Below are 49,695 nucleotides of genomic sequence, written 5' to 3' on the forward strand. Positions count from 1 at the left end.
GCGTTTGCCCATCTCATTTGCTGCCCGCATCACGCGGATGGCAATCTCGCCGCGATTGGCGATCAGGATTTTCTTGAAGTCTGTCATTTCACGCTTCCATCAGTTTCGCGTAAGCGCGAAAGGGGGGTTTCATTAAGCATGACATCCCAATCCAGTACATCCGAGGCGTCTGCATATTGGTGTATCATTTCGATCCAACGATCGTAGTCCGAGACCAGATTTAGAACCGGCCAGTCGCTGCCGAACAGCACGCGATCCGGTCCGAACGCACCGACTACTTGGTCCAGATAGGGTCTGAGGTCTTCCAAACCTGCACCCTCGGGGGCCTCAGTCAAAAGGCCCGAGAGTTTGCAGAAGGTATTGGGATGCGCGGCGATGGCCGCGATGTTCTGTGCCCAGTCTTCAAAGCGGCCCCGCGCGAATTCGGGCTTTGCGCAATGATCGACCACAACCCGAAGATCGGGATAGCGGCCCAGAAACGTGTCAAGCACGGGCAAGTGTTTCTGCAAGACAAGCGCATCGAACGTCAGGTTATGTTTTGCGACCGCTGCCAAACCGTCTTTAAGCGCGTGCTGCAGCATCCACTGATCGTCTGCGATGTCCTGAATCATGGGCCGAACGCCCAGGAACTTTGGTGATGCGGCCAATCTCTGCACCGTTTCAGCTGCGATTTCGCTTTCGAGGTCTACCCAGCCAACCACTCCGGCAATCCACGAATGGGTTTGTGCAAGGTCCAGCAGGAACTCGGTTTCGGCGACGTTGTCATCTGCCTGAACGACAATGGTGCCAGTGATTGCGTTGTTTTGCAGAAGCGGCTGTAAATGCTCTGGTTCATAGTCACGATACAGCGCGGGCAGATTTTCGGGCATCCATGCATAACCGCCAAGCGACAGGCGCCAGAAATGCTGATGGGTGTCGATCATCGGTTTTGCGCTCTGATCCATGGCGTTTGTCCTGTGGTGATTAGCGGCTGTCAGTTTGACGCGTCAGGCTTGCGACTTGCCCGTGTAGAAATCGGTCAACTCTTCGGCCAGCGATTTGTAGAGTTGATGCACGTCTTCGATATCCGGAACGTCAAGCTGATCAATCCTCTCCAAAAATGGACAGTTCACGACGCTGATCGCCTGCCCTTCATGGTCCAGCACGGGATAGGCGAGGTTTGTCACCCCAACCGCTGTGGCAGATGGCATTCGCTCATAGCCCCATTCACGGATGCGGGCGACATGTTCCCTGAATTCAACGGTGTCCAGTTCCGGCTCACCCTGCGCCAGCCTGTGATTGACCAGCAATTCGTCAAGTTCGACATCGCTGCGGAAAGCGGCTAGAACGCGCCCGGTACCAGTGTTCCCAAGGCCAATCACGGTTCCGACGCGCAACGCCAGACCCCAGTTCCCGGGCGAGGCGATCGAGGCGACAACAACAATGTCTCCATTGCTCTCCATTCCCATATGGCAGGATTGCCAGGCTTTTCGCGTAACGGCCCGCATTTTGGGTGTTGCCATCTCAAGCAACCGCTCGACCGGAGGATACCTTTGCGAAATCGCAAACATTTTGAGGCTGAGCGAATAGAGATCGTCATCAGACGACCGGATGACGTATCCGCGCCGCACGAGTGTGGACAGCATCCGGTAGATCTCGCTTTGGGACCGATCCAGCGCGCGGGCAATGTCGCCTTGCGCCAGCCCGTCGGCGTGTTGCGATAGCAGTTCGATAATGTCCAACCCTTTCTCAAGGGCAGGGGCGCGATATTTCTCAGAAGCTGCCGACACGTATTCCTCCCACGTCGCGTTTTAGGGCGACTGCCTGAGAAAGTGACTTGAATGCGAGGCAAATGTCAATCTTGATTTATTTGTGAATAAATGTTTTAAATACGAATACAGGCGATGCAGGAGAGTCGCCAAAAGCTAAATCTAGGGAGAAGCACGTGATGAAATCGTCCAGAACAATCAGCGGGTTGCTTGCCAGCTGCGCCGTCATGGCCGCAGGTGCAGCGTACGCCGAATCAGACTGGGGATCTTTCCCCGGGGCCGTGGTTGAAGCCAAGCTGATCGGTGGTCAGCAGTATGAGGGCCTGTACGGCCGCATTGCTGAGTGGGAAGAAGCCACTGGCGCCAAGGTCGATATCATCTCGAAGAAAAGCCACTTTGAGATCGACAAGGAAATCAAGTCGGACATGGCTGCGGGCACGACGTCCTGGTGCGTGGGGTCGAACCACTCGTCCTTTGCGCCTCAGTATGAGGGTCTCTATGTCGACCTGAACGGTCTGGTTCCTGCGGAAACGGTTGCAGAATTCGTTGCAGGAAACATCAACGCCTCAACCGTGAACGGCGAGCTTCTGATGCTGCCGCGCGCGCAGTTTGACGTCTCGGTTCTGTATTACCTCAAGTCGAACTACGAAGACGCCGACAAGGCGGCAGCTTTTAAAGCGGAATACGGTTATGATCTGGCTGTTCCCGAAACATGGGAACAGGTGAAGGATCAGGCGATCTTCTTCGCAGATCCGCCGAACTTCTATGGCACACAATATGCAGGCAAGGACGAGGCCATCGTTGGCCGGTTCTACGAGATGGTCGTGGCCGAGGGCGGCAACTATCTGGACGAAAACAAGAAGCCCATCTTCAACTCGGACGCGGGCCAGCGCGCATTGCAGTGGTTCGTTGACCTCTATGAGGCGCAAGCGGTTCCTGCAGGGACCACGTCGTATGTATGGGATGATCTGGGTCAGGGCTTTGCCAGCGGCACGGTCGCGCTGAACCTGGATTGGCCGGGCTGGGCAGGGTTTTTCAACGATCCTGAATCCTCAAAGGCAGCGGGCAATGTTGGTGTAGCGATCCAGCCGATGGGGTCGGTCACACGCACCGGCTGGTCGGGCCATCACGGCTTCTCGGTCACCAATGACTGCGAAAACAAAGAGGCCGCCGTCTCGCTTGTGAAGTTCCTGACCAGCGAAGACAGCCAGCTGGCCGAATCCGCCGGTGGTTCGCTGCCGACTCGCAGCGCCGTCTGGGAAGCCAACGTGGCCGCAGCGCAAGCCGGTGAAGATCCGTTCCGCGCCGAAGCTCTGGCTGCCTTTGCCGCCGGTGCCGAGTACGCGTTCGCGGTTCCGCCGATCCCGGAATGGGGTGAGACCACCAACATCGTCTTCCCCGAACTGCAAGCTGCTATCGTCGGCGACAAATCTGTTGAGGACGCGCTTAACGATGCCGCCGAAGCGGTGGACGAGCTGATGCGCGAGTCCGGCTACTACTAAAGGCTCCTCCGGCCCAAGCGGGGGTGGCGACGCCCCCGCACCCTTTACTCAATCCAAGGAAAGACGTTATGCGCCGCCGCTTACCGGAGTGGTTTGTCCTTCTGTTGCCTGCTTTCATCATCATGGCAGCCGTTGTTTTGATCCCACTCCTCTTCTCGCTGTATTCCAGCTTTACGCCGTACAAGTTGACGCGCCCGTCGTCGCTTTGGCGCTGGATTGGCACGGCGAACTACGAGAAAATCCTTGGAGACTGGAAATTCTGGTCTGCCTTTGGTCGCACCGTCCTGTTCCTGACTATCGCACTGAATCTTGAACTGCTGCTGGGCCTGGGCATTGCGCTGATGATGAACAAGGTGACATGGGGACAGCGTACCCTGCGCACGATCCTGATGTTCCCAATGATGTTCTCGCCCATTCTTGTGGGTTTTCAGTTCAAGTTTATCTTCAACGATAACATCGGACTGGTGAACAATGTGCTGCAATCGCTGGGCTTCACGGATGCGGCGCTGCCGTGGCTGGTGGATGGCAAGCTGGCGATGTTCTCGATCATCTTTGCCGAGGTCTGGATGAGCACATCCGTCTTTGCCATCCTGATCCTTGCCGGTCTGTTCGCCATGCCGCGCGACCCGCTGGAGGCTGCCAAGGTCGATGGCTGCACCGCATGGCAAACCTTCCGCCATATCACGCTGCCCTTCCTGATGCCGTTCATCTATATCGCTATGACCATCCGCTCGCTGGACGTGGCGCGCGCTTATGACATCGTGCAGATCATGACTGGTGGCGGACCTGCCCGCCGGACCGAGCTGCTGTGGACACTGATGAGCCGCACCGGCTATGTCGACGCCCGCATGGGGCTGGCCAATGCGATGGGCTATGTCTCGATCCTGCTGTCGATTGCCTTCACCATCTATTTCTTCCGCAAACTAAGCGCCGCGCGCGCCGAGTTGGGTATGGGGGGCTAAGCGCATGGACCGCAATAAATCCTACCGCAACCAGCGCCGCCTGATGAATGTGCTGCACCTGACCGGCCTTTTTTTGGTCATGTCGGTGATCTGCATTCCCGGCCTGTGGATCGTGCTGAACTCGTTCCGCCCGACGGTCGAGATTATGGCCAAACCGCCGGTCTGGAGCCCGACCTTCACGCTGGATCACTACCGCGCCATGTTCGGTGGAGCGGGTGAAGGCGGTGTGCCGGTGTTCCAGTACTTCCGTAACTCGCTGATCGTCTCGGTCACGTCGACCGCGATTGCCATCCTAATCGGGATGGGCGGCGGCTATGCCTTTGCGCGCTATCGGTTCAAGTTCAAGAACGGCTATTTCGTTGGCCTGATGCTGTTCCGCGCCGTGCCCGGTGTGGCCCTGTCACTACCACTGTTCATCGTTTTTGCCCGTGTGGGTCTGATCGACACCCATTTCGGTCTGATCCTTGTCTACGTAGCGATGAATGTGCCTTTCACCATCTGGCTGACCGATGGCTTCTTCCGCCAGATCCCCAAGGAACTGCATGAAGCTGCCGAAATCGACGGCTGCACCCGTTGGCAAGCCTTCTGGAGGGTCGAGTTTCCGGTGGCGCGCTCGGGTGTGGCCTCGGCGGCGATCTTCGCCTTCCTGACCTCGTGGAATGAATTCGCGCTAGCCTCACAGCTGACCCGCTCGGTTGGGTCCAAGACGATGCCCGTGGGCCTGCTGGATTTCACCGCTGAATTCACCATCAACTGGGGCGGCATGTGCGCATTGGCCGTGCTGATGATCCTGCCCGCCCTGATCCTGACCTTTATCGTGCAGAAGCACCTGATCGCCGGTTTGACCTTCGGCGGCGTGAAAGGATAACGAAATGACCGAAGTTACACTCAACAACGTCGTCAAGCGCTATGGTAAACAACAGGCCGTGCATGGTATCGACCTGGACATCCATGACGGAGAGTTTCTGGTGCTGGTTGGCCCCTCGGGCTGCGGCAAATCCACCACGCTGCGCATGATTGCGGGGCTGGAGGACATTTCCGACGGAGAGATTTCTATCGGCAACCGGGTGGTCAATGACCTGCCGCCGCGTGAACGCAACATCTCGATGGTGTTCCAGAACTACGCGCTGTACCCGCATATGACGGTACGCGAAAATCTGGGCTTCACGTTGCAGATTGCCAAACGTCCTGAGGCCGAGATCACCAAAGCCGTGACCGAGGCCGCAGCGATCCTTGGGCTGGACGAGTTGATGGACCGCAAACCGGCGGAACTGTCCGGTGGTCAGCGCCAGCGCGTCGCCATGGGCCGCGCCATCGTGCGCCACCCGGACGTGTTTCTGTTTGACGAGCCGCTCTCGAACCTCGATGCCAAGCTGCGCACGCAGATGCGGGTTGAGATCAAGAAGCTGCACCAGCGCGTCGGCAATACCATCGTCTACGTGACCCACGATCAGGTCGAGGCGATGACGCTGGCCGACCGCATCGTGCTGATGCGCGATGGTCATATCGTGCAGGTCGGCACCCCGCTTGAGCTGTTCAATACGCCGGTCAACACCTTTGCTGCGACCTTTATCGGCTCGCCTCCGATGAACCTTGTGGATGGCGTTGTCTCCGATGCGGGAACCATCGTTCTAAGGGATGCGCTCACGGTGCCTGTCCCGACCTCGGCGCGCGATCATGTGCGGGCCGGACAAGCGGTACAGTTCGGCTTCCGTGCCGACAACCTGATGCCGGTCGGCCATGCGGTCGAGGAAAAGGGCGATCTGGTCGATCTGGAACTGCCGGTTGCGCTGGAAGAACCTTTGGGCACCGAAACCCTTCTTTTTGCCGATCTGGCGGGGGTCGAGGTTCAGGCCAAAATGTTCAACCCGCGCCCCGTGCATCCCGGCGAAACGCTGCCGTTCCACCTTGTGCTCGACAAGTGCCACGTCTTCGACGCGGGCACCGGCGAGGCGCTGAGAGGATAAGCAACCGTGGCCACCATCACCCATATCGAACTGCGCATGATCGACCTGATCCCCAAGGTCAAACGGGTCGATGCGATCCAGTCGTTTGTTAGTCAGGAAACGCCCATCGTGACCGTGACGGACAGCGACGGGGCGCAGGGTGTGGGCTATTGCTATACCATCGGCACGGGTGGGTCGTCGGTGATGGCGCTGCTTGAAAAGACGCTGGCGCCCGCGCTGATCGGGCGCGATGCAGACCGTATCGAAGGCATCTGGCGCGATCTGCTGTTTCTGACCCATGCGACGGCGGTGGGGGCGATTACGTCGCTGGCTTTGGCCGCTATTGATACCGCGCTCTGGGATTTGCGCTGCCGTAAACAGGGGCTGCCGCTGTGGAAAGCCGCAGGTGGCACGCGGGATCGTATTCCGCTTTATTCGACCGAGGGCGGCTGGCTGCATCTGGAGACACAGGCCTTGGTCGATGACGCGCTGGCCATGCAGGCGCAGGGGTTCCGGGGCTCTAAGATCAAGATCGGGCGCGAGCATCTGAGTGAAGATGCCGCCCGTCTGGCCGCTGTGCGCGATGCGGTTGGGCCGGGTTATGAAATCCTGACCGATGGCAATCAGGGCTTTACCCTGTCCGAGGCGATCCGCCGGGCGCAGGTCCTGGAAGACTATAATATCGGCTGGTTCGAGGAGCCTCTGCCCGCCGATGACGTCGCAGGTCATGCCGAGCTGTCGCGTCGGACCTCGGTCCCGATTGCCGTCGGCGAAAGCATGTATTCGCTGAGCCAGTTCAAGGACTATCTGCAAGCGGGCGCGGCCAGCATCGTGCAGGTCGATGTGGCGCGGATCGGGGGCATTACCCCGTGGCTGAAAGTGGCGCATTTGGCCGAGGCGTATAACGTCATGGTCTGTCCCCATTTCCTGATGGAATTGCACCTGCCACTGGTCTGCGCCGTGCCGAATGCGAAATGGCTGGAGTACATTCCGCAGCTTGACAGCGTGACCACTGACGCGATGCGCATCGAGGATGGGTTTGCCATTCCGTCAGATGTGCCCGGGCTGGGTATCGCGTGGGACTGGCAGGCCATCGCAGCCCAGTCCTCGCCGATCAAAATCAATGAGGGCAAATAATGCAACGTATGGGCATGGTGATCGGGGTGAAGCCCGAAAAACTGGATGAATACAAGCGTCTGCACGCTGCTGTCTGGCCGGACGTTCTGGCTCAGATCGCCAAAAGCAATATCCGCAATTACACGATTTTCCTACGTGAGCCCGAGAACCTGCTGTTCGGCTACTGGGAATATCACGGCACCGATTTCGAAGGGGATATGGCCCGCATGACGCAAGACCCCAGAACGCAGGAATGGTGGAGTTTTACCGACCCTTGCCAAAACCCGCTGCCCAGCCGCGCCGGAGGCGAGAAATGGGCACCCATGATTGAAGTATTCCACACGGATTGAGGACGACATGACCAAAGCACAGGGCCGTCTGGCCGGAAAGAAAGCGCTGATTACCGCCGCAGGGCAGGGCATTGGCCGCGCCAGCGTCGAGAAATACGTGGCCGAAGGTGCGCAGGTGATTGCCTGCGATATCAATGATGCAACGCTTGCAGAACTGGCCTCAATCGATGGCGTGACAGCCTTGAAGCTGGACGTCACCGAAGCAGATGCTGTGGCCGAGGTCGTCGCGACCGCCGGAGCGCTGGACGTGCTGTTCAACTGCGCCGGTTTCGTTGGGGCTGGCTCGATCCTCGAATGCGACGATAACCAGTGGGATTTCAGCTTTGATCTGAACGTCAAGGCGATGTACCGGCTGGCCAAGCTGGTGCTGCCCGGCATGTTGGAAAATGGCGGCGGCTCGATCATCAATATGTCCTCGGTCGCTTCGTCGATGAAAGGCGTGCCGAACCGCTTCTCGTATTGTGCCTCAAAGGCGGCCGTGATCGGCCTGACCAAATCCATCGCCGCCGACTTCATCACGCAGGGCATCCGCTGCAACGCAATCTGCCCAGGCACCGTCGACAGCCCCAGCCTGCACGACCGCCTGCGCGCCACCGGCGACTATGAACAGGCGATGAAAGACTTCATCGCGCGCCAGCCCATGGGCCGCATCGGCCACGCGGATGAGATTGCCGCCCTGGCCGTCTATCTGGCCAGCGATGAGACCGCATTCACCACCGGACAGACCTTCGCCATCGATGGCGGCTGGACCGTTTGATCAGGGAGATTTGAGATGAAACTGCTGCGTTACGGTCCGGTTGGACAAGAAAAACCCGGCCTGATGGATGAAAACGGCGCGATCCGCGATCTGTCTGGCAAAGTCAGCGACATCGCGGGCGACGCGCTGTCGGATGCCGGGCTTGATGCCCTGCGCGCGTTGGATGTGAATGCGCTGCCCGTGGTCGACGGCGCGCCGCGTATCGGCGCATGCGTCGGTCAGGTGGGCAAGTTCATCTGCATCGGCCTGAACTATGCCGACCATGCCGCTGAATCCGGCATGGCGTTGCCCGAAGAACCAGTGATCTTCTTCAAGGCAACCTCGGCCATCATCGGCCCCGATGACGCCGTGGAAATCCCGCGCAACTCGGTCAAAACAGACTGGGAGGTCGAGCTGGGCGTGGTGATCGGCAAGCACACCAAATACGTCTCCGTCGAGGACGCGCTGGACCACGTGGCGGGCTACTGCGTGATCAATGACCTCAGCGAACGTGACTTTCAGCTGCACCGCTCGGGTCAGTGGGTCAAGGGCAAGTCCGCCGACACATTCGGCCCCATCGGCCCCTGGCTGGTGACGCGGGATGAGGTGCCGGACCCGCAGAACCTGCGGATGTATCTTGAGGTCAATGGCCACCGCTATCAGGACGGTTCGACCAAGACGATGCATTTTGACGTGGCAACCGTGATCTCGCACCTGTCGCAGTTCATGTCGCTGCAGCCCGGCGATGTGATCTCGACCGGGACACCTCCGGGCGTTGGCATGGGGCAAAACCCGCAGACCTATCTGAAGCCCGGCGACACCATGGAGCTGGGGATCGAAGGGCTGGGCGTCCAGCGTCAAACCGTGGAGGCAAGCAAATGACCCGTATCACTGGCATTCGCACCGAAGACCTGCGTTTTCCGACCTCGGACAGTCTTGATGGTTCGGACGCGATGAACCCCGATCCCGATTACTCGGCGGCCTATGTGGTGCTGGAAACCGATGGCGCGCATGAGGGCCACGGCCTGACCTTCACCATCGGGCGCGGCAATGAGATCTGCGTGGCCGCGATCGAGGCGCTTGGCGCGCTGGTCACTGGATTGGAACTGAACTGGATCACCGAAGATATGGGCCGGTTCTGGCGTCATATCACCGGCGACAGCCAGCTGCGCTGGATTGGCCCCGACAAAGGCGCGATCCATTTGGCCACCGGCGCGGTCGTGAACGCTGCGTGGGATTTGTGGGCCAAAGAGGCGGGCAAGCCCGTCTGGCAACTGGTCGGTGAGATGAGCCCCGAAGAGATTGTGCGCCTGATCGATTTCCGCTATTTGACCGACGCGATCACGCCGGATGAAGCGCTGGCGCTGCTGCGAGCCGCCGAGCCTGGAAAACAGGAACGTGTCGTAAAGCTGAAGGCCGAGGGCTATCCCTGCTACACGACTTCGGCGGGATGGCTGGGTTATTCCGACGAAAAGCTGCGCCGCCTGTGCCGCGAGGCCAAGGACGCAGGCTTTACCCACACCAAGTTCAAAGTGGGCCGCGATCTGGATGACGACATCCGCCGCCTGACCATTGCGCGTGAAGTGCTGGGCGAAGACATGAACATCATGATCGACGCCAATCAGGTGTGGGAGGTTGATCAGGCTGTGGATTGGGTCAAGACCCTGTCCTTTGCGCGGCCTTTCTTCATCGAAGAACCCACCAGCCCTGATGATGTGTTTGGCCATAAATCGATCCGAGAAGGGGTCGCTCCAGTCAAGGTAGCCACCGGCGAGATGTGCCAGAACCGGATCATCTTCAAGCAATTCATCAAGGAAGGCGCGATCGACATCGTTCAGATCGACAGCTGCCGGATGGGCGGGTTGAACGAGGTGCTGGCGGTCATGCTGATGGCGGCGAAATACGACTTGCCTGTCTGGCCCCATGCAGGCGGCGTGGGCCTGTGCGAATACGTCCAGCACATGTCAATGATCGACTACATCGCGATCTCAGGCGAGAAAGACAGCAAGCGGATCGAGTTCGTGGACCATCTGCACGAGCATTTCCTGGATCCCTGCGTCGTGAAGAACGGTGCCTATATGGCCCCCGACAAGCCGGGTTTTTCGATCGAAATGAAACCCAACAGCATCAGAGATTTCCGGTTCCTGCCCAAACTGGCAGCGGAATAACCCCCCCGCCGTCTGACCATAAAGGCAATAACAGTCGGGCGGCATATCACCCAACCTTGGAGGAAAGACAAAATGTTTAGCTTTGGTAAAACGGCCTTTGGGGCCGCCTGTATTGTTGCGCTTGGCGCAACGGCTGGTCTGGCGCAGGAAACGCTGCGTTTTGGCCACGTGTATGAGGCCTCGACCCCTTATCATGCCGCTGCTGTGAAAGCCGCCGAGCTGCTCGAGGAAAAGACCGACGGTCGCTATAAGATGGAGGTCTTTCCGGCCTCGCAGCTGGGCAAAGAGGCCGCGCTGAACGAGGCGCTGTCGTTGGGCACGGTCGACGCAATCTATACTGGCGTTGCGTTCCTCGGTCAGTCCTATGGCCCGATCAGCATCTCGGATTATCCCTTCACCATGCGGTCTTATGACCACTGGAAGGCCTATGTGAACTCAGACCTGTTCGATGAGATGGCCAATGAATACAAGAACATCTCGGGCAACACGATTGCGACCATGACCTACTATGGCGCGCGTCATGTCACCTCGAACAAACCGATCCTTGAACCCGGTGACATGGAAGGTCTGAAGATCCGCACGCCGAACGCGCCTGCTTATCAGATGTTCCCGGAAGCAACCGGCGCGAACCCGACACCCATGGCCTTTGCCGAAGTCTATCTGGCCCTGCAGCAAGGTGTTGTGGACGCGCAGGAAAACCCGCTGCCGACGATCCAGTTCAAGAAGTTCTACGAAGTGCAGTCGGACATCAACCTGACCGGCCACATCACCAACTCGCTGGCCGTTGTGGTCTCGCCCGTAACGCTCGGCAAGATGGGCGACGATGGACAGGCTCTGATTGATGCGCTGGCCGAGGCCGCATCGGCCACGTCGGACGAAATCGTCCAGTCCGAGGCCGAACTGGCCGATTGGTTCCGCGAGCAGGGCGTGACCGTGAACGAAGTGGATCGTGCGCCATTCATGGCAGCGGTTGCACCTCTGCTGAGCGGTGACACCGTTCCGTGGGATGCTGAGACCTTCGAACGTCTGCAGGCGATCCAAGAATAAGACGCCCTGCCGGACCCGGCGTCGTTCCGGGTCCGGCCCTTATGCACGAGGTATGTCCCGATGTCCGACGCCCCGCCCGAAATAGACTTTGACGCCCTTGCCGCCGAAGATGACGCGCATTTTCGGAACTATCGCATCACCGTGGCCGATTATGGCCTGCTGGCGCTGTTCGGTTTGCTGTTCGGCGTGGTCTTCTTGCAGTTTTTCACCCGCTATGTGCTGAACGACTCCATCGCCTGGACCGAAGAAGCGGCGCGGTATCTGCTGATCCTTCTGGGTTTTGCCGGTGCGATCCGGTGTCAGGCTGTCGGCAGCCATATCGTGTTGGAATTCGTCGACAAATACTATGGCCGCCTGCTCAGCTGGGTGCATGCCTTTGCACTGATTGCGACCTTCGTTCTGTTCGCTGTCATCATCTGGTCGGCGTGGGAGCTGATCCAGCGCACCTCGTTCCAGCAAATGGTCTCTTTGCCATTCCCAAAATACTACCTGCACACCGCGGTCATGATACTGGCGGTCGGGAATCTGGGGGTTGTCACCTATCAGATCGTCGCGCGGGTGAAGCAGCTTAAAGAAGGTGTCGACAAATGGGCCTGATCATTCTTTTCGTATCCCTGTTCGGCCTGATGCTGATGCGCGTGCCGATCGCGTTTTCGCTGGCACTGTCATCCTTCGCCTATATCCTCTATTCCGGGCTGCCACCGGTGCTGCTGATGCACAACATGGTCAACGGCATGGACAGCTTTCCGCTGCTGGCGATCCCCTTCTTCATTCTGGCCGGAGCGCTGATGAATTCCGCTGGGATCACCGCGCGTATCTTCGCCTTTGCCCGTGCCATCGTTGGCTGGATGCATGGCGGACTGGGTCATGTGAACGTCGGCGCAAGCATCATCTTTGCCGGTATGTCGGGTGCTGCCGTTGCTGATGCAGGCGGGCTTGGTGCGATTGAAATCAAGGCTATGCGTGAAGCGGGCTATGACGACGACTTCAGCGTTGGAGTCACGGCGGCCTCGTCAACCATCGGGCCCATCATTCCACCCTCGTTGCCGCTGGTGATCTTCGGGGTCATGGCCTCGGTCTCGATCGGCAAGCTGTTTGTCGCCGGGATTGTGCCGGGCCTTCTGATGGCGCTGTCGCTGTCGATCATGATCTGGTGGATGTCGCGCACGCGGAACTATCCGCGCGACGTGAACTTCAGCCCTTCGGTCATCGCCACGCGGTTCAAAGCCGCATTTCTGCCGCTGATGACCCCGGTCATCATCGTGGGCGGCATCGTCTCGGGGGCCTTCACCCCGACCGAAGCTGCCATCGGGGCCGCAGCCTATGCGCTGATCCTTGGCACTTTGGTTTATCGCACGCTGACGGTTCGGAAACTGGCCGTGATTTCGTTGGAAACCATCGAGACAACGGCGGCGATCATGATGATAGTGGGGGCTGCCTCGGTCTTTGCCTGGATTTTGACCGCCAATCAGGTCGCCGCGCATTTTGCCGAATTCGTGCTGTCTTTCACCGACAGCAAGGCCGTCGTCCTGTTGCTAATCATGGCCGTGGTCCTGATCGTCGGCCTGTTCATGGAGACCATCGCCGCGATCTCGATCCTTGTGCCGGTACTGATGCCGGTGGCTGCGCAATTTGGCATCGACCCCGTGCATCTGGGCATCATCGTCATCCTGAATCTGATGCTGGGCTTGCTGACACCGCCAGTCGGCATGGTGCTGTTCGTGCTGTCGCGTGTCTCGAAGGTTCCATTCGAACAATGCGTGCGCGCGACCCTGCCATTTCTGGTGCCTTTGCTGGGCGTTCTGCTACTGCTGACCTTTGTGCCATCACTGGTCTTATGGCTGCCAAATCTGCTTTACGGATCGTAAGATCTGGTCAGTTTCTTGGAGACAAAGATGAAAACCAACCAAATTGGTAAGACCGATCTGAAAGTAACTGAACTGTCTTTTGGCTGCGCCAGCATCGGCAACCTCTACCGTGAAGCCTCGGACGCGGATGTAAGGGATGTCCTAAGCACCGCGTGGGACGCCGGAATTCGCTATTTCGACACGGCTCCGCACTACGGGCGCGGCCTGTCGGAACAACGACTGGGGCAATTCTTATCTGGTAAACCCCGGGCAGACTACGTGATCTCAACCAAGGTTGGCCGGGTGCTGTCGCCGGGGCAAGCGATGGCCGAGGCGGACGGGTTCGTAAACCCGCTGCCCAACGACGTACGCTACGACTATTCCGGCGACGGGATCGAGGCTTCGTTGGAAGGCAGTCTGGAACGGCTGCGGACCACCATGGCGGACATCGTATTCGTGCATGACATTGGCACCTATACCCACGGTGCCGACAACTCGGCCCAGATGGAGGCGTTCTTGGGCAGCGGGTACGACCGGCTGGTGAAGCTCAAGGAACAAGGCCGCATCCGCGCCTTTGGTCTGGGAGTGAACGAAAACGAAATCTGTTTGGATATTATGCGCCATGGCCCGATTGACGTCATCCTGCTTGCGGGCCGTCTAACCTTGCTGGACCGCTCGGCCGAAGAGGCGCTGACCGCGCAATGCCAGGTGCAGGGCACCAGCCTTGTCCTGGGCGGTGTCTTGAACTCGGGTATTCTTGCCACTGGACCGATAGAAGGTGCGACTTATGACTATCAGCCGGCATCGCCCGAAGTATTGGATCGGGTCCAGGTGCTGCAGGATAAAGCCGAAGGGCTTGGCCTACCTTTGGCCACAGCCGCGTTACACTTTGCAAAGTCACACCACCTGACATCATCCGTCCTGATTGGCACATCGAAGGCGACAAGTCTGACGCGAAATATCGAAGCTATGGCGCAATCAATACCGGATGAGTTTCACATGGTATTCCGATAGGCGTTTTCTGGGGCATTGAAACTCCGCTTGTCCTTCAGCTATCGATAACAGCAAATGCTAGTTTTTGAGTCTCGCATTTGGATCGTAGAAACTGCACAGCACTTTGGAGCGCGCTAAAATGTTGAAACATGCCTTTTTGTTGTCTGCATTTAATCTCGTGGCGGCCTGCGCAGACAATCCTGATCAAGCTGCAACAACCGTGTCTTGGGAGCAGGCTGTCGACTTGATTAACGGCGGCGATGTGGTCTCAGCGTTTCAGGCACACAATCGCTTGGTAACGCTGAACTTGCGTGATGGTTCGGTCGAAACGGCGTTGGAACCCGAGCTGGATGATCTGTTCGATGCGGTACGTGATTGCGGTACTCCATGTGACACTATCACGTTGGCCTCGGAGTAATCAAATCTGCATCTCAAGCTGGTCGAATGGGGATGGCCTCGGGGTTCATCAGTTCTAGGTAACCCGGGCCACGTCGCCCTGAGCTCCGACCGTTCACTCTACGCTGGGATCAATCAGATGAATGAGACGTGCGGAATGTGTCACAAGCTCTGAGCTTGGATTGACGAGAGGGCTTTTGTCTGGGCCTGTTGCCAAAAAAACAGCTATGATCAGGCATTAGTATGATCTTGTTAAAAAGCACACACTTCCTGAGAGAAGTGAATCTGTATGTCGAATGCTATTACCTTTGATACACGGTGTCGTATCGTGACCTTGGAGAGATCATGGCTGTACGCGGTGCGCAGGTTGATTAGTCCACTCTCAATAGATGAGTCGCGAAATAGTCGCCTCTCGTCGCGTTTCGCGCACAGGCTAGTTTCAGGATTCATAGAAAAGTGGATGGCTAGAGCTGCGAGGGCGATGGCGGAGAAGAAGACCCTGGGGCATCGATCATCACGGTTTTTTCTTCGTCCCGCTAGGCTGTCAGACCGGCTATCATCAGGGCGAAAATACACTTGTCGCTCCACTGCTTCCAACGGATGTAGAGCGTTTTGGGCGGATCGTAGGCAGCAGCAGCGTTACGCCAACGCAAGCCACTGCAGTTGATGAAGATTGTTCCATTCAGCACACGCTTATCGTCCACTCGAGACTTCCCGTGCTACTTCAAAAAGTAAGGTTGCAGACGCGCTATCTGCGCATAAGTCAGCCACAATAGATCGCTCATGTCACGGTACCTTTAATTACGGGACGCTGACTTTAGAAATTTGGGAAAAATCAGTGCTCGATTGTACCTTTAATTTCTGGACTGTATCGCTAATCATCGGACAGAGCCCTTAGTTCGTCGACCAAGTGTCCTGTGGATAAGCCTCGCAGGGATGATTTTGGTTAAAGAAGTAGAAAACCCAGGAGAAAGAGCGCCCGCATATGCACAGGCCAATGTGTTACGTCAAATTCCAGAACTTGAGGAGTCTGTGCAGGAAATAGGACCGTCATTATTGGAAGCGGCCAAGATGATAGGAGCTTCGAAAAGCGCCACATGGAACTTTTCTCGTCTCAAGATTAGTGGTGGACGCTTGAGCTCCTTGCTCCCTAACCGATGCGGTCCGAAGCATGGTTCACGCCGCTTGGAACCGGACGCAGAAAGCATTATCGAGCGCGTTCTATGCCAACACTAACTCGTTCAAGAACCGCCAAGCTTTCGGAACAATGTCATCGAGACCGACCCGTGGCACGGCCCGACAGATGGCGGCGGGGCCTGGTGGGATGTCGGCATCCCCGAGGTCAGTTCCCAACCGGCTGTTCAGGAGGCACGCGCCACCTATGTTGAAAACCTCAAGTCTCAGCGAACCGACTGACAGGAGCTATGGAATATGAGCGTAAAGATCGGGATCTCGCCTATCGCCTGGCAGAATGATGACCTGCCCGACCTCACGGCGGCCTATTCGATGGAACAAGCCCTCCGAGAGGCGCACCAGATCGGCTATTCCGGCGTCGAGCGTGGTCGCAGGATGCCGTCCGAAACAGACGCATTGCGCAGCTATCTGGCGGCCAACGGATTGTCCTTATGTGGCGGCTGGTGCTCGGGCAATTTGATGCTTTCGACTGTTCAGGAAGAAATAAACGCGATACGTCAGCAGGTTAGCCAGTTCGTCGCGCTGCAGGCCCCTTGCCTGGTCTATGCCGAATGTTCGAATACGGTGCAGGGTGACATCAACACCCCACTCAACCGCCGCCCGAAACTGTCCCGTGATATGGTCAGAGCCTATGCGTCAAAACTGTCGGACATGGCCATGTGGATGAAAGACCAGGGTATGGTTCTGGCGTATCATCATCATATGGGATCAATGATCCAGGACGCCGAAGATATCGACTGGTTGATGGATGCCAGCACGGATGACGTCACATTGCTGTTCGACACCGGGCACCTGCATTTCGCCGGGGTCGACGTGATGTCGGTACTGGACAAATGGGGCCATCGGGTCAGCCATGTTCACTTCAAAGACGTGCGTCAAAGCGAGGTTGATCGGGTCTGGGCCGAAGGGGCCAGTTTTCTGGATGGCGTGGTTGCCGGGGCCTTTACAGTACCGGGTGATCCCGAAGGCTGCATTGATTTTCAGGCCGTCACTGACGCACTGGCTCGAATGAACTTTGCGGGCTGGATTGTGGTTGAAGCCGAGCAAGACCCTGGCAAGGCCGAACCCTTTACGTATTCTAAGATGGGGTATGCGCATATCGTTGATATCTGCGCGAAATCCGGTCTTGAGATTGAATCAGCGGCATTGACGAACGGAGAGAAAAACGATGTCTGACCTCTTGAAGAAACCGTTTGGCAAACGTGGAAAAGTGCACGAGATCACTCCGGCCTCCGCGGGCTGGCGCTATGTGGGTTTTGGGCTGTATCGCTTGCGTGCAGGTGACAAGGCCGCCGAAGCAACCGGCAGCAACGAGGTGATCCTCGTGATGGTCGAAGGCAAAGCGAGGATCACCGGGGCAGGGCAGGATTGGGGCGTTCTCGGAGAGCGCCTTGATGTGTTTGAGAAAACGCCGCCACACTGCCTTTATTTGACTGATGGTACGGATTGGGAAGCGGTTGCCGAAACCGATTGCGTTGTTGCTGTTTGCGCCGCACCGGGTAAGGGCGGGCACAAGGCTCGTCGCATCGGTCCCGACGGCATTACCCTGACCGAGCGGGGCAAGGGCACCAACACCCGGTACATCAACAATATCGCGATGGAGAACGAAGATTATTGCGACAGCCTGCTGGTGACAGAGGTCTTTACCCCCGCCGGGCACTGGTCCTCATATCCAAGCCATCGCCATGACGAGGATGATTTTCCCCGGATCACCTACCTGGAAGAGACATATTATCACCGATTGAACCCGGCAGACGGTTTCGGCATTCAGCGCGTCTACACAGACGACGGCCAGCTGGATGAGACGATGACCGTATCTGACGGCGATGTGGTTTGCGTTCCGCGTGGCCATCATCCCTGCGGTGCACCCTACGGGTTCGAAATGTATTATCTGAACGTCATGGCTGGCCCTCTGCGCAAATGGCGTTTTGTGCCTGCCCCACAGGTCAAATGGATCATGGAGCGAGACGGCTAGACACGCAGCGGGCTGATCCCGTCAGGGCTGGGGGAGGGTCCGAAAGAACCGCAGAACGGATTTGATGGCGCCAAACCCCCCTGAAGCTTTTTCTGAAATGGACGCCTGCATCCCGGTTTGCGATACCTGCATCATCGCGAAATTGGCGAATGGGTGGTCGAAAAACAGCTGAATGGTAACGAGCTTGACTTGACGTTCAGCGAAAAGCTGGATTGCGAACTGGTTGAGCGACAGTCAGTGTCGACGCCCTCGGTATCCGATTAACGTTGAGAACCGGCTGAAGGCGACTTCGCTTTGATCGGGTGCACGTCCGGTTCCATTGTCGGCAATATTCAATCGCAAAGAGTTGCTGTCGCAAAGCTATGTAACCGTGGTTCCACAGATGGCCAAAACGATAGCCAATCCAGCTTAGCGCACGATCCCGTCTCTTGCTGAGTCAGACCCTCGATGCTTCAGTCGTTACGACAATGGAACCCGATGACGATAAGTTCCACCGTAGCGGCGGCTTTATCAAATTGATTGATACCAAGGCGTGCGGGGCAGGGGCATGTGCGTTGCAATGCTTTCCTGCAACTGCAAAGCTGTGGTACGCAGAGCGTTGATTACCAGCTCGCGCCTGTTGTCGATCAGAACATTCGCCAGATGAGGGATGGTCAGCGCGGCGATCACCATCTTCCCCGGTACGTGGCGAATAGGGGCCGATATCTCGTTGATCGCCTGACTTTCCGGGCTTCCAAGCGAAATATAGCCTTGCTGCACGCATTCTGTGGCGCGGTCCGAGAATGCCTGAAGGTCACTCAGGCTCTGCTTGGGTGCGATCGTCCCCAGCAGTTTGATCCGATCCGCTTCAACATCCAGCTCGGACAGAAAGCAAGCCCCCACCGAAGTTGCAAAAACCGGGGTTCGATATCCCACCTGAACGGTCACGCCGTAGTTCTGCGATGACGAGACGCTGTTGATGACGATCAGATCCCCCGTGTCGCTGGGCACCCAGAGGTGGTTGGACAGCTCGGTTTCTTCCGCAAGGCGCTCCATATAGGGGCCTGCCAGTTCGGCAAGTTTGCTGTTATCGGTTCTTTCTCCGCCCAGAAGGGCGAGTTTACCGGTCAGTTTATAAAGATCGCCGTCCTGCCGTTCGATATAGCCGCGTTCCTCCAGAACGATCATCATGCGGAAGATTTCGTTCTTGGACCGGCCGATCCCGCTGGCCAGTTGCGACAGGCTGGGCGTGACATCCGAAAGGGACAAAAACTCCAGAATATCCAGACCCTTCTCAAGTGCGGGGGCCGAGTATTTCTGAAGTTTGGTCTTGGTTTCGGACATTCACTGAACCTTTGCTGAGTGTTGTCTTACGAGAAAGCAGCAGGGGCGCAAGCCCCTGTCTGCTCTGCCGGCGCTTCAACGGGAGAAGAAGGAAAGCCGGCGGGGAGAAGCGTTACAGCCCGTTCTTCTTAAGGATCTCGCCTGCATTTTCCGGTGTGATCGCCTCGGTGCCCAGAACCACCGATTTCTCGACCTCTTCCCCTTTGAGGTGCTTCAGTGCCTGACGCAGCCCTTCAGCACCCGGCGTCGGATAGAGGAAGGTCGCGGCCAGTTCGCCGTTGGCAACCCAGGTCACACCTTCGCCCGGCAGACCATCGACACCGATGAAGATAATGTCATCCGCGCGGCCTGCATCTTTGGCCGCCAGATAGGCGCCATAGGCCATCGGGTCGTTGTGGCCATAGACCATGGTGATGTCTTCATAGTTGCGCAGGGCGGTCGACATGATGTCATAGGCCTGATCCTGCTTCCAGTCGCCGGATTGCTTGTCCAGCAGGAAGGTCACGCCTTCTTCGCCTTCAAAGGCAGCGTGGAACGGGTCCGACCGGTCAAAGGTCGCCTGTACGCCAAGCCCGCCATAGATCTCGACGATATTGCCTTTGGCGTTGCCTTTGCCGCCCAGCAGTTCCAGCGCGTATTCACCGGCGGCCTCGCCGATCAGCACATTGTCGCCGCCGACCCACTGCACGAACTTGTCGGTGTCCACGTTGCGGTCCAGAACAAAGACCGGAATGCCTGCATCGGTAGCTTGTTCAACCACACCAGTCAGGCCCGCGGATTCCTTGGGCGAGATCAGGATCGCGTCAACTTCCTGACGGATGAAGTTTTCGACATCCGCGACCTGCTTGTCGGTGCGGTCATTGGCGTCAGAAATCAGCAGTTCGACATTGTCGTGCAAGTCGGCCTCGGCGCGCAGGTCCTTGTTAAACTGAACCCGCCAGGGTTCAACCGTCGTCACCTGAGAAAAGCCGATCACATATTTGTCTTGCGCCCAAGCCACGCTGGCCGTCAAAGCCATCGACATGGCGGTGGCCGTCAACAGGCCCTTGCCAAATGTTCTTCTTTTCATAGTCTACTCCTTAGTCATGATGCGGGTATTTCGATGTCCCGCGTTCTGATTGCGCTCTGACCTTGGTCCGCCAAGATTTAAGGTCAGAGCCTCCTCCCTCTGCCCAGGCGTTCTTTTGCCATGACAAAGATCTCTTCAAATCGCCCTTCCTGAAGCAGGACCGCGACCACGATGATAATGCCCTTGAGGATCAGCTGCGTGTTGCTGTCGATGTTGTTGAGTTGCAGGATGTTGCTGAGAAAGCCGAAAATCAGCACGCCCACAAACGTCCCCATGATCGCGCCTCGGCCACCCATCAGGCTGGTGCCGCCGATGACCACCGCTGCGATGGCGTCCAGTTCCAGACCCAAACCCGCATCCGGTTTTCCCTGCCGGAATTGCGCCACATAAAGCACACCGGCCAGCGCCGAGAGGCCACCCGCAAGCGCATAGGTGACGATTTTGTTGCGACCCACATTGATGCCCGCAAGGCGCGCCGCCTCTTCATTGCCGCCGATGGCCATCAGGTAGCTGCCGAAAGTGGTAAAGCGGGTGATCAGGAAGAACAGCAGCAGCACGGCGAGGAAAAACAGGCCCGGCACCGGCAGGACGCCCCACAGAAGCTCGCGTAGAACTTCGAAGTTTTCGGTCGCGTTGCTGCCGGTATAGACCGGATAGACTGCCGTATCCTGCCCAGCGACGACGCGGGCCAGACCCAACGCGCCGACCATCATGGCCAGCGTCACGATGAAGGGCTGCAACCGGCCATAGACGATCAGAGCGCCGTTCACCGTGCCCATGACAGCGCCGATGCAGGGTACGACGATCAGCACCGCCAGCACGCCGAATTTCGGCATCACCTGACCGGCCAGCCAGATCATGACGCCAATCGCGATGGCGGCGGCGACTAGGCGGCTCAGCATCCGTGAGGGCGCGCTGGTGGTCGCGGCCGTTTCCGAGGTGCGGTTCAGGTTGCTTTGCACGAAATAGATCAACGCGGCGATGGTCACGAACAGGACGATCCCCGTGGCGGGAACCCCGAAATAGCTGGCCGCTGTCCATCCCTCCTGCGTCAGCAGCATGGCGCAGATCACCGTGCCCAAGGCCATGACCGATCCAACAGACAGATCAATCCCGGCGATAAAAATCACCATCGTCATCCCCACGGCCACAATGCCCGTGACCGAGACCTGACGCAGGATATCCGTCAGGTTGCCCAGCGACAGAAAGATGTTGTTGCCTTTGGACGACAGCGGTGAAGTCAGCGCCCCGAACAGGATCAGCGCGACCAAGCCCCAATAAAGTTTAGTCTTGTTCAAAAGCCGCATGAACATCGCGGTGCCGGGATGTTCCTGTTTCACTGTCTGGCTGTTGGGTTCCATAACGGTCATATCTTTTCTCTTATTGGAGTCGCGGCGGTCAGCGGAACTGCATCGCCAGCGCCTTGATCGAATCCACTGTCATCTCGGCGCGCGACAGTTCTCCGGCCAACTGCCCTTCGCATAGCACGATCATGCGGTCGCAGACGGCCATGAATTCCGACAGTTCCGAGCTGGCAAACAGAACCGAGATGCCCTGATCCGCCAGCCGTCCGACCAGATCGTAAATCTCGTCCTTTGCGCCGATATCGATGCCGCGGGTCGGTTCATCCAGCAGCAGAACACGCGGCTGGGTCGCCAGCCATTTGCCCAGAACCACCTTTTGCTGATTGCCGCCGCTCAGATTGCCGACGGCGTGCTCGGGTCCGGTGGCCGCCACCTTGAGCGTTTCGATGGCCTTCAGGGCCTGCTTGCGCTGTTCGGCCTCGGAGTAGCGGCCAAAACGGGATTGCAGAGGCATCAGGGGCAGAGCGACATTCGAGGCGATTGACCGATCAAGGATCAGCCCGTTGCCCTTGCGGTCCTCGGTGATCAACGCCAGCCCGTTGCGCACCCCGTCCTGTGGTTTGACCGGGCGCAGGGGCTTGCCCTCCAGCGTGATCTCGCCCTGATAGGTCGAGCCGCGCGCGCCAAAAAGTGTTTCCAGCAACTCGGTGCGGCCAGCGCCCAGCAGGCCGCCGACGCCTAGTACCTCTCCGCGTTTCAGATCGAACGAGACATCATCCAACACCTTGCGATGACCAGTCCAGGCCGACAGGTTTTCGACCTGTAACACGACCTCGTCGGAGGCCGGGGTCTGACGGTCAACCGCGTTGATCTCGACCGTGCGCCCGACCATCATACGGATCAGTTCTGCCGGTGTGGTCTCGGAGGCCAGCCGGGTGCCGATCAGGTTGCCATCGCGCAGAACGGTGACGCGGTCCGAGATTTCGAACACCTCGTCCATCCGGTGCGAGATATAGACGACCGCCACCCCCTGAAGCGCCAGATCGCGCACCACCTCCATCAGAATATCTGCTTCGGCCTGCGACAGGGCCGAGGTCGGCTCATCCATGATCAGCAGCCGCGCGTTCATCAGCAGGGCGCGGGCGATCTCGACCAGCTGTTGCTCGCCCACGCGCAGATCCTTGACCGGGGTGTCGATATCCAGCGTGAAGCCAAACCGCGACAGCGCCTGCCGAGCCTTTTGCCGCAACGCCTTACGGTCGATGAAGGTGCCGAATTTTCGTGGCTCATGCCCCAGCAAAACATTTTCGGCCACCGTCATTTCGGGGATCAGGCTCAGTTCCTGATGCATGATGACAATGCCATGCTTTTCCGCATCGCGCGGCGCGTCGAATGCGACCGTTTCACCGTCGATCTGGAAGGTGCCGAATGTCGGTTTCTGCACGCCGCTGATGATCTTGACCAGCGTGCTTTTGCCCGCGCCGTTTTCCCCCATCAGCGTGTGAATTTCACCGCCATCAAAGGTCAGGTCCACATCGCGCAGCACCGAAATGCCTGAAAATGACATGCCGATCCCGTTTAGAGACAGGGTGATCTGGCTTTCCGTTCCGCGCTGCGCGCGCAATGCCGATTGCACTTTCGTCATTACAGCGCCTCCCTTCGCCGCTCTTAACGAGTCGTTTGAAACCGTTTCATATACGAAACCATGCCCGTTGGTGAAGCGTCAAGGATTTTTTTCGCGACGCATTCAGGCTGCCATTTCTGGCGCGCGCGGGCAGTTTCGATCTCCAAACGGGGCTCAGGCCTGAAGGCCGAACTTCTTGATTTTATTGTAAAGCGTGCGCGTGGTCATGCCCAGTTCCTCGGCGGTTTGCGCGCGGCGAAAGCCGTTTCGCGCTAGCGCCTCGGCAATCCAATCCCGCTCGGACACGGCGACTCGTACCGGTGTTTCATCTGTCTGCACCTTCGGAATACCTGCTGGTTTTCGACGCAGAAAGTCGATCGCCTTGAGGTCGATCGTAGCACCTCCGGACCGGCGCACCGCGCGCTGGACGGCGTGGTGCAATTCTCGCACATTGCCCGGCCAGTTGTGCTCCAGCATCAACCGTAACGCAGCGTTCGAGAACTTCGGGGGCTCGCCACTGACCTGTTGGCCAAGGTACATGGCAAGTTCTGGGATATCGTCAACGCGGTCGCGCAACGGGGGCAGCGTGATTTCATGGCCGGAAATCCGGTAATACAAATCCTGTCGAAACGTTTCCCTCTCGATCTGGCCAATCGGATCCTGCGTAGTGGTCGAGATGATCCGGGCATCCGCGCGCCGGAGCGTATGATCTCCGATACGCTGCACCGTTTTTTCATCGGTGAATTTCAGAATCTTGCCCTGATGCTCGGGCTGCAATGCCGTGATTTCGTCAAAGATAATGGTGCTGCCCGACGCTTGCTCCAATGCGCCGCGTTGGGTGCCAGTACTGCCCAACGCGCCGGGCGCTCTGCCCAGCAAATGCACGCCGCCTTCCTCACCGCCCAGGGCCGGGCAATCCACGACCACGGGTTGCCGCCGGGCACTAGGCCCCGCTTCGTGCAGCCTAAGGGCTGCGCGGCTTTTGCCCGTCCCGGTCTCGCCGATCAACAGAACCGGGATGTCTTCATAGGCGAGATCATCCAGTTCTTCGCGGATCATCTGCATGGCATAAGACGAGCCCACCAGATCATTTGCGGTGTTCGAAGGGGCCTGTTTGATGCGCGTCAAGCTGGGGATCGCGGTAAAGCCCTTGGTGACTTCGCTAAGGGTTTGCTCGACCGGCAGCCGGTCAAGTGTTGAGCCTGCAACAAATCCCTGCACACCGCAGATGCGGGTGATGGCCAGCGCCTCTTCGGGCGAGGTGATGGGGCCACCGTGGCACAGTTTGTCGACCGAGGCTGGTACGCCGTCGAGAACCCGCTCGATCTGCGCCGCTGCGGTTTCCAGTGTCAGGTGCGTGCTCACGCCCGTCGCGCCGCTGGTAAAGCCCACGTTTACACAGATGGCCGTCGCACCTGCATCGACCATCCTGCGGGCCTGCGCGTTGGTGTGGACATAGACGAAGGTGCCCAGACCGGCCGCCGACGCCTCCTGCACCAGCGCGATTTCGCGGTCGAACCCCAACCCCTCGCGCTCCATCAATGCGCCCAGCCGTCCGTCGATCAGCGTGGTTGACGGGAAATTGCAGATGCCTGAGAAGCCAAGCCTTTTGGTTCTTTGCACCAGATCGCCGATGTCCAGATCGGGATCACTAACCGAGAACCCCGCATAGATCGGCGCAGAGCAGCGGCCCAGCATCTCGCGTTCGGCAAATTCGATGACCCAGTCATTGGCAGCCCGGACTGGCAGAAAGCTGGTCAGGGATGAAGCCCCCTGCACCCGGAAACGTCCCGCGTTCAGGGCCAGCAGATAATCGGCCCCGGCCTTGTCTGCCGCCTTTGCCGTCAGGCCCGAGCCAACAACCGCAGCAAACAGAAAGTTCCTGTCGCGACTTGTCATGCCGCACCCTCGCACCAGATCAGACCGTCCACATCAAGCGTGCTAAGCGGAACCATGCGTTCGTGCCATGTCGAGGTATAGGCAAACACGCTGACCTGCTCTGCCTCGTCCCGGATCGTCTCAATCACCCTTTGCAATGAACCCAGAACAAGCGCGCCGCTGTCGGGGCTGTCCACATCCAGCAGGCCGGGGTGCAGGGCAAGCTGGTTCAGCCCGGCCCTTACCGCGGCGCGGGCCTGCGCCAGCGAGATGAAGAAGGCCAGCGTCTGAAATCCGGCGGCTTTGGCGCGGGCCAGAAAAGCGTATTCGAACTCAGGCGAGGCCGGGATTGTCGACATCGACTGGCGCAAACTGCCATCCAGCAGGATCGAAGAGGGCCAGTTCACCACGCCGCGATACCCTTTCTCATAGAGTTGCGAGAGCATGGTCGCTTCGGACCCGAACGGATCGCTGGCCAAAATGGCCGCCCAGTCGCCCTGTTTCGGCGTTTCACGCAGCACGCGGTTGTGGTCAAGCCGGGGCATTACGAAGGCCAAATCTGCCTGAGAAACACTCAGACCACCCAAAGCAGGGCAGTAAATGCGGTCGATCTGGTCCGGGTCGGCAGAACGCGCGCCAGTAAGTGTCAGGTTTTGCATGACCCTGTATAGGAAGAGATTTCCGTGTTTGAGAAGCTATTTCTTATTTTTTCTTACTATCTTAAAAGCGGTTGAGCATATGAAGGCATTAAGTCTTTATAAAATAAAGATATTTTTCTTCACCGGAAATGAATCCGATGCTGTGCCGATTTCTGAAATTCGGACATTGTCGTCTCAACGGGAGGAATCATGACCTTATTTCTGATCGTCACCCTGAATGGGCTGACGCTTGCAGCACTCTACTTTTTGGCCGCCAGCGGATTTAGCCTGATCTTCGGGCTGATGCGCACGGTGAACATGGCCCACGGGGCGTTGCTGTTGCTGGGTGGCTATGTCGGCTACAGCATCGTCGATGCGACCGGCTCATGGGGTCTGGGTGTTCTCGGGGGTGGATTGGCGGCGGCCTTGGCAGGAGCCATCGTGCAGGCCGGCATTCTGGGCTGGATGCAGGGGGATGAACTGCGCCAGACGCTTGCCTCGATTGCGATCTCGATCATCATGGCTGATCTGATGCTGTTGTACTGGGGCGGGCTGACCTATCAAGTTGAACTGCCCGATGCCTTGGCCGGGGGGCAGCGCCTGCCGGTTCTGGGTGTGGGGTATGCCAATATCCGTCTTGCGCTGATGGGCTTTGCGCTGGTGGTCGGGATTGGCCTGTGGTTTCTGATCCAACGCACGCGATTTGGTGCGGTAATTCGAGCGGGTGTGGACGATCAGGACATGCTGCGCGCGTTGGGTTATCCGATCAACCGTATTTTCATCCTTGTCTTTGCTTTGGGCGGCATGCTGGCCGGAATGGCCGGAGTCGTTGCTGCCAGTGCGCTGTCGATTGCGCCGGGCACGGACCTGCAATTCCTGCTGTCCTCGCTGGTGGTGGTGATCGTCGGCGGCATGGGCTCAATCGGAGGCGCAGCCTTGGGCGCGCTGCTGGTCGGTCTCGCCGAGCAATACGGCCTGGCCTATGCACCCACCTACGGCGTGGTGTTCACCTTTGCGATCATGGTGCTGGTGCTGGCGGTGCGTCCGCAGGGCCTGCTGGGAAAGGCCGAGCAATGAAACAGGCGCTGATCCTTGTCCCGCTGCTGATCCTGCCCTTGATGCTGAACGATTTCTGGCTGACGCAGGTGGCCACGCGGTCGCTGATCCTTGGCATCATGGCGTTGAGCCTCAGCTTTCTGGCCACCTATCTGGGCGTTGTCTCGTTCGCGCAGGCGACCATGGCCGGGATTGCGGGCTACACCATCGCGTTTTTTGGTCCCAATACAGTGGGGATCGGGGTTCCGCTGCCGTTCTGGATTTCGATCCCGTTGGCGCTGATCCTTGCGACCGTTTCGGGCGCTCTGGTCGGCCTGATCGCACGCCGGTCACGCGGGATTTACGCCATCATGATCACGCTGGCGATTGGGGTGGCGTTCTTCTACTTCACCCGCCAGAATTATACCTTCTTCAACGGCTGGACCGGCTTTTCCGGCGTCCGTGCACCCGAGATTGCGGGCTTTAGCCTGCGTGATCCGCTGCCGCTGTATCTGTTGTCTCTGGGTATGGCCGCGCTGGCGCTGGCGCTGGTCAGCGGCTTTGTCCGTTCACCGCTGGGCCTGACCATTCAAGCCGTACGCGACGCGCCGGGGCGCGTACTGGCGTTGGGGATTTCCGTTACCACGCCTATCGTTGCCGCCTTTGCCTTTTCGGGCCTGCTGGCTGGGGCCGGGGGTATCCTGAACGTTTGGTATCAGGAACGCATCTCATCCTTTTCGGTCGGCCTTGGGCCCATCATCGACATCCTCATCATCTCAGTCATCGGCGGGCTTCGCCACCCGGGCGGAGCGTTTGTCGGCGCGGTGGTCTTTGTCCTGCTTGACACCTTTGCCGTCGACCTGATCGACCGCGAGCGATTCAACACGCTGATCGGTGTCGTGCTGCTGCTGATCGTGATCGTGGCCCCCGGTGGGCTGCAACAACTGGCAAGCGACTGGATGGCGCGGCTGCGCCGTCCGGAAATCAAAGAAAAATCAACTGTCTGAGCACACTCATAGGGAGGAACCTGAAAAATGAATAAGCTCAAAATGGCCGCATCGGCGCTGGCGCTCTGCGCAATGGCGGTGCCTGCATCTGCCGACGACGTCAAGATCGGCGTGATCTCAATTCTCGAAGGCGCGTTTGCCGCGCTGGGTCAGGACGGCATCCGCGGCGCGGAACTGGCGGTTCTGGAAGCCGGTGGCGAGGTTGATGGCAACAAGATCGAAGTCATCACCATATCCTCAGACGCCAGTCCGGACAGCGCGGTTAATGCAGCCCGCAAGCTGATCGAACAGGACGGTGTGGACATGATCGTCGGCCCGCTATCCGGTTCAGAAGGTCTGGCGCTGCGCGACCTGTCGAAATCCTACCCTGCCGTGACTTTCATCAACGGGTCTTCGGCGGCGCAGGATACGACCCTGCGTGACAGCTCTGACAACTTCTTCCGTTTTGGCGGCGATGGTGCACAGTGGATGGTCGGCGTGGGCGATTATGCCTATAACGACATGGGTTACAAATCCGTGGCCGTGATCGCCGAAGACTATTCTTTCCCCTACACTCAGGTTTTGGGCTTCATGTCCGAGTTCTGCTCGGCGGGTGGCAAGGTGCCCGAGAAGTTCTGGACCCCAATCGGCAACAAGGACTACTCCTCGGTTGTCTACTCGATCCCGCAGGATGTCGACGCGATTTTCGTGGCCTTGGGCGGCGCGGACGCGGTCAACTTCTTGACTCAGTACAGCCAGGCAGGCGGTGACAAGCCGATCATCGGCGGCTCGATCACCATTGACCAATCGATCCTGGACAGCAAAGGCCCCTTCAAGAAGCTTCTGGTTGGCGCGCCTGCGGGCACCCCCACCGTCAGCGACTATGACGGCGCAGAGTGGAAAGAGTTCTCGGCCAGCTACACCGACGCCTTCCCGGATGGCTTCTCGGCCCCCTCGATCTTTGCCCATCACTATTACATGGCAGCAAAAGCCGGTCTGCTGGCACTGGATGAGGTCGACGGTGATCTGTCCAACGATCAGGCGGCGTTCCGCGAGGCGCTTACCAACCTGACCTTCGTCACCCCAACCGGCGGCACCATGCGTCTGGATAAGAACCGCAACGGCATCGTCGACAACTTTGTGACCGAAGTGTTCGAGCGCGAAGACGGCACGCTGGGCAACCGCGTGGTCAAGGTTGTGCGCGATGTGGATCAGCTGCTGGGACAGGACGAAGACGCCTTCCTGGCCTCGGGGCCGGTCAGCCGGGACAACCCTTCGTGCCCGTAAGCCACTCACATACCAACGCCAATGCCCTGGAGGTTCGGGGCATTGGCAAACGCTTTGGCGGGTTCTGGGCGGTGCAGGATATCGACCTGACCGTCCGCCCCGGCGAGCGGCGCGCGATCCTTGGGCCGAACGGGGCGGGCAAGACCAGCCTGTTCAACGTGCTGACCGGGGATACCAGCGCCACGACCGGCCAGATCACCCTGTTTGGCAACAGCGTGACGCGCGAGCCGATCAACAAAAGAATTCAACGCGGGCTGCGGCGCACCTATCAGCACGCCCACCTGTTCAACGGCCTGACCGTGCGCGACACGCTGTTTCTGGCCGTGGCCGGGGTGCGCGGCGGCTGGCGGCAGGTGCTGCCCCTGCGCGCCAGCGATGACCGGCTGGCCGAGGCCGAGCGTCTGGCCGAAGTGGCTGGTGTAACCGATGTGCTGGACCGCGAAACGTCGGAACTCAGCCACGGGCAGCGGCGGCAGCTTGAGATCGGTATCGCGCTGGCCGAGAACCCAAAGATCTTGCTGCTGGATGAACCGGCGGCGGGGTTGTCACCTGCTGAACGTCCGAAACTCAGCGCGTTGCTGATGTCCTTGCCCAAGGATGTGACGGTTGTGCTGATCGAACACGATATGGATATTGCTTTGCAGACCTCGGAAAGCGTTTCGGTCCTCTATAACGGACGGATGCTGGCCGAGGGCTCACCCGACGAGATCATGCGCAACGAAGACGTGCATCGCGTCTATATCGGAGGTGCGCATGGCCACTGACCTGTTGGATATTCGCGGGCTGGACCTGCGTTATGGTTCAAGCCATGTGTTGCACGGGGTTGATCTGAACCTCGGCACCCGCCCTCTGGGCATTCTGGGCCGCAACGGCATGGGCAAGACCAGCCTGTGCAACGCCATCATGGGTCTGCACCCGCATTCGGCGGGGGTAATCCGGTTTGACGGCGTGGATATGACCGGCCTGCCGCCCGAGAAACGCGCACAGATGGGAATTGGCTATGTGCCGCAGGGACGGAGAGTGTTTCGGTCTCTGACTGTCGAAGAGCACCTGAAGATCGTCGAACGCAAAGGCGGCGCTTGGTCTGTTGACCGCGTGTATGAAACCTTTCCGCGCCTCAAGGAACGACGCCGCAATCTGGGTAACCGCCTGTCGGGTGGGGAACAACAGATGCTGGCGATTGGCCGCGCGCTGCTGTTGAACCCGCGCCTGATGGTTCTGGACGAACCGACCGAGGGGCTGGCCCCGGCCATCGTTTCCGACGTGATCGACCTGATCGACCTGATCGCAGGCGAAGGCATCGCGGTGCTGCTGGTCGAACAGAACATGCATGCAGCACTGGCTGCCGTACAGGACGTGGCCATCATGGTTGGCGGAGAAGTTGTCGAGCGGATAACGGCAGAGGCCCTTGAAAACGATACGGCGATGCAAAAACGCCATATGGGGCTGGAACCTGGGCAGTCAGGCTAAAGGGAAGGAGAGAGGATGACAAAAAGAGCTTACGTGATCGGCACCGCCGACACCAAAGGGCCGGAACTGCGCTATGTGCGCGATCTGATCGATGCGGCAGGGATGGAAACCGTGCTGGTCAATGTCGGCACCAAAGGCGGTGAGGCTGGCGTGGATGTAACCGCCGCCAGCGTCGCGGCTTGCCATCCTGACGGTCCGGCCTCGGTGTTTGTAAACGACCGCGGGCAGGCCGTGACCGAGATGTCGCGCGCGCTGACGTCGTTTGTGCTGGGCCGTGACGATCTTGGCGGCATCATTGGGCTGGGCGGCTCGGGCGGGTCGGGAATTATTGCGCCCGTGATGCAGGCTTTGCCAATCGGCGTGCCCAAGGTGCTGGTGTCGACCTTGGCCTCGGGTGATGTCTCGGCCTATGTCGGCGCGTCGGATGTGAACATGTTCCACCCGGTGACGGATGTATCCGGCCTGAACCGCGTGTCGCGGAAATTGCTCGGCAACGCGGCCCATGCGCTGGCCGGCATGATGGCGAACGAGGTGCCCGAGGCCACCGATGACCGCCCCGCACTGGTTCTGTCGATGTTCGGCGTCACTACCCCTGCCGTTCAGGCCATCACCGACGGTCTGGCCGAGGACTATGATTGCCTTGTTTTCCACGCCACCGGCAGCGGTGGCCGGTCGATGGAGCAATTGGTCGATCAGGGCGACGTCGCGGGCGTGCTGGACATCACGACGACCGAGATCTGCGACTTGATCGTGGGCGGCTTTCTCAGTGCGGGCGAAGAACGCCTCGACAGCATCGCGCGAAGCAAACTGCCCTATGTAGGGTCTTGCGGCGCGCTGGACATGGCGAATTTCTGGGCCCAGGACTCGGTGCCTGCACAGTTCAAAGGACGCAATTTCTATCACCACAACGCGCAGGTCACGCTGATGCGCTCAACCCCGGACGAATGCGCGCAGATCGGTACATGGATCGGCAACAAGCTGAATGCCTGTGACGGGCCAGTGCGGTTCCTGCTGCCCCTGCGCGGGGTCTCGGCGCTGGATACCGAGGGCGGAGCCTTCCACGATCCGGTGGCCAATGAGGCGCTCTTCCAGGCGTTGCGCGATACGGTGAACCAAACCCCCGACCGGCAATTGGTCGAACTGGACATGCACATCAACGATCCCACCTTTGCCGAGGCCGCGATCAGCAATTTCAACGAAATCTATGTAAAGAAGGATACCTGAGATGGCAGTCACGGGACGCGCAGAAATCCTTGGCCGCCTGCGGGCCAAAATCGCAGCAGACAAGGTCATTGTCGGTGGCGGTGCGGGCACCGGTCTTTCCGCCAAATGCGAAGAAGCCGGCGGCATTGATCTGATTGTCATTTACAATTCAGGCCGCTATCGCATGGCCGGCCGCGGGTCGCTGGCGGGGTATATGTCATATGGCAACGCCAACGAGATCGTCGTGGACATGGGGCGCGAAGTGCTGCCTGTTGTCAAAAAGGTACCCGTTCTGGCGGGTGTGAACGCCACCGACCCGTTCTGTATCATGGACAAGTTTCTGGACGATCTGGCCGCCATGGGTTTTGCCGGGGTTCAGAATTTTCCCACCGTGGGCATCATCGATGGACGCTTCCGGCGCGAGCTTGAGGCAACCGGCATGTCCTATGACATGGAGGTCGAGATGATCGCCAAAGCCCGCGAACGAGACCTGCTGACCACGCCTTATGTGTTCAGCGCTGACAATGCCGCTGAAATGGCCAAGGCGGGCGCGGATGTGATCGTGGCGCATTTCGGACTGACCACTGGCGGTTCAATCGGCGCAGGGGACAGCGCGCCCGATATTGCAGAATGCGCGCGGCTTTACGATGAATGGGCCTCCGCAGCTCGGGCGTATCGCGATGACCTGATCTTTATCTGCCATGGCGGTCCGCTGGCAGAACCTGAGGACGCGCAGAAATTCCTTGACCTCTGTCCCGATTGCCATGGCTTTTATGGTGCATCATCCATGGAGCGTCTGCCCACCGAACGGGCGATAACAGCCCAGACCGCCGAGTTCGGTAAACTGCGTCGTGGCGCACGCGTCACTGAAGGAGAGTTCCAATGATCAAAGCCTATTCCTCAACCATCATCGCGGTACCGGTCGATCAGGTGTGGGAGCGCGTGCGCGACTTCAATGGGCTGCCCAACTGGCATCCGGCAGCCACTGACAGCCGAATTGAAGAGGGGCACGCCAGCGGCCAGGTCGGGTGTGTACGCAATTTCGCTCTGACCGACGGCTCAGGCCGCATCCGCGAGACTTTGCTGTCCTTGTCCCATACGGACAGGGAGCTGTCCTATGACATGCTGCCTAACGGCCCGCTTCCGTTCGTTAACTATGCGGCGAAAATGCGATTCTCGCCGATTACCGACCGAAACGAAACCTTTGCGGAATGGTGGGCCGAGTTCGAGGCTGGAGACGGGCAGACCGACCACTGGCACCGTTTCGTAGAAAAGGATGTGTTCTTAGGCGGCTTCCGCGCTTTGGAAGAGAGCTTCTCCTCATAGTGTGAGCGATTCGTGAACCGCGACGGTTGTGTCGCAAAATTTTCGATGGACCAGAGCCAACGTTATGCTAGACGCAGTTATCCTGCGAGCTCAGCGAACATCCGAAAGCCGGATGTCGTATCGCTAGAGTATCGTCTCTTCCGGATCATGTTAGCGATCTCGATCCCATCAAGCTTGGCTAAAGCTGATCCGAACGACTTGAACCCACACATGTGCCGCACTCGTCGTTTGATGAATCTGTGATCCTGTTCGATCATGTTGTTCAAGTATTTGGACCTGATCGTCTGTATTTTCGCAGGGCAACTGAACCGCTTCAGGATTTTGTTAACTTCTCGAATGAAAGGGTCGCCTTGAAGCCGTGAGGCAAGTGGCACATGGCGGGCCTCTGCGACTCAGTTTGGGCGCGACGACGCTGTGACATCCCCTCGATCCCCGGCGTCCATTAAAAGAAGGGCGACCGCTATCGAATTTTCTGTTTACTTTCGAGTGTGTAGAATGTCTTTCGAATTTTATCTTGCCACAATTGGAACGTTCCATTACAAATTTTGGAACGTTCCAATTGCGGGGTGATAAGATGAATTGGGCATTTGTCGGAGCGAGCACAATAGCTTCGCAATACATGTTGGACGCGGTGCGCCGGCAGGTGGGCAACAACGTGACCTGGGTCGTCAGCAATTCTCCAGATCGGGTTCAGACCTGGGCCAAGGAACACGGAATTCCCAACGCAACTACAGACTTGGACGCTGCGCTTTCTGACCAGAACGTTCAGGCTGTTTATGTTTCCTCTACCAATGAGAAGCACCACGGTCAGGCAATGGCAGGCATTGCGGCTGGTAAACATGTTCTATGTGAAAAGCCGCTTGGGATGACTCAGGCGGAAGCTGTAGAGATGGTGCGCGCAGCCGAAGCGGCTGGCGTGACCTTTGGTACAAATCACCACTTGCGATGCTCTGGCAGCCATCGTGCCATTCGTGACCTTATTGCTGACGGGCGCGTCGGTGACGTTCTTTCGTTGCGTATCCACCACGCGGTGCATTTGCCGGGGAACCTACAGGGGTGGCGCATCAACTCAGCAGCTGCTGGCGGCGGCGTGATCCCCGACATCGTCGTTCATGATGCGGATGTAACGCGGTTCCTGCTCAATGAGGACCCGATTTCTGTCGTCGCGCAAATGGCCAGCTCTGGGATGGGGCAGGGGGTCGAAGACACGTGCATGTCGGTGTGGACGATGCCCTCGGGGGCAATGGTCATGACGCACGAAAGTTTTACGCACCCCTTTGCCGGGTCGGGCCTGCAAGTGCATGGGACCAAGGGCTCGATCTTTGCGGATGGCGTCATGACGCAGCGCCCCGTTGGGGCAATAAAACTGGTGACAGAAGCCGGAAGCGAAGAAATCCCGTTTTCGGAGCATTCACTCTACATTCAGGGCGTTTCCGAATTTGTCGCTGCGGCAGCGGGTCAGGGTCGTCCAGCTGCGGATGGATCTGATGGAGTGAAATCGCTGTCCGTCGCGTTGAGCGTTCGTGAGGCTGCTGCGTCAGGCAAGCGCATCAATGTAGACTATGGTGGCTTCTGATGACCAAGCTCGTTTCCGTATCCGAGGCCGTTTCTCGCGTTCCCGACAATGCGGTGGTAACCGTTTCATCATCCTCGGCGCTGGGGTGCCCCGACCTTGTGCTGAAGGCGCTTGGAGAGCGGTTTCGCACGGAAGGGCATCCGCGCAACATAACAACGCTGCATCCTATCGCCGCCGGGGATATGTATGGCGTGAAGGGCATGGATTATCTGGCGCAGGATGGGTTACTAAGCCGGGTTCTAGCCGGATCGTACCCGTCGGGCCCTTCCAGCCTTGAGATGCCGGAAATCTGGAAAATGATCGTCGAGGATCGGGTCGCCGCATATAACGTGCCGTCGGGAATTCTGTTCGACATGCATCGCGAGGCCGCAGCGCATCGGCCCGGTGTTCTGACGCAAGTCGGACTTGAGACCTTCGTGGATCCCGTCCGCGAAGGGTGCTCGATGAATGCGCGTGGCGCGGCAGCGCCTATCGTGAACCGGAGAGAGTTCGACGGTCAGACCTGGCTACACTTCCCAAACATCAACCCGAATGTGTGTGTTTTGCGCGCAACAACGGCGGACGAGTTCGGCAACCTGACCTATGAACATGAAGGTGCCTATTTGGGCGGATTGGAGCAAGCGATTTGCGTACGCAACCACGGTGGTCTTGTGATCGCACAGGTTCAACGAGTGACTGCCGCCGGAAGCTTGCGACCCCATGACGTGCGCGTGCCAGGGCATCTGGTCGACCTGATCGTTGAAGACCCGGACCAGATGCAAACGACTGAAACGTCTTATGATCCTGCGATCTCTGGCCAGATCATGCGCCCTTGGGACAGCTTTTCGCTGGCCGAGCATGGCGTCGAAAAGGTCATCGCCCGCCGCGCCGCGCAAGAGCTGCGCACAGGGATGAGCGCCAATCTGGGCTTCGGCATCAGCGCCATGGTTCCGCGTGTATTGTTGGAGGAGGGACATTCTCAGGCTGTGACATGGGCGATCGAGCAAGGGGCCGTTGGAGGCGTCCCATTGACCGGCTTTGCCTTTGGCTGCGCGTCCAACGCACATGCTTTCGTGCCGTCTCCACAGCAGTTTATCTATTTCCAGGGCGGCGGCTTCGACATGTCGTTCCTTTCTTTCCTTGAGGTCGATGTCGAAGGTAATGTGAACGTTTCCAAACTTGGTAAGAAGCCCTACCTGACAGCTGGATGCGGCGGCTTTGTTGATATTACCACACGTGCCCAAAAGATCGTGTTCTCAGGCTGGTTCGAAGCTGGTGCCAAGATCGATCTGGCCGATGACGGTATCCGCGTGAATGCCCCCGGGAAGTTCACCAAGATGGTGGATCAGGTCGAACATGTCACATTCTCCGGCCGCCGTGCCCGCGAAACCGGACAGGACGTTCTTTATGTAACAGAGCGCTGCGTCATTCGTCTGTCGGATCAGGGGTTGATCGCGACGGAAATCATGCCTGGCATTGAGGCGCAGCGTGACATTGTCGACGCCTCGGGTGGTCGCGTTAAAGTCGCGGAAAATGCGGTTCAAATGCCTAAATCGCTGTTCGCAGAAGGTCGCATGGGGATGACCCTGTGAGCAGTCTCGGGTTTCATATAGAAAGTGCAACCGCCGTCCTGACTTTGGATAATATGGCCAAACTGAATGCGTTGACAGTGGATATGCTGGACGCGCTGATGGTTCGGCTGCAAGAGGTCGAGCGTGATACGTCCATTCGTGCCCTCGTATTGACCGGCAGGGGCGAAAAAGCGTTCTGTTGCGGAGCCGATATCGGCGCGTGGGGCGGTCTGAGCCCCGCCGAATTCGCGCGTCATTGGGTTCGTGACGGGCATCGCATCTTTGATCGGCTAGCACGGATCGGCAAACCGACTATCGCTGCGATCAACGGTCACGCCTTCGGTGGTGGGCTGGAGCTGGCTAGCTGCTGCGATCTGCGCCTGATGACCCCGCACGCTACGCTGGCTTTGCCCGAAGCTCGGGTTGGGATCGTGCCTGGCTGGTCCGGGACGCAACGGTTGACCCGGTTGATCCCCGAAGCTGCGGTCAAGGAGATGGCACTCTTTGGGCGTCGTATTGGTGCAGACCGCGCGCTGGCATTAGGCTTTGCGACCGAGGTAACTGACAACGTTCTAGTGCGCGCGCTTGAGATCACTGCCGACCTGAGCGGCCTCTCGCCCCGCGCCACCGAAATCTCAAAAAGCATGATCCATGTAGCGGTTGGTGAAGACGCCCATGCCGCGGTCGAAGCCCTCGGCAGCGCGGCAATCGCAGCCTCGGCGGACCGTGAAGAAGGTGTCGCGGCGTTCATGGAAAAACGAAACCCAACGTTTTCGGGCCTCTGACGATATGAAAGACATCACAATCAACCCTGCCATCCCGTTCGATCTGCCGCCTCTGTTTGAAGGTCGGCACCTTATCGATGGCACGTGGCAGGACAGCGCGTCGGGCGAGACATTCGAGCGTCAATCGCCGTCGCATGGCCACATAGTGAGCCGTTCAGCGTTGGGTGGCGAAGCAGAAACCGTGGCCGCGATCCACGCGGCGCGCAAGGCGTTCGACAGCGGTCTCTGGAGCCGTGCATCGGGCAAGGAACGCGCGACGGTTCTGCTTAAAGTCGCGGACCTGATTGAACAGAATGTTGACCGGATCGCTCTGACCGAAACGCTGGAAAGCGGCAAGCCGATCAGTCAATCCAAGGGCGAAATTGGCGGTGCTGCAGATCTGTGGCGCTATGCGGCCTCATTGGCGCGCAGCACCCACGGCGACAGTCACAATACACTTGGCGCGGACATGATGGGTGTCGTTCTAAAGGAACCCATCGGTGTCGTCTCCATCATTACGCCTTGGAACTTTCCGTTCTGGATCCTCAGCCAGAAACTGCCATTTGCACTGGCTGCAGGCTGTACCGTTGTCGTGAAGCCGTCTGAGATGACGCCGTCGACGACCCTGATGTTGGGCGAATTGCTGGTTGAAGCGGGATTGCCCGCTGGAGTCTGCAATATCGTGCTTGGTTACGGCGTTCCCGTCGGACGCATTATGTCCGGCCACGACAGCGTGGATATGGTCAGCTTTACCGGCTCGACAGCCGTGGGTAAGACGATCAGCGCTGTTGCGTCGGACACGCTCAAGAAAGTTGCGCTAGAGCTTGGGGGCAAGAACCCACAAGTCATTTTCCCGGACGCCGATTTGGACGCAGCCGCCGATGCTGTTGTGTTCGGCGTCTATTTTAACGTCGGCCAGTGCTGCAACTCCAGCAGTCGCATCATTGTACACGAAGACATTGCCGATGAATTCCGCGAGCGTGTCGTTGCCCTGTCGCGCAAGGTCAAGTTCGGCGATCCTCTGAATCCATCGACGCAGGTTGGTGCGATTGTCACGCCCGAGCATAACTCGAAAATCGACGCATACGTCAAACAGGCGCAGGCGTCGGGTGCCACCATCGCCTTGGGTGGTGCGCCGCTGCAGGTCGAAGGGCTGGGCGATCAGTTCTATCAGCCTACCATCGTAACGAACATTCAGCCTGATATGCCGATTGCGCGGGACGAAGTGTTTGGCCCCGTCCTATCCGTTCTGACGTTCAAAACACTGGACGAAGCCGTCGAGCTGACCAATGATAGCGCTTACGGTCTGTCGGCAGGGGTCTGGAGCGAAAACGTCCACACCTGCCTGGAATTCGCCCGTCGTGCAGAAACGGGAACGGTCTGGACCAACACCTGGATGGACGGGTTCCCCGAGGTTGCCTTCGGAGGATTCAAACAATCCGGGCAAGGGCGGGAAATCGGACGCTATGGGTTCGAGGAATTTTTCGAGGTGAAATCAGTGGTCATGCGCATCGGTAACGGCCGCGTGCCTTGGGTTTCGCAAGATTAAGACAGGGCTCTGCGACAAAGGCCCAAAAGGATGAACGCATTAAGGGAGGAAACAAAAATGCGTAAACTGCTAAAGACAAAATCGCTGATTGTGGCTGGTCTGCTTTGCACGACCAGCATTGCGCAGGCCGAAGAGGTCGAGGTTCTGCACTGGTGGACATCGGGTGGCGAAGCTGCCGCACTGAACGTTCTAAAAGACGACCTGTCCGGGCAGGGTATTGGCTGGACGGATATGCCGGTCGCTGGCGGCGGTGGTGAGCAAGCCATGACCGTTCTGCGCGCCCGGGTTACGGCTGGCAACGCCCCAACCGCGGTTCAGGCGTTGGGCTTTGACATTCTCGATTGGGCCAATCAGGGCGCGCTGGCTGACCTGAACGAGGTGGCTGCCAAAGAAGGTTGGGACGACGTTGTTCCGGACGCCCTGAAGGCATTCGCCAAGCATGATGGCAAATGGGTGTCTGCACCTGTCAACGTGCATTCAACCAACTGGGTCTGGGCGAACAAGGCCGTTCTGGACGCTAATGGCATTGCCCAGCCGACCAACTGGGATGAATTCGTCTCCGCCGTTGAGGCCTTGAAAGACGCCGGTGTAACGCCGATCGCGCATGGTGGCCAGGCCTGGCAGGACGCGACCATTTTCGACGCGGTGGCGATGTCGACGTTGGGGCCGGATGGCTACAAGGCGGCATTTGTTGATCTGGACGAAGGAACTCTGGGTGGCGACGCCATGAAAGAAGCCTTCGACCGCATGGCTTTCATCCGCGACAACGTGGATGAGAACTTCTCGGGTCGTGACTGGAACCTTGCAACCGCCATGGTCATCAATGGAGAGGCCGGTTTCCAGATGATGGGCGACTGGGCCAAAGGCGAGTTTCTGAACGCGGGCAAAGTACCGGGAGAGGACTTCCTGTGCTTCCGTTTCCCTGGCACGCAGGATCAGGTCACGTTCAACGCCGACCAGTTCATGATGTTTGATCAAGGTGGCTCGGTTTCGGCTGAACAGGCGGCGCTGGCCAGCGCAATTCTGTCACCGTCGTTCCAGATTGCCTTCAACAAGGTGAAGGGTTCTGTGCCTGCTCGTACAGACGTTGACGGCAGTGATCTGGATGCTTGCGGTCAGCAAGGCATGAAGGATCTGGCAGCTGCTGCTTCGTCCGGCAACCTGTTTGGCTCGATGGCGCACGGACATGCCGCACCCGCATCGGTGAAGAATGCGGTCTACGACGTCGTGACCGCTCATTTCAACGGCGAATATGACAGCGAAACGGCCGTGGTTGAGCTGGTCGACGCAGTTTCGATCGCCAAGTGATCCTAACGTGATCCTCCCGATGGGGCGGCGGATTGGCCGCCCTGTCACCTAAGGGGCGCGAACGCTCCGATCTTTTGCACTCGAACGAGGAGGGCGCGCCATGGCTGCTTCAGCCGACGCGGATTTCAAGACACGCCTTCAGAACTGGATACCCAAGCTGGTCTTGTCACCTTCACTGGCGATGATGCTGGTCTTTGTCTACGGGTTCATTCTGTTTTCGGTCTACTTGTCCTTCACCGACAGCCGCATCTTGCCGACCTTTGGCTGGGTCGGTTGGGAAAACTATGACAAGCTTTGGCGGTTAAGTCATTGGGAGACCTCGCTGATCAACATGGGGATCTTTGCAAGCCTCTATATCGTAATCTGCACTTGCATAGGGCTTGGTCTCGCCATTTTCCTCGATCAGAAAATCCGCGGTGAAGGGCTGCTGCGCCCGATTTACCTATACCCGATGGCGCTGAGCTTCATCGTCACAGGCACCGCATGGAAATGGTTCCTTGATCCCGGCATCGGCCTGGAAAACGTGATGCACACATGGGGTTGGACCAGCTTCGAGTTCGACTGGATCAAGAACCGAGACTACGCAATTTACACCGTCGTGTTGGCGGCGGTCTGGCAGACCAGCGGATTCGTTATGGCAATGTTTCTGGCCGGTCTGCGTGGCATCGACAACGAAATCCTGCGCGCGGCGCAGATGGATGGGGCCTCGAACTGGAACCTCTATCGCCGGATTATCATTCCGCAATTGCGCCCCGCATTCCTGTCGGCTTTCGTGATCCTCAGCCACCTAGCGATCAAGACCTTTGACCTTGTGATTGCCCTGACCGGAGGCGGGCCGGGTCGTGCAACCGAGTTGCCCGCGACCTTCATGTATTCCTACACGTTCACGCGGAATCAGATGGGGATCGGCGCGGCCTCGGCCACGATCATGCTGATGACCATCGCGGCGATCATGATCCCTTATCTGTACGCTGAATTGCGGGAGAAACGCTGATGTCTCAAGCAACTCAGGATACCGCAATCCGCACTGGCCGCGTCACACGCACGCTGATCTATCTGGTGCTACTGCTATTCGGTCTTTTTTACCTACTGCCGCTTTATGTGATGCTGGTAAACTCGGTGAAACCGCTGGAAGAGATCACCGGCGGTGGGATGATGAACCTTCCGCAGGTGTTCACGATTGAGCCCTGGCTGAAGGCGTGGTCTTCGGCCCAGATTGGTGTCGATCCGACCGGATTGAAGCCGTACTTCTGGAACTCCATCAAGATGGTGGTTCCGGCGGTGATCGTATCGACCATCCTTGGCGCGCTGAACGGCTATGTACTGACCAAGTGGCGCTTCAAGTATGACACCATCCTGTTTGGATTGATGCTGTTCGCCTGCTTTATTCCGTTCCAGATCGTGCTGATTCCGATGGCGCGGATGCTGGGCCTGATTGGTCTGGCGGGCACCACATGGGGTCTGGCCCTTGTGCATTTGGTCTATGGGATCGGGTTCACCACGCTCTATTTCCGCAACTACTATGCCGTCTTCCCGACCGAGCTGATCCGGGCCGCGCAAATCGACGGGGCCGGGTTCTTTCAGATCTTCTGGCGCATCCTGCTGCCCAGTTCCGGGCCGATCGCGGTGGTGTCGATCATCTGGCAGTTCACCAACATCTGGAATGACTTCCTGTTTGGGGCCTCATTCGCTGATGCCAACAGTCAGCCGATGACCGTGGCGCTGAACAATCTGGTGCAGTCATCCACCGGAGTTAAGGAATACAACGTTCATTTCGCAGGGGCCATTCTGGCGGCTCTGCCAACTCTGCTCGTCTACATCGTGGCCGGTCGATACTTTGTCCGCGGCCTGATGGCGGGTTCCGTGAAAGGATAAGACCTGATGGGTTTTCTGGACATAGACAACGCGACCAAATCCTACGGCGCGGTCGAGGTTTTGCACAAAGTCGACATCTCGGTACAGGAGGGTGAGTTTCTGGTGCTGGTCGGCCCTTCGGGTTGCGGCAAGTCGACCCTGCTGAACATGATCGCCGGGCTGGAGGAGATCACCAGCGGAGAAATCCGTATCAAGGATCAGGTGATGAACGGGGTCCACCCGTCGAACCGCAATATCGCCATGGTGTTTCAAAGCTATGCTTTGTACCCCAATATGACCGTGGGCCAGAACATCACTTTTGGGCTTGAGATGCACGGCGTTCCCAAGCCTGAGCGCGAGAAAGCGATGCAGGAGGTCGCTAAGCTGTTGCAGATCGAGCAGTTGCTGGATCGCAAACCCGGGCAACTTTCAGGCGGTCAACGTCAGCGGGTTGCCATGGGGCGGGCCTTGGTGCGCAACCCCGATGTGTTCCTGTTCGATGAACCTCTGTCCAATCTGGACGCCAAACTGCGCGTCGACATGCGGACCGAGATCAAGAAACTGCACCAGAATCTTGGCACCACCATCGTCTACGTGACCCACGACCAGATCGAGGCGATGACGCTGTCCAGCCGGATTGCGGTCATGAATGGTGGCTATGTGCAGCAGTTGGGAACGCCGCAGGAAATTTACGACACCCCGGCCAATATCTTTGTGGCGACCTTCATGGGCTCGCCCGCGATGAACGTGGTGCCTGCGCAAGTCGCCGTTCTGAACGGTCGTCCGCATGCCGAGGTTGCAGTTCATGATGGATCAATGGCGCAACTGCCGTTCAGCCAAGACAATCTGGCCGCCTGGGACGGGCGCGAGATCCTGTTGGGCATCCGCCCCGAGACAATAACTGACATGGATGGGGCAGATCGAAAGTCGTCGAACATCGCGCAAATGACCAACCGTATCGTGGTGACGGAGCCCGCTGGATCGGACACCTTTGTCTCGATGCAATTGGGCGGACGTGATGTAATTGCGCGTATGCGTTCGGATGCCGAGGTCGCAGCGGGTCAGGACTTCAACTTTGCAGTGAACATGGAAAAGGCCGTGGCTTTTGATCCCGAAAGCGAGATGCGGATCCTTCCATGAACCGGGCTGACGTCATAATCATTGGATCGGGTATCGGGGGGGCAACGCTGGCTGCCGCGTTGGCACCGTCCGGTCGCCGCATTCTGATCCTTGAAAGAGGAGAGCGTTTGCAGCCCTCACCGCAGGATCGAGACCCAAGAGCGATCTTTGCCAATGGGCATTTCCGCCCGGATGAAACATGGCTGGATGGAGCAGGCAAACCCTTCAACCCCGGAAACTACTACTGCGTGGGCGGCAATTCCAAGTTTTATGGAGCAGCTTTGATCCGCTACCGGAAAGAGGACTTTGAACCGCGTCAGCATATGGGTGGCCTCTCTCTTGGCTGGCCGATGCCTTACGAAGAGTTAGAGCCCGACTACACGACGGCTGAAGAGCTTTATGTCGCGCGTGGAACCACCGAAGAAGACCCTACCGAGCCGCAGCACAGCAAGGGCTACCCACGCCCGCCGGTGCCAGATGAGGTTGACATTGCCGACCTGAGGGGCCGGCTACGCACCACAGGTTTGACGCCATCCTCGGTACCGCTGGGGGTGGACATTGAGACCTGGCTGCAGGCCGGGCAAACGACTTGGGATGCGTTTCCTAATACATGCAGCGGAAAAATGGATGCCGAAACCTGTGCGCTCGCCGAGGCGTTGAAACATGGGAATGTCGAACTGTTGACCGGTGCACGGGTTCGAAAGCTCACGGCGGGTGACGATGGTCGCATAAAAAGCGTCGAGGTTGACGGCCAAGGCGCCTTGCACGCACCGGTCATTGCGCTTGCCGCAGGCGCGGTTCAGTCGGCGGCCCTGTTGCTGCAATCCGCGAACGACAATTGTCCAACCGGTCTTGCGAACCGGTCCGATCAGGTCGGGCGGAACTTTATGAACCACAATTGCTCGGCGGTGCTGGCGCTGCATCCTCTGCGTCGAAATAGGGCAGTCTATCAGAAGACGTTGATGTTTAACGACTATTACAACAGCGACGGGCAGGGTGGCTTGCCATTGGGCAATATTCAGATGCTGGGAAAGATCACCGGACCGATCCTTTCGTCACAAACTCGCCTGCCGGGACCGATTGCAGCGCTAATCGCCAATCGCAGCTTTGATTTCTATGCCATGTCCGAGGACCTGCCGAACCCGGACAGCCGGGTGACGGTCGAAGGAGGCCAGATCAGATTGGACTGGAAACGCTCGAACTGGACCGCGCATGAGGCCCTTGTCGCGCGGCTCAAAGCGCATCTGAAACAGGCAGGCTTTCCAGTGGTTCTGTCGCGCCCCTTTGATCGGCGCACACCGTCGCATCAATGCGGCACAGCACGGATGGGCAATGACCCGGCAAGCAGTGCCGTCGACACGTTTTGCCGCAGTCATGACCACAAGAACCTATTCATTGTCGACGCTTCGGTCCTTCCGACATCTGCGGCGGTTAACCCGGCTCTTACGATCGCCGCACTGGCTCTCCGGGCAGGTCGTCACATCATTGAAACGGAGTTTTCCGCATGACCGGAACAGCATTGGTAACCGGAGGACAACAGGGCATTGGCCTTGGGGTCGCGCGTGCCTTGATAGCGGCGGGATACAAGGTCGCAGTAGCCTCTCGCTCGGCGCCCGACAATCCGGTCGTTCAGGCGGCTTTGGCGGAGCTCGGCACAAGCACAATTTATGTGCGGCACGACGTGTCCGACATTGATCACGTTCCGGCGCTACTGGATCAGATCGAAGCTAGTTTGGGCCCGATCACCGCGTTGATAAACAACGCAGGAGTGGGGGCGCCGGTGCGCGGTGACATGCTGGATCTGAAACCTGAGAACTGGGATTTCGTGCAGAACATCAATCTGCGCGGCGCGTTTTTTCTGGCGCAAGAAGTGGCCCGGCGCATGTTGAAGCAGCCGCTAGAAACCTATCGTTCGATCACCTTTGTCACTTCGGTCAGCGCGACAATGGTATCGATAGAACGGGCCGAGTACTGCGTGTCCAAAGCGGCTGCGGCGATGATGGCTCAACTTTTCGCCGTACGCATGGCCCCACATGGCATCGGGGTGTTTGAGCTGCGGCCCGGCATCATCGCCACCGAGATGACTGCGAGCGTACGCGACAAATACACCGAGCGTATCGAGGGCGGTCTTGTCCCCGCAACCCGCTGGGGTGAGCCCGAGGATATTGGGTCGGTTGTTATCCCGCTGGTTCAGGGGCAAATGCACTTTGCAAACGGGGCCGCTATCCCAGTGGATGGTGGTCTGTCGATCTCACGTCTTTAACGCAGGGCACATCAGAATGTCTGAGGGATTTGATTTCATTGTTGTCGGAGGTGGCTCGGCAGGCTCGGTCATCGCCGCGCGTTTGTCCGAAGAACGATCGGCGAAAGTGCTGTTGCTAGAGGCCGGATCCACCGACCGCCATCCGTTTTTTCACCTGCCCGCCGGGTTCGCAAAGATGACCAAGGGCATCGGCAGCTGGGGCTGGTCTACAGTTCCGCAAAAGCACATGCAGAACAAGGTCTTCAACTACACGCAGGCCAAGGTGATCGGCGGGGGGTCGGCGATCAACGCGCAGATCTATACCCGTGGCGCGGCGCAGGACTACGACGACTGGCGGCAGATGGGTTGCGAGGGGTGGAGCTATGCCGATGTGCTGCCTTATTTCAAAAAGTCTGAAGACAACGACACCTACGACGACGAATATCACGGCAAGGGCGGGCCGTTGGGGGTGTCCATGCCTGCAGCGCCACTGCCAATCTGCGACGCCTATATCAAGGCCGCGGGGCAGCTGGGGATTCCCGAAACCTGCGATGTGAACGGTGCCAAACAGGACGGCGCAGGGTACTATCAACTGACCCAACGCAACGCACGGCGCTCATCCGCTGCGATGGCGTTTATTGCACCCAACCGCAGCCGTCCGAACCTGACGGTGCGCACCGGCGCACAGGTCCGCCGCATCATGGTGGATAAGGGTAGGGTGACGAGTATCGAGATGATGAACGGCGACAAGATCGTTGCCTCTAAAGAGATTATTCTCTCCTCAGGCGCCATCGGCTCGCCGCGTCTGCTACAACTGTCGGGCATTGGTCCGGCGGATGAATTGGACAATCTAGGAATCGATGCGGTGTATCACCAGCCTCAGGTGGGCGCGAATCTGCAAGACCATCTGGATCTATATTCCATTTGCGAGGTGACCGGGCCGCACACCTATGACCGTTTTGCGAAACTGCATCTCTCGGCCCTCGCCGCACTGCAATATGCGTTCACCCGCAAGGGACCTGTGGCATCTAGCCTGTTTGAAACAGGGGGCTTCTGGTACGCCGACCCGGATGCGCGATCACCCGACATTCAGATGCATCTGGGGTTGGGCACGGGCATCGAGGCGGGCGTCGAGGCAATGCCAAACGGCGGGGTCACCTTGAACGCCTGCTTCCTGCGACCAAGGTCGCGCGGAACGGTAAGGCTGCAAAGTTCAGACCCTGCAGTCATGCCACTGATCGATCCCAACTATCTGGCAGATCCTTATGATCGCGAGATGTCTATTCGCGGGTTGAAACTGGTGCAGAACATCCTCGCACAGGAGGCGCTGAAATCTTATGTCCTCGCCGAACGCCTGCCGGGGCCTGACGTGCGGACCGAGCAGGACTATTTCGACTTCATCTGCGTGCACTCAAAAACGTCTCATCACTGCGCAGGCACCTGCCGGATGGGTAGCGATGACGAAGCCGTTCTGGATCCGCGCCTACGGTTCAATGGGATCGAAGGGCTGCGCGTTGCCGATGCGTCGATCATGCCGAGGGTCAATTCCTCGAACACCAACGCCCCCACCATCATGATTGGTGAAAAAGCCGCCGACATGATCAAACAAGATCAGGGTATCTGACAATGATCCGCCATATCGTACTGACCAAATTCCGCCCCGAGGTGAGCGAACAGATCATCGCGGGCATCTATCACGGCCTCGCAGGGGTGGCCGAAGCCCTTCCAGGGGCCAGCGGTTTCATCGGAGGTCGCAGCCAAAGCCCCGAGCAGATCGAACGTGGCTTTATGCACGGGTTTGTGATCGATTTCGACGATTGGGCAGCGCTGGAGAACTATCAAAACAACGAAACACACAAAGTGCTGGGCGCACAATTGGTCAAGAACGCTGTGGGCGGTATCGACGGTATTCTGGTTTTGGATTTGGAGGTTTGAGAAAATGAAACTGATTCTACCAAATCCCGAGGGGCAGCTAGAACCATATACTCTGACCGGCACGCCGTTGGTGCCACGAGCGCCAAAAGTGCCTCTGACTCGCACGGCGTTTGCCGCGGCGCATGTGGTCTCGGACCCGCTGACGGAACGCGACCCTTGGGATGGGCGTCCAGCGGTGGATTGGGATGCGACGCTGCGCTTTCGTCAAGGGCTGTGGGATCAGGGTTTGGGTCTGGCCGAGGCAATGGATACTGCTCAGCGCGGGATGGGTGTGGATTGGGCGACTGCGTTGGAGCTGATCCAGCGGACAATGACGGCTGCAAAGGCCCATCCAATGTCACCCCGCGTCGCCTGTGGGGCAGGGACAGACCACCTGCCGCTGAGCGCGCTAAATACCGCTGGTGAAATCCTGTCGGCTTACGAACATCAGGCCGAAGCGATTGAGGCGGCGGGTGGCCAGTTGATCCTGATGGCCTCGCGCGCGTTACCGGCCATCAACGCGGGTCCGGACACCTATCATGACGTCTATCGTGTGTTGATCGATGGCGCGGCTGAGCCGGTGATCCTGCATTGGCTGGGCGACATGTTTGATCCCGCTTTGACCGGTTATTGGGGCAGTGCGGATGTCGATGCCGCCAGTGATTTCGTTCTGTCTTTGATCGATGAGAACTCGGCCAAAGTGGATGGCATCAAGATCTCCCTGTTGGATCAAGCCCACGAAGAGGCCTTCCGCGCGCGGTTACCGGAGGGCGTGCGCCTCTACACCGGCGACGATTTCAATTATGCCGATCTTATTGCCGGGGACGGCACGCATTTTTCCCATGCTCTACTTGGCATTTTCGCCGCCATTGCTCCTGCGGCCAGCCAGGCGCTTGAGGCGTTGGCGATGGGTGATATGAACCGCTACACCGCGTTGTTCGCGCCAACTGTTCCCCTCAGCCGAGAGATATTCAAGGCTCCAACCCGGTTCTACAAAGCCGGCATTGCCTATCTGGCGTGGCTGAACGGGTCGCAGTCTCATTTCATCATGCCGGGTGGGTTTCAATCCAGCCGTGACATCTGCCACTACGCGCAGGTCTTTAGGCTTGCGGATCAGGCCGGTTTACTCTCGGACCCGGAACTGGCTAAAGCACGGTTGACCGCGCTTCTTAGCGTGCATGGAGTTGAGCAATAGCCTGAATGCGCAGACCCACGATCATAGATGTTGCCAATTCGGCGGGCGTTTCCAAATCGACTGTAAGCCTTGTGTTGCAGGGCAGCCCGCAGGTGAAGCCAGAGACACGCAAGCTGGTTCATGCCGCAATGAAAGAGATTGGGTATGTGTACAATCGGTCGGCAGCAAATCTGCGATCCACGGGAACGGCGCTGATAGGTTTGGTAATCAACGACCTGACCAACCCGTTTTTCACTGAGTTTGCGACTTCCTTGCAGATGGCGCTGGGGTCTCGAGGCTATGCGGTCGTCGTGGCCAACACAAACGAAGACCCCGCGCTTCAGGATCAGGTGGTGGGCGCGATGCTGGAGCACGGCGTTTCCGCCTTGATCCTATCACCTGCTTACGGCGATGTCGCAAACACCCTGTCCGCGGTCGAGCGAGCCGGCATCCCTTTGATGCAGGTCTTGCGGCAAGTTGAAAGCAAAATGGCGAGGTTTCCCTTTGTCGCCCCCGACTATGCAGAGGGTGGTCGAGCGGCAACGCAGTTCCTGATCGACACGGGCGCGCGGAACATCGCTTTCATCGGTGGTCTGGATGGCGCCGAAGTCACTCGCGAAAGACTGTCTGGCTACATTGGTGCAACAAAGTGCAACGGTATGCGGCCTATTGTGAAGACAGGGAAATCCAGTCGGTCATTTGGGCACGAAGCAACGATCAGCTTGTTCAAGGAGCATCCGGAGTGCGACGCCGCAGTTTGCTTTAATGACCTTATTGCCTTTGGAATGATTAATGCCTGCCATGAAACGCAAGTTAGGATTGGCACAGAGTTTCAGATCGTCGGTTTCGACGATATCAAGGAAGCCTCGGAATGCTGGCCTGCACTGTCTACGGTACACTGTGGCGTCTCTGAGTTTGGCGAACAAGTGGCAGACACTGTTTTGCTATGGCTGCAGGATGGAGTTACGCCGGCACAGCAAGTGCGCACTTCCACGCGCTTGGTTTTGAGACAAACCACGAAAGGCATAAAATAGCCAAAGGGAATACAGGCCATTGTTGAGAAGCGCCTTGTTCTAAAGTTGTCGGAAGGGTCTTGTCAGAAGGCCTTTGCTTGAGCGGGGTAGGGCAGTTGCGTAACCTTTACACATGACCAGACCTGCCTCTTGCAAGTACTTTAAAACCAGTCCCGAGATCATCCGCATGGCCGTGATGCTGTACATCCGTTTCCCTCTCTCTTCGGAATGTCGAAGATCTGTTGCATGAGCGAGGTATCGACCTGAGCCACGATACTGTCCGGAATTGGTGGCACAGGTTTAGGGCCGTCCGCGCGATCAGCTAACAGCGGAGCAGAAGCCTGTGCTGCAACAGCATCGAGGTCCGGAATGAGCCCGGAGCGGTTATTTGCCCCCGAAGCTACCTGTCCTCAAAGAGGGATCTGTTGCGAAATTTTGACTGGCGACAGCGATAGCATTGTGCCGGGGGTTAAGCGGCCAGCTCTGCAAATTGCCGAAACGGACAGACT

Annotated in this window: 47 protein-coding genes and 3 pseudogenes; 39 read left to right on the forward strand and 11 right to left on the reverse strand. The window is 58.3% G+C overall.

From position 1 onward, the window contains the following. From ACR0FG_RS19405 to ACR0FG_RS19415, 3 genes are all read right to left on the reverse strand, one after another. The coding region (locus ACR0FG_RS19405) for a biotin carboxylase N-terminal domain-containing protein (RefSeq protein WP_480893511.1) at nucleotides 1–87 on the reverse strand (87 nt) is incomplete at its 3' end. Next, nucleotides 84–944, reverse strand: a complete 861-nt coding sequence (locus ACR0FG_RS19410; RefSeq protein ID WP_480894866.1) for an amidohydrolase family protein — start codon at nucleotides 942–944, stop codon at nucleotides 84–86. The genes ACR0FG_RS19405 and ACR0FG_RS19410, both read right to left, overlap by 4 nt. A 42-nt stretch (nucleotides 945–986) precedes the next feature. Continuing rightward, nucleotides 987–1,769, reverse strand: a complete 783-nt coding sequence (locus ACR0FG_RS19415; RefSeq protein ID WP_480894867.1) for an IclR family transcriptional regulator — start codon at nucleotides 1,767–1,769, stop codon at nucleotides 987–989. A 158-nt stretch (nucleotides 1,770–1,927) separates the two neighbouring features. Between ACR0FG_RS19415 and ACR0FG_RS19420 the strand changes: the two genes are divergently transcribed. The 14 genes from ACR0FG_RS19420 to ACR0FG_RS19485 all read left to right on the forward strand — a co-directional run bounded on the left by ACR0FG_RS19420 (nucleotide 1,928) and on the right by ACR0FG_RS19485 (nucleotide 14,833). Then, a complete protein-coding gene (locus ACR0FG_RS19420) occupies nucleotides 1,928–3,250 on the forward strand; it encodes an extracellular solute-binding protein (RefSeq protein WP_480894869.1) in 1,323 nt (440 codons plus the stop codon). Nucleotides 3,251–3,318: 68 nt separating this feature from the next. Beyond that, the gene (locus ACR0FG_RS19425) at nucleotides 3,319–4,212 is read left to right on the forward strand and encodes a carbohydrate ABC transporter permease (RefSeq protein ID WP_480534367.1); all 894 of its coding nucleotides are present in this window, start codon (nucleotides 3,319–3,321) and stop codon (nucleotides 4,210–4,212) included. 4 nt (nucleotides 4,213–4,216) lie between these two features. Beyond that, on the forward strand, nucleotides 4,217–5,080 hold the full coding sequence (locus ACR0FG_RS19430) for a carbohydrate ABC transporter permease (protein WP_480894871.1): 864 nt from the start codon (nucleotides 4,217–4,219) through the stop codon (nucleotides 5,078–5,080). 4 nt (nucleotides 5,081–5,084) lie between these two features. After that, the gene (locus ACR0FG_RS19435) at nucleotides 5,085–6,179 is read left to right on the forward strand and encodes an ABC transporter ATP-binding protein (protein ID WP_480894873.1); all 1,095 of its coding nucleotides are present in this window, start codon (nucleotides 5,085–5,087) and stop codon (nucleotides 6,177–6,179) included. A gap of 6 nt (nucleotides 6,180–6,185) precedes the next feature. Then, complete coding sequence (locus ACR0FG_RS19440; protein ID WP_480894875.1) at nucleotides 6,186–7,295, forward strand: mandelate racemase/muconate lactonizing enzyme family protein; 1,110 nt, start codon at nucleotides 6,186–6,188, stop codon at nucleotides 7,293–7,295. Further along, the gene (locus ACR0FG_RS19445; protein ID WP_480894877.1) at nucleotides 7,295–7,624 is read left to right on the forward strand and encodes an L-rhamnose mutarotase; all 330 of its coding nucleotides are present in this window, start codon (nucleotides 7,295–7,297) and stop codon (nucleotides 7,622–7,624) included. The genes ACR0FG_RS19440 and ACR0FG_RS19445 overlap by 1 nt, the downstream gene beginning before the upstream one ends. Nucleotides 7,625–7,631: 7 nt before the next feature. Then, nucleotides 7,632–8,381: an SDR family oxidoreductase gene (locus ACR0FG_RS19450; protein ID WP_480894878.1), complete on the forward strand. Its 750-nt coding sequence runs from the start codon at nucleotides 7,632–7,634 to the stop codon at nucleotides 8,379–8,381. Between the two features lie 15 nt (nucleotides 8,382–8,396). Then, nucleotides 8,397–9,242: a fumarylacetoacetate hydrolase family protein gene (locus ACR0FG_RS19455; RefSeq protein ID WP_480894880.1), complete on the forward strand. Its 846-nt coding sequence runs from the start codon at nucleotides 8,397–8,399 to the stop codon at nucleotides 9,240–9,242. Further along, nucleotides 9,239–10,528: an L-fuconate dehydratase gene (locus ACR0FG_RS19460; protein WP_480894881.1), complete on the forward strand. Its 1,290-nt coding sequence runs from the start codon at nucleotides 9,239–9,241 to the stop codon at nucleotides 10,526–10,528. Before ACR0FG_RS19455 ends, ACR0FG_RS19460 begins: the two co-directional genes overlap by 4 nt. Before the next feature lie 72 nt (nucleotides 10,529–10,600). Continuing rightward, nucleotides 10,601–11,575, forward strand: a complete 975-nt coding sequence (locus ACR0FG_RS19465) for a sialic acid TRAP transporter substrate-binding protein SiaP (RefSeq protein ID WP_480894884.1) — start codon at nucleotides 10,601–10,603, stop codon at nucleotides 11,573–11,575. A gap of 60 nt (nucleotides 11,576–11,635) precedes the next feature. Then, nucleotides 11,636–12,172 carry a TRAP transporter small permease gene (locus ACR0FG_RS19470; RefSeq protein ID WP_480894886.1) on the forward strand — a complete coding sequence of 179 codons (537 nt, stop codon included), beginning with the start codon at nucleotides 11,636–11,638 and terminating at the stop codon, nucleotides 12,170–12,172. Then, entirely contained in the window at nucleotides 12,163–13,443 is a 1,281-nt protein-coding gene (locus ACR0FG_RS19475; protein ID WP_480894888.1) for a TRAP transporter large permease, read from the forward strand. Before ACR0FG_RS19470 ends, ACR0FG_RS19475 begins: the two co-directional genes overlap by 10 nt. A 27-nt stretch (nucleotides 13,444–13,470) precedes the next feature. Continuing rightward, nucleotides 13,471–14,436, forward strand: a complete 966-nt coding sequence (locus ACR0FG_RS19480) for an aldo/keto reductase (RefSeq protein WP_480894890.1) — start codon at nucleotides 13,471–13,473, stop codon at nucleotides 14,434–14,436. A gap of 118 nt (nucleotides 14,437–14,554) precedes the next feature. Beyond that, nucleotides 14,555–14,833: a hypothetical protein gene (locus ACR0FG_RS19485; RefSeq protein ID WP_480894892.1), complete on the forward strand. Its 279-nt coding sequence runs from the start codon at nucleotides 14,555–14,557 to the stop codon at nucleotides 14,831–14,833. A gap of 517 nt (nucleotides 14,834–15,350) precedes the next feature. On the opposite strand, the pseudogene ACR0FG_RS19490 reads toward ACR0FG_RS19485, so the two are convergent. Next, a pseudogene (locus ACR0FG_RS19490) lies at nucleotides 15,351–15,596 on the reverse strand (transposase); the annotation flags it as partial. A gap of 646 nt (nucleotides 15,597–16,242) precedes the next feature. On the opposite strand from ACR0FG_RS19490, the gene iolE reads away from it, so the two are divergent. After that, entirely contained in the window at nucleotides 16,243–17,181 is a 939-nt protein-coding gene (gene iolE, locus ACR0FG_RS19495; protein ID WP_480894893.1) for a myo-inosose-2 dehydratase, read from the forward strand. Continuing rightward, the gene (iolB, locus tag ACR0FG_RS19500; RefSeq protein WP_480894894.1) at nucleotides 17,174–17,980 is read left to right on the forward strand and encodes a 5-deoxy-glucuronate isomerase; all 807 of its coding nucleotides are present in this window, start codon (nucleotides 17,174–17,176) and stop codon (nucleotides 17,978–17,980) included. The genes iolE and iolB overlap by 8 nt, the downstream gene beginning before the upstream one ends. A gap of 510 nt (nucleotides 17,981–18,490) precedes the next feature. Here iolB and ACR0FG_RS19505 read toward each other — a convergent pair. The 6 genes from ACR0FG_RS19505 to ACR0FG_RS19530 form a co-directional block, all read right to left on the reverse strand. Continuing rightward, nucleotides 18,491–19,303, reverse strand: a complete 813-nt coding sequence (locus ACR0FG_RS19505; RefSeq protein ID WP_480894896.1) for an IclR family transcriptional regulator — start codon at nucleotides 19,301–19,303, stop codon at nucleotides 18,491–18,493. Between the two features lie 112 nt (nucleotides 19,304–19,415). Further along, on the reverse strand, nucleotides 19,416–20,372 hold the full coding sequence (locus tag ACR0FG_RS19510; RefSeq protein ID WP_480894898.1) for a substrate-binding domain-containing protein: 957 nt from the start codon (nucleotides 20,370–20,372) through the stop codon (nucleotides 19,416–19,418). Between the two features lie 83 nt (nucleotides 20,373–20,455). Then, nucleotides 20,456–21,742, reverse strand: coding sequence for an ABC transporter permease (locus tag ACR0FG_RS19515; RefSeq protein ID WP_480894899.1), 1,287 nt, complete (start codon nucleotides 21,740–21,742; stop codon nucleotides 20,456–20,458). Between the two features lie 28 nt (nucleotides 21,743–21,770). Then, nucleotides 21,771–23,321, reverse strand: a complete 1,551-nt coding sequence (locus tag ACR0FG_RS19520) for a sugar ABC transporter ATP-binding protein (protein ID WP_480894901.1) — start codon at nucleotides 23,319–23,321, stop codon at nucleotides 21,771–21,773. Nucleotides 23,322–23,474: 153 nt separating this feature from the next. Then, nucleotides 23,475–25,199, reverse strand: coding sequence for a phosphoenolpyruvate hydrolase family protein (locus ACR0FG_RS19525; RefSeq protein ID WP_480894903.1), 1,725 nt, complete (start codon nucleotides 25,197–25,199; stop codon nucleotides 23,475–23,477). Then, the gene (locus ACR0FG_RS19530; protein ID WP_480894904.1) at nucleotides 25,196–25,837 is read right to left on the reverse strand and encodes a phosphoenolpyruvate hydrolase family protein; all 642 of its coding nucleotides are present in this window, start codon (nucleotides 25,835–25,837) and stop codon (nucleotides 25,196–25,198) included. The genes ACR0FG_RS19525 and ACR0FG_RS19530 overlap by 4 nt, the downstream gene beginning before the upstream one ends. A 189-nt stretch (nucleotides 25,838–26,026) precedes the next feature. On the opposite strand from ACR0FG_RS19530, the gene ACR0FG_RS19535 reads away from it, so the two are divergent. The 8 genes from ACR0FG_RS19535 to ACR0FG_RS19570 are packed head-to-tail and all read left to right on the forward strand — an operon-like array spanning nucleotide 26,027 to nucleotide 33,123. Continuing rightward, the gene (locus ACR0FG_RS19535; protein WP_480894905.1) at nucleotides 26,027–26,893 is read left to right on the forward strand and encodes a branched-chain amino acid ABC transporter permease; all 867 of its coding nucleotides are present in this window, start codon (nucleotides 26,027–26,029) and stop codon (nucleotides 26,891–26,893) included. Further along, nucleotides 26,890–27,858, forward strand: coding sequence for a branched-chain amino acid ABC transporter permease (locus tag ACR0FG_RS19540; protein ID WP_480894907.1), 969 nt, complete (start codon nucleotides 26,890–26,892; stop codon nucleotides 27,856–27,858). The genes ACR0FG_RS19535 and ACR0FG_RS19540 overlap by 4 nt, the downstream gene beginning before the upstream one ends. A 27-nt stretch (nucleotides 27,859–27,885) precedes the next feature. Then, the gene (locus tag ACR0FG_RS19545; RefSeq protein WP_480894909.1) at nucleotides 27,886–29,124 is read left to right on the forward strand and encodes an ABC transporter substrate-binding protein; all 1,239 of its coding nucleotides are present in this window, start codon (nucleotides 27,886–27,888) and stop codon (nucleotides 29,122–29,124) included. After that, the gene (locus tag ACR0FG_RS19550; RefSeq protein ID WP_480894911.1) at nucleotides 29,115–29,888 is read left to right on the forward strand and encodes an ABC transporter ATP-binding protein; all 774 of its coding nucleotides are present in this window, start codon (nucleotides 29,115–29,117) and stop codon (nucleotides 29,886–29,888) included. Before ACR0FG_RS19545 ends, ACR0FG_RS19550 begins: the two co-directional genes overlap by 10 nt. Beyond that, on the forward strand, nucleotides 29,878–30,594 hold the full coding sequence (locus ACR0FG_RS19555) for an ABC transporter ATP-binding protein (RefSeq protein ID WP_480894913.1): 717 nt from the start codon (nucleotides 29,878–29,880) through the stop codon (nucleotides 30,592–30,594). Before ACR0FG_RS19550 ends, ACR0FG_RS19555 begins: the two co-directional genes overlap by 11 nt. Nucleotides 30,595–30,609: 15 nt before the next feature. After that, nucleotides 30,610–31,818: a Tm-1-like ATP-binding domain-containing protein gene (locus tag ACR0FG_RS19560; RefSeq protein WP_480894915.1), complete on the forward strand. Its 1,209-nt coding sequence runs from the start codon at nucleotides 30,610–30,612 to the stop codon at nucleotides 31,816–31,818. 1 nt (nucleotide 31,819) lies between these two features. Further along, on the forward strand, nucleotides 31,820–32,683 hold the full coding sequence (locus ACR0FG_RS19565; RefSeq protein WP_480894917.1) for a phosphoenolpyruvate hydrolase family protein: 864 nt from the start codon (nucleotides 31,820–31,822) through the stop codon (nucleotides 32,681–32,683). Continuing rightward, complete coding sequence (locus ACR0FG_RS19570; protein WP_480894919.1) at nucleotides 32,680–33,123, forward strand: SRPBCC family protein; 444 nt, start codon at nucleotides 32,680–32,682, stop codon at nucleotides 33,121–33,123. The genes ACR0FG_RS19565 and ACR0FG_RS19570 overlap by 4 nt, the downstream gene beginning before the upstream one ends. Before the next feature lie 77 nt (nucleotides 33,124–33,200). Here ACR0FG_RS19570 and ACR0FG_RS19575 read toward each other — a convergent pair. Continuing rightward, nucleotides 33,201–33,461: pseudogene (locus ACR0FG_RS19575) on the reverse strand (DDE-type integrase/transposase/recombinase); the annotation flags it as partial. A 236-nt stretch (nucleotides 33,462–33,697) separates the two neighbouring features. Between ACR0FG_RS19575 and ACR0FG_RS19580 the strand changes: the two are divergent. The 15 genes and pseudogenes from ACR0FG_RS19580 to ACR0FG_RS19650 form a co-directional block, all read left to right on the forward strand. Further along, on the forward strand, nucleotides 33,698–34,699 hold the full coding sequence (locus ACR0FG_RS19580) for a Gfo/Idh/MocA family protein (protein WP_480894920.1): 1,002 nt from the start codon (nucleotides 33,698–33,700) through the stop codon (nucleotides 34,697–34,699). Next, entirely contained in the window at nucleotides 34,699–36,270 is a 1,572-nt protein-coding gene (locus ACR0FG_RS19585; RefSeq protein ID WP_480894922.1) for an acyl CoA:acetate/3-ketoacid CoA transferase, read from the forward strand. The genes ACR0FG_RS19580 and ACR0FG_RS19585 overlap by 1 nt, the downstream gene beginning before the upstream one ends. Further along, nucleotides 36,267–37,034, forward strand: coding sequence for an enoyl-CoA hydratase/isomerase family protein (locus tag ACR0FG_RS19590; RefSeq protein ID WP_480894924.1), 768 nt, complete (start codon nucleotides 36,267–36,269; stop codon nucleotides 37,032–37,034). Before ACR0FG_RS19585 ends, ACR0FG_RS19590 begins: the two co-directional genes overlap by 4 nt. Nucleotides 37,035–37,038: 4 nt before the next feature. Next, on the forward strand, nucleotides 37,039–38,562 hold the full coding sequence (locus tag ACR0FG_RS19595; protein WP_480894926.1) for an aldehyde dehydrogenase family protein: 1,524 nt from the start codon (nucleotides 37,039–37,041) through the stop codon (nucleotides 38,560–38,562). 57 nt (nucleotides 38,563–38,619) lie between these two features. Beyond that, nucleotides 38,620–39,870, forward strand: coding sequence for an ABC transporter substrate-binding protein (locus tag ACR0FG_RS19600; protein WP_480894928.1), 1,251 nt, complete (start codon nucleotides 38,620–38,622; stop codon nucleotides 39,868–39,870). Between the two features lie 100 nt (nucleotides 39,871–39,970). Then, nucleotides 39,971–40,864 (forward strand): carbohydrate ABC transporter permease, encoded by an 894-nt coding sequence (locus ACR0FG_RS19605; RefSeq protein WP_480472011.1) that lies wholly within the window; start codon nucleotides 39,971–39,973, stop codon nucleotides 40,862–40,864. After that, on the forward strand, nucleotides 40,864–41,745 hold the full coding sequence (locus ACR0FG_RS19610) for a carbohydrate ABC transporter permease (RefSeq protein WP_480894930.1): 882 nt from the start codon (nucleotides 40,864–40,866) through the stop codon (nucleotides 41,743–41,745). The genes ACR0FG_RS19605 and ACR0FG_RS19610 overlap by 1 nt, the downstream gene beginning before the upstream one ends. Nucleotides 41,746–41,751: 6 nt before the next feature. Next, nucleotides 41,752–42,864, forward strand: coding sequence for an ABC transporter ATP-binding protein (locus ACR0FG_RS19615; protein WP_480894932.1), 1,113 nt, complete (start codon nucleotides 41,752–41,754; stop codon nucleotides 42,862–42,864). Continuing rightward, nucleotides 42,861–44,351 (forward strand): GMC oxidoreductase, encoded by a 1,491-nt coding sequence (locus ACR0FG_RS19620; RefSeq protein ID WP_480894934.1) that lies wholly within the window; start codon nucleotides 42,861–42,863, stop codon nucleotides 44,349–44,351. The genes ACR0FG_RS19615 and ACR0FG_RS19620 overlap by 4 nt, the downstream gene beginning before the upstream one ends. Next, a complete protein-coding gene (locus tag ACR0FG_RS19625; RefSeq protein ID WP_480894936.1) occupies nucleotides 44,348–45,106 on the forward strand; it encodes a 3-ketoacyl-ACP reductase in 759 nt (252 codons plus the stop codon). The genes ACR0FG_RS19620 and ACR0FG_RS19625 overlap by 4 nt, the downstream gene beginning before the upstream one ends. Before the next feature lie 16 nt (nucleotides 45,107–45,122). After that, on the forward strand, nucleotides 45,123–46,709 hold the full coding sequence (locus ACR0FG_RS19630) for a GMC family oxidoreductase (protein WP_480894937.1): 1,587 nt from the start codon (nucleotides 45,123–45,125) through the stop codon (nucleotides 46,707–46,709). A gap of 2 nt (nucleotides 46,710–46,711) precedes the next feature. Next, nucleotides 46,712–47,020: a Dabb family protein gene (locus tag ACR0FG_RS19635; RefSeq protein ID WP_480894938.1), complete on the forward strand. Its 309-nt coding sequence runs from the start codon at nucleotides 46,712–46,714 to the stop codon at nucleotides 47,018–47,020. A gap of 4 nt (nucleotides 47,021–47,024) precedes the next feature. Continuing rightward, nucleotides 47,025–48,194 (forward strand): dihydrodipicolinate synthase family protein, encoded by a 1,170-nt coding sequence (locus ACR0FG_RS19640; RefSeq protein WP_480894939.1) that lies wholly within the window; start codon nucleotides 47,025–47,027, stop codon nucleotides 48,192–48,194. A 5-nt stretch (nucleotides 48,195–48,199) separates the two neighbouring features. Next, a complete protein-coding gene (locus ACR0FG_RS19645) occupies nucleotides 48,200–49,207 on the forward strand; it encodes a LacI family DNA-binding transcriptional regulator (RefSeq protein WP_480894940.1) in 1,008 nt (335 codons plus the stop codon). 112 nt (nucleotides 49,208–49,319) lie between these two features. Next, nucleotides 49,320–49,488, forward strand: a pseudogene (locus ACR0FG_RS19650) (IS6 family transposase); the annotation flags it as partial. Nucleotides 49,489–49,695 lie beyond the last annotated feature (207 nt).

This window comes from Ruegeria sp. E1 (assembly GCF_056534225.1).

Bases quoted from the DNA above. Each gene is read 5' to 3' on its own strand.
- ACR0FG_RS19410 (WP_480894866.1), bottom strand. From the start codon at position 944: ATGGATCAGAGCGCAAAACCGATGATCGACACCCATCAGCATTTCTGG.
- ACR0FG_RS19420 (WP_480894869.1), top strand. From the start codon at position 1,928: ATGAAATCGTCCAGAACAATCAGCGGGTTGCTTGCCAGCTGCGCCGTC.
- ACR0FG_RS19425 (WP_480534367.1), top strand. From the start codon at position 3,319: ATGCGCCGCCGCTTACCGGAGTGGTTTGTCCTTCTGTTGCCTGCTTTC.
- ACR0FG_RS19430 (WP_480894871.1), top strand. From the start codon at position 4,217: ATGGACCGCAATAAATCCTACCGCAACCAGCGCCGCCTGATGAATGTG.
- ACR0FG_RS19435 (WP_480894873.1), top strand. From the start codon at position 5,085: ATGACCGAAGTTACACTCAACAACGTCGTCAAGCGCTATGGTAAACAA.
- ACR0FG_RS19445 (WP_480894877.1), top strand. From the start codon at position 7,295: ATGCAACGTATGGGCATGGTGATCGGGGTGAAGCCCGAAAAACTGGAT.
- ACR0FG_RS19450 (WP_480894878.1), top strand. From the start codon at position 7,632: ATGACCAAAGCACAGGGCCGTCTGGCCGGAAAGAAAGCGCTGATTACC.
- ACR0FG_RS19455 (WP_480894880.1), top strand. From the start codon at position 8,397: ATGAAACTGCTGCGTTACGGTCCGGTTGGACAAGAAAAACCCGGCCTG.
- ACR0FG_RS19460 (WP_480894881.1), top strand. From the start codon at position 9,239: ATGACCCGTATCACTGGCATTCGCACCGAAGACCTGCGTTTTCCGACC.
- ACR0FG_RS19465 (WP_480894884.1), top strand. From the start codon at position 10,601: ATGTTTAGCTTTGGTAAAACGGCCTTTGGGGCCGCCTGTATTGTTGCG.
- ACR0FG_RS19470 (WP_480894886.1), top strand. From the start codon at position 11,636: ATGTCCGACGCCCCGCCCGAAATAGACTTTGACGCCCTTGCCGCCGAA.
- ACR0FG_RS19475 (WP_480894888.1), top strand. From the start codon at position 12,163: ATGGGCCTGATCATTCTTTTCGTATCCCTGTTCGGCCTGATGCTGATG.
- ACR0FG_RS19480 (WP_480894890.1), top strand. From the start codon at position 13,471: ATGAAAACCAACCAAATTGGTAAGACCGATCTGAAAGTAACTGAACTG.
- ACR0FG_RS19485 (WP_480894892.1), top strand. From the start codon at position 14,555: ATGTTGAAACATGCCTTTTTGTTGTCTGCATTTAATCTCGTGGCGGCC.
- iolE (WP_480894893.1), top strand. From the start codon at position 16,243: ATGAGCGTAAAGATCGGGATCTCGCCTATCGCCTGGCAGAATGATGAC.
- iolB (WP_480894894.1), top strand. From the start codon at position 17,174: ATGTCTGACCTCTTGAAGAAACCGTTTGGCAAACGTGGAAAAGTGCAC.
- ACR0FG_RS19505 (WP_480894896.1), bottom strand. From the start codon at position 19,303: ATGTCCGAAACCAAGACCAAACTTCAGAAATACTCGGCCCCCGCACTT.
- ACR0FG_RS19510 (WP_480894898.1), bottom strand. From the start codon at position 20,372: ATGAAAAGAAGAACATTTGGCAAGGGCCTGTTGACGGCCACCGCCATG.
- ACR0FG_RS19515 (WP_480894899.1), bottom strand. From the start codon at position 21,742: ATGACCGTTATGGAACCCAACAGCCAGACAGTGAAACAGGAACATCCC.
- ACR0FG_RS19520 (WP_480894901.1), bottom strand. From the start codon at position 23,321: ATGACGAAAGTGCAATCGGCATTGCGCGCGCAGCGCGGAACGGAAAGC.
- ACR0FG_RS19525 (WP_480894903.1), bottom strand. From the start codon at position 25,199: ATGACAAGTCGCGACAGGAACTTTCTGTTTGCTGCGGTTGTTGGCTCG.
- ACR0FG_RS19530 (WP_480894904.1), bottom strand. From the start codon at position 25,837: ATGCAAAACCTGACACTTACTGGCGCGCGTTCTGCCGACCCGGACCAG.
- ACR0FG_RS19535 (WP_480894905.1), top strand. From the start codon at position 26,027: ATGACCTTATTTCTGATCGTCACCCTGAATGGGCTGACGCTTGCAGCA.
- ACR0FG_RS19540 (WP_480894907.1), top strand. From the start codon at position 26,890: ATGAAACAGGCGCTGATCCTTGTCCCGCTGCTGATCCTGCCCTTGATG.
- ACR0FG_RS19545 (WP_480894909.1), top strand. From the start codon at position 27,886: ATGAATAAGCTCAAAATGGCCGCATCGGCGCTGGCGCTCTGCGCAATG.
- ACR0FG_RS19555 (WP_480894913.1), top strand. From the start codon at position 29,878: ATGGCCACTGACCTGTTGGATATTCGCGGGCTGGACCTGCGTTATGGT.
- ACR0FG_RS19560 (WP_480894915.1), top strand. From the start codon at position 30,610: ATGACAAAAAGAGCTTACGTGATCGGCACCGCCGACACCAAAGGGCCG.
- ACR0FG_RS19565 (WP_480894917.1), top strand. From the start codon at position 31,820: ATGGCAGTCACGGGACGCGCAGAAATCCTTGGCCGCCTGCGGGCCAAA.
- ACR0FG_RS19570 (WP_480894919.1), top strand. From the start codon at position 32,680: ATGATCAAAGCCTATTCCTCAACCATCATCGCGGTACCGGTCGATCAG.
- ACR0FG_RS19580 (WP_480894920.1), top strand. From the start codon at position 33,698: ATGAATTGGGCATTTGTCGGAGCGAGCACAATAGCTTCGCAATACATG.
- ACR0FG_RS19585 (WP_480894922.1), top strand. From the start codon at position 34,699: ATGACCAAGCTCGTTTCCGTATCCGAGGCCGTTTCTCGCGTTCCCGAC.
- ACR0FG_RS19595 (WP_480894926.1), top strand. From the start codon at position 37,039: ATGAAAGACATCACAATCAACCCTGCCATCCCGTTCGATCTGCCGCCT.
- ACR0FG_RS19600 (WP_480894928.1), top strand. From the start codon at position 38,620: ATGCGTAAACTGCTAAAGACAAAATCGCTGATTGTGGCTGGTCTGCTT.
- ACR0FG_RS19605 (WP_480472011.1), top strand. From the start codon at position 39,971: ATGGCTGCTTCAGCCGACGCGGATTTCAAGACACGCCTTCAGAACTGG.
- ACR0FG_RS19610 (WP_480894930.1), top strand. From the start codon at position 40,864: ATGTCTCAAGCAACTCAGGATACCGCAATCCGCACTGGCCGCGTCACA.
- ACR0FG_RS19615 (WP_480894932.1), top strand. From the start codon at position 41,752: ATGGGTTTTCTGGACATAGACAACGCGACCAAATCCTACGGCGCGGTC.
- ACR0FG_RS19620 (WP_480894934.1), top strand. From the start codon at position 42,861: ATGAACCGGGCTGACGTCATAATCATTGGATCGGGTATCGGGGGGGCA.
- ACR0FG_RS19625 (WP_480894936.1), top strand. From the start codon at position 44,348: ATGACCGGAACAGCATTGGTAACCGGAGGACAACAGGGCATTGGCCTT.
- ACR0FG_RS19630 (WP_480894937.1), top strand. From the start codon at position 45,123: ATGTCTGAGGGATTTGATTTCATTGTTGTCGGAGGTGGCTCGGCAGGC.
- ACR0FG_RS19635 (WP_480894938.1), top strand. From the start codon at position 46,712: ATGATCCGCCATATCGTACTGACCAAATTCCGCCCCGAGGTGAGCGAA.
- ACR0FG_RS19640 (WP_480894939.1), top strand. From the start codon at position 47,025: ATGAAACTGATTCTACCAAATCCCGAGGGGCAGCTAGAACCATATACT.
- ACR0FG_RS19645 (WP_480894940.1), top strand. From the start codon at position 48,200: ATGCGCAGACCCACGATCATAGATGTTGCCAATTCGGCGGGCGTTTCC.